Annotated in this window: 32 protein-coding genes and 1 tRNA gene (2 of these 33 running past the window's edge); 12 read left to right on the top strand and 21 right to left on the bottom strand. The window is 74.6% G+C overall.

The window, feature by feature from the left end:
• The 6 genes from tmk to ACIOGZ_RS15685 all read left to right on the top strand — a co-directional run.
• Positions 1–2,782: the 3' portion of a dTMP kinase gene (gene tmk, locus ACIOGZ_RS15660; protein ID WP_400986180.1), read on the top strand. 731 nt of this gene lie to the left of the window's left edge; only the last 2,782 of its 3,513 coding nucleotides appear in the window; the start codon falls outside the window, past its left edge; it ends in the stop codon at positions 2,780–2,782.
• Between the two features lie 225 nt (positions 2,783–3,007).
• Positions 3,008–4,219 carry a DNA polymerase III subunit delta' gene (locus tag ACIOGZ_RS15665; protein WP_363627900.1) on the top strand — a complete coding sequence of 404 codons (1,212 nt, stop codon included), beginning with the start codon at positions 3,008–3,010 and terminating at the stop codon, positions 4,217–4,219.
• Positions 4,220–4,493: 274 nt separating this feature from the next.
• Positions 4,494–5,615 (top strand): hypothetical protein, encoded by a 1,122-nt coding sequence (locus ACIOGZ_RS15670; RefSeq protein WP_400986181.1) that lies wholly within the window; start codon positions 4,494–4,496, stop codon positions 5,613–5,615.
• A 140-nt stretch (positions 5,616–5,755) separates the two neighbouring features.
• Positions 5,756–7,438 carry an alpha/beta hydrolase gene (locus ACIOGZ_RS15675; RefSeq protein WP_400986183.1) on the top strand — a complete coding sequence of 561 codons (1,683 nt, stop codon included), beginning with the start codon at positions 5,756–5,758 and terminating at the stop codon, positions 7,436–7,438.
• 89 nt (positions 7,439–7,527) lie between these two features.
• Positions 7,528–8,193, top strand: coding sequence for a leucine efflux protein LeuE (leuE, locus tag ACIOGZ_RS15680; RefSeq protein ID WP_400986184.1), 666 nt, complete (start codon positions 7,528–7,530; stop codon positions 8,191–8,193).
• A gap of 82 nt (positions 8,194–8,275) precedes the next feature.
• A tRNA-Thr gene (locus tag ACIOGZ_RS15685) sits at positions 8,276–8,349 on the top strand.
• 71 nt (positions 8,350–8,420) lie between these two features.
• Here ACIOGZ_RS15685 and ACIOGZ_RS15690 read toward each other — a convergent pair.
• The 9 genes from ACIOGZ_RS15690 to ACIOGZ_RS15730 form a co-directional block, all read right to left on the bottom strand.
• The gene (locus tag ACIOGZ_RS15690) at positions 8,421–9,377 is read right to left on the bottom strand and encodes a TauD/TfdA family dioxygenase (protein WP_400326951.1); all 957 of its coding nucleotides are present in this window, start codon (positions 9,375–9,377) and stop codon (positions 8,421–8,423) included.
• A gap of 190 nt (positions 9,378–9,567) precedes the next feature.
• Positions 9,568–10,563 carry an ArsR/SmtB family transcription factor gene (locus ACIOGZ_RS15695; protein ID WP_400986186.1) on the bottom strand — a complete coding sequence of 332 codons (996 nt, stop codon included), beginning with the start codon at positions 10,561–10,563 and terminating at the stop codon, positions 9,568–9,570.
• Between the two features lie 242 nt (positions 10,564–10,805).
• Positions 10,806–11,483 (bottom strand): response regulator transcription factor, encoded by a 678-nt coding sequence (locus tag ACIOGZ_RS15700; protein ID WP_363623107.1) that lies wholly within the window; start codon positions 11,481–11,483, stop codon positions 10,806–10,808.
• Positions 11,480–12,733 carry a sensor histidine kinase gene (locus ACIOGZ_RS15705; protein WP_400326944.1) on the bottom strand — a complete coding sequence of 418 codons (1,254 nt, stop codon included), beginning with the start codon at positions 12,731–12,733 and terminating at the stop codon, positions 11,480–11,482. The genes ACIOGZ_RS15700 and ACIOGZ_RS15705 overlap by 4 nt, the downstream gene beginning before the upstream one ends.
• A 198-nt stretch (positions 12,734–12,931) precedes the next feature.
• Positions 12,932–14,536, bottom strand: coding sequence for an ABC transporter permease (locus tag ACIOGZ_RS15710; protein ID WP_400986188.1), 1,605 nt, complete (start codon positions 14,534–14,536; stop codon positions 12,932–12,934).
• The gene (locus ACIOGZ_RS15715) at positions 14,536–15,432 is read right to left on the bottom strand and encodes an ABC transporter ATP-binding protein (RefSeq protein ID WP_363623113.1); all 897 of its coding nucleotides are present in this window, start codon (positions 15,430–15,432) and stop codon (positions 14,536–14,538) included. The genes ACIOGZ_RS15710 and ACIOGZ_RS15715 overlap by 1 nt, the downstream gene beginning before the upstream one ends.
• 3 nt (positions 15,433–15,435) lie before the next feature.
• A complete protein-coding gene (locus tag ACIOGZ_RS15720) occupies positions 15,436–16,200 on the bottom strand; it encodes a DUF4097 family beta strand repeat-containing protein (protein WP_400326935.1) in 765 nt (254 codons plus the stop codon).
• A 264-nt stretch (positions 16,201–16,464) separates the two neighbouring features.
• On the bottom strand, positions 16,465–17,427 hold the full coding sequence (locus ACIOGZ_RS15725) for a TauD/TfdA family dioxygenase (RefSeq protein ID WP_400986189.1): 963 nt from the start codon (positions 17,425–17,427) through the stop codon (positions 16,465–16,467).
• A 43-nt stretch (positions 17,428–17,470) separates the two neighbouring features.
• A complete protein-coding gene (locus tag ACIOGZ_RS15730) occupies positions 17,471–17,668 on the bottom strand; it encodes an MbtH family protein (RefSeq protein WP_400803893.1) in 198 nt (65 codons plus the stop codon).
• A 256-nt stretch (positions 17,669–17,924) separates the two neighbouring features.
• Between ACIOGZ_RS15730 and ACIOGZ_RS15735 the strand changes: the two genes are divergently transcribed.
• From ACIOGZ_RS15735 to ACIOGZ_RS15755, 5 genes are all read left to right on the top strand, one after another.
• On the top strand, positions 17,925–18,932 hold the full coding sequence (locus ACIOGZ_RS15735) for a class I SAM-dependent methyltransferase (protein WP_363623121.1): 1,008 nt from the start codon (positions 17,925–17,927) through the stop codon (positions 18,930–18,932).
• A gap of 10 nt (positions 18,933–18,942) precedes the next feature.
• Positions 18,943–20,316: a serine hydrolase domain-containing protein gene (locus ACIOGZ_RS15740; RefSeq protein ID WP_400986190.1), complete on the top strand. Its 1,374-nt coding sequence runs from the start codon at positions 18,943–18,945 to the stop codon at positions 20,314–20,316.
• A gap of 128 nt (positions 20,317–20,444) precedes the next feature.
• A complete protein-coding gene (locus ACIOGZ_RS15745) occupies positions 20,445–30,104 on the top strand; it encodes an amino acid adenylation domain-containing protein (RefSeq protein WP_400986192.1) in 9,660 nt (3,219 codons plus the stop codon).
• Between the two features lie 11 nt (positions 30,105–30,115).
• Positions 30,116–42,547 (top strand): amino acid adenylation domain-containing protein, encoded by a 12,432-nt coding sequence (locus tag ACIOGZ_RS15750; RefSeq protein WP_400986193.1) that lies wholly within the window; start codon positions 30,116–30,118, stop codon positions 42,545–42,547.
• The gene (locus ACIOGZ_RS15755) at positions 42,544–43,827 is read left to right on the top strand and encodes an MFS transporter (RefSeq protein WP_400803881.1); all 1,284 of its coding nucleotides are present in this window, start codon (positions 42,544–42,546) and stop codon (positions 43,825–43,827) included. Before ACIOGZ_RS15750 ends, ACIOGZ_RS15755 begins: the two co-directional genes overlap by 4 nt.
• Here ACIOGZ_RS15755 and ACIOGZ_RS15760 read toward each other — a convergent pair.
• Positions 43,824–44,963: a sensor histidine kinase gene (locus tag ACIOGZ_RS15760; RefSeq protein ID WP_400803878.1), complete on the bottom strand. Its 1,140-nt coding sequence runs from the start codon at positions 44,961–44,963 to the stop codon at positions 43,824–43,826. The genes ACIOGZ_RS15755 and ACIOGZ_RS15760 overlap by 4 nt on opposite strands.
• A 223-nt stretch (positions 44,964–45,186) precedes the next feature.
• Here ACIOGZ_RS15760 and ACIOGZ_RS15765 point away from each other — a divergent pair, with 223 nt between their 5' ends.
• Complete coding sequence (locus ACIOGZ_RS15765) at positions 45,187–45,831, top strand: response regulator transcription factor (RefSeq protein ID WP_363623133.1); 645 nt, start codon at positions 45,187–45,189, stop codon at positions 45,829–45,831.
• A gap of 44 nt (positions 45,832–45,875) precedes the next feature.
• Here ACIOGZ_RS15765 and ACIOGZ_RS15770 read toward each other — a convergent pair whose 3' ends face one another.
• The 11 genes from ACIOGZ_RS15770 to ACIOGZ_RS15820 all read right to left on the bottom strand — a co-directional run.
• Entirely contained in the window at positions 45,876–46,520 is a 645-nt protein-coding gene (locus ACIOGZ_RS15770; protein WP_063348719.1) for a response regulator transcription factor, read from the bottom strand.
• Positions 46,484–47,803 (bottom strand): histidine kinase, encoded by a 1,320-nt coding sequence (locus tag ACIOGZ_RS15775; protein ID WP_363623135.1) that lies wholly within the window; start codon positions 47,801–47,803, stop codon positions 46,484–46,486. The genes ACIOGZ_RS15770 and ACIOGZ_RS15775 overlap by 37 nt, the downstream gene beginning before the upstream one ends.
• Before the next feature lie 164 nt (positions 47,804–47,967).
• Complete coding sequence (locus tag ACIOGZ_RS15780; RefSeq protein WP_363587392.1) at positions 47,968–48,456, bottom strand: MaoC family dehydratase; 489 nt, start codon at positions 48,454–48,456, stop codon at positions 47,968–47,970.
• A gap of 167 nt (positions 48,457–48,623) precedes the next feature.
• Positions 48,624–49,655 (bottom strand): 2,3-diaminopropionate biosynthesis protein SbnB, encoded by a 1,032-nt coding sequence (gene sbnB, locus ACIOGZ_RS15785; RefSeq protein ID WP_400803872.1) that lies wholly within the window; start codon positions 49,653–49,655, stop codon positions 48,624–48,626.
• A gap of 62 nt (positions 49,656–49,717) precedes the next feature.
• On the bottom strand, positions 49,718–51,418 hold the full coding sequence (locus tag ACIOGZ_RS15790; protein WP_363587388.1) for an NAD(P)/FAD-dependent oxidoreductase: 1,701 nt from the start codon (positions 51,416–51,418) through the stop codon (positions 49,718–49,720).
• Between the two features lie 11 nt (positions 51,419–51,429).
• Positions 51,430–52,158: a 3-oxoacyl-ACP reductase FabG gene (gene fabG, locus ACIOGZ_RS15795; RefSeq protein WP_400803867.1), complete on the bottom strand. Its 729-nt coding sequence runs from the start codon at positions 52,156–52,158 to the stop codon at positions 51,430–51,432.
• Entirely contained in the window at positions 52,155–53,276 is a 1,122-nt protein-coding gene (locus ACIOGZ_RS15800; RefSeq protein WP_363587384.1) for a beta-ketoacyl synthase N-terminal-like domain-containing protein, read from the bottom strand. The genes fabG and ACIOGZ_RS15800 overlap by 4 nt, the downstream gene beginning before the upstream one ends.
• 2 nt (positions 53,277–53,278) lie before the next feature.
• The gene (locus ACIOGZ_RS15805) at positions 53,279–54,547 is read right to left on the bottom strand and encodes a beta-ketoacyl-[acyl-carrier-protein] synthase family protein (RefSeq protein WP_363623147.1); all 1,269 of its coding nucleotides are present in this window, start codon (positions 54,545–54,547) and stop codon (positions 53,279–53,281) included.
• A gap of 61 nt (positions 54,548–54,608) precedes the next feature.
• Positions 54,609–54,857 carry an acyl carrier protein gene (locus ACIOGZ_RS15810; protein ID WP_063348726.1) on the bottom strand — a complete coding sequence of 83 codons (249 nt, stop codon included), beginning with the start codon at positions 54,855–54,857 and terminating at the stop codon, positions 54,609–54,611.
• Positions 54,858–55,144: 287 nt separating this feature from the next.
• Complete coding sequence (locus ACIOGZ_RS15815) at positions 55,145–55,348, bottom strand: MbtH family protein (RefSeq protein ID WP_350882087.1); 204 nt, start codon at positions 55,346–55,348, stop codon at positions 55,145–55,147.
• 50 nt (positions 55,349–55,398) lie between these two features.
• On the bottom strand, positions 55,399–57,671 hold the 3' end of the coding sequence (locus tag ACIOGZ_RS15820; RefSeq protein ID WP_400986195.1) for an amino acid adenylation domain-containing protein. The gene runs 5,053 nt beyond the window's last position; only the last 2,273 of its 7,326 coding nucleotides appear in the window; its start codon lies off the right edge, out of view; its stop codon occupies positions 55,399–55,401.

Consider the following 57,671-nt stretch of genomic DNA (forward strand, 5'->3'; position numbering starts at 1 on the left):
CTGGCTCCGGGCCCACCAGCTCACCCTCGCCGCGCTCGGCGCGGCCGGCCTGTTCGCCGCCTCGGCCGCCCGCGACTACCTCCAGCAGCTGCCCGTCGGCCCGGTGGCCGTCGCCCCGCACTCGCCGCTGCAGGGCCTGCGCGCCCCCACCGACGCCACCCCCGGCCCCGCGCTGAGCAAGGGCCGCACCGGCAGCGCCCCGTACTTCACCTTCGCCGTCGCCGCCGGGTACGCCTCGATGGCCGGCGTCGCCGCGCTCGCGCTGCTCACCGCCGCCGAGCACCGGGCCGGGCCGATCGGCTACGGCCTGCTGGTCCTCGCCGCCACCGCGGCGCCCGCCCTCGGCTCCCGGCTCACCCGGGCCACGCTGCCCGCGCTCTCGCGCCGCCGCCTGCTCGCGCTGGCGCTGCTCACCGAGGGCGTGGCGCTGATCCTGGCCGGGCTGGTGCTGGACTTCGTCCTCGTCCTGGCCCTCACCGTGCTGGCCGGCCTCACCGCCGGGATCGTCGTCTCCGCCGGGCGCACCCTGCTCGGCCAGGAGGTCGAGGAGGCCCGGCTGCCGAAGGTCACCGAGCACCTGTACGCGGTGCTGCGGGTCGTGGTCGGCGCCGCGCTGGTCGTCGTCCCGCTGATCGCCGCGGCGTACGGGGACGTCGAGTACGGCACGGTCGAGCCCGGCTCGTTCACCTTCATCCACGGCGGCGCGGCTCTCGCCGTCGCCACCTCGGGACTGCTCACGCTCGTCCTCGCCGCCGTCGTCCTGCTGCGGACCGACGACCGGCGCGGCACCGCGCCCTTCGGCCGGGACCTGGTCGACGCGGTGCGCGGCGCCGTCGGCCCGGCCCCGCGCCAGGGCGCCGGCACCGGCTTCTTCATCGCCCTGGAGGGCGGCGACGGCGCCGGCAAGTCCACCCAGGCTCAGGCGCTCGCCGAGTGGATCCGCGGCAAGGGGCACGAGGTCGTGCTCACCCGCGAGCCCGGCGGCAGCCCGGTCGGCCAGCGGCTGCGCGGCCTCGTCCTGGACGTCGGCAACACCGGCCTGTCGCACCGCGCCGAGGCGCTGATCTACGCCGCCGACCGGGCCGAGCACGTCGAGAACGTCATCCGGCCGGCCCTCGCCCGCGGCGCCGTGGTGATCACCGACCGGTACATGGACTCCTCCATCGCCTACCAGGGCGCCGGGCGCGACCTGGCCGCCACCGAGGTCGCCAGGATCTCCCGCTGGGCGACCGGCGGGCTGCTGCCCGACCTGACCGTCGTCCTGGACGTCGACCCGACCAGGGCCCGGGAGCGCTTCACCGAGGCGCTCGACCGGCTGGAGTCCGAGCCCACCGAGTTCCACCAGCGGGTCCGGGCCGGCTTCCTCGCCCTCGCGGCCGCCGACCCGGCGCGCTACCTGGTCGTCGACGGCAGTCAGGCCCCCGGCTTCGTCACCACCGCGATCCGGCACCGGCTCGACCGCGAGCTGCCGCTCTCCGAGCAGGAGAAGGCCGCCCGCGCGGAGCAGGAGCGGCTCGCCCGCGAAGAAGCCGAGCGCCGCGCCGCCGAGGAGGCCCGCAAGAAGGCCGAGGCCGAGGCCGCCGAGCGCAAGCGGCAGGAAGTGCTGGCGCAGCTGCGGGCCGAACAGGCCGAGCAGGAGCGGCTGGCCAAGGAGGAGGCCGAGCGGGCCGCCGCCGAGGCCCGGCGCAAGGCCGAGGAGGAGGCCCGCCGCCGGGCGGAGGAGGAAGCCCGCCGCCGCGCCGAGGAGGAGGCCAAGCGGAAGGCCGAGGAGGACGCCCGGCTGGCGGCGGAGGCCGCCGAGCGCAAGCGCCTCGCCGACGAGGCGGCCGCCCAGGCGGAGCTCCAGCGGCAGCGCGAACTCCAGCGCGAGGAGCAGCGCCGCCGGGCGGAGGAGGCGCTGCAGCGGGCCGAGGAGGCCCGGCTGGCGCAGGCCGCCGCGCTCGCGGCCGCGGCTGCGGCGGCGCAGACGACGGCGGATCGGGCGGCGGCGGGTTCGGCGGGCCTGGCGGGTTCGGCCGGTCCGGCCGGTCCGGCCTCAGGCTCGGCTGCTGGTCAGGCTGCTGGTTCGGCTCCTGGTGATGCCGTGACCACCGAGCTGCGGGCCGTCCGGGACGTCCCGGGGGCGGGGTCCGTGGGCACTCCCGGGCCCGGTGGGACCGACGAGGCGACGCGGGAGCTGTCGCTGCGGGACAGCCGGGCGGCCGTCCGGGCGGCGGAGGCCGCCGACGAGACCGCCCAGCTGCCGGTCGTCCCGTCGACCGCCGTGGACGAGACGGCCGTGCTGCCGAAGATCACGGAGGAGGCGGACCGGACCGCTGTGCTGCCGCGGATCGAGCCGGGGCGTCCGGCGCCGGAGCGTCCTGTGTCGGAGCGTTCTGTGTCGGAGCGCCCGGCACCGGGCCGGGTGGAGCCGGGCCGTGCGGGGGCGGGTCGTACCCAGGCGGGCCGTACCGAGGACCGGGTGCCGCCGGGGCTGTGGCGCGAGGAGCCGGTGGACAGCACCCGCGAGCTGCCGGTGGTCGGCGACGAGCCGCAGCCCGCCGACGAGTCGCAGGCCACCGCCGAGCGACCCCGGCCGGAGTGGGCCGAGGAGACGCCGATGGACGACCTGCCGAGCCTCACCGACACCCTGCTCGGCTCGCGTGACGAGTGGTCGCGCTGGAATCACGGCGGCCCAGCCCCGCAGGACCCGCGTGGCGGCCAGGACCGGCCCGCCCCCGGGGGCGACCAGGGCGAGGGCGGCGGCAAGGGCAAGGGCCGTCGCTGGGGCCGTCGGGGCTGACCTCGGGCTGCGGCGGTACGGACGCCGGCAGGACAGCGGTACGGACGACGGGCGGCGTCGTCGGGGTGGAGAGCCCCGGCGGCGCCGCCCGTCGCCTTCGGCGTCGGGGCGCCTCCTTCGGTGGTGGGCACCCCGGAGGGCGCCGTGGCTGTCGGAGCGGACACGTATGCTCGACGGCGGGGAAGAGGCGCCGGGAGCGCTGCCGTACGGAGCTTGGGAGCAGCAGTGGCCGTCTGGGACGACCTGGTGGGCCAGGAGCGGGTGGTCGAGCAGCTGACCGCCGCCGCCCGGTCGGCCGGGGCGACGATCGCGGCCGGCCGCGGAGCCGGCCCGCAGCCGGGCGGGAACGCCTCCCTGATGACGCACGCCTGGCTGTTCACCGGCCCGCCCGGGGCCGGGCAGGTCACCGCTGCGCGCGCGTTCGCCGCGGCCCTCCAGTGCACCAGCCCGGACCTCGCGCTCGGCGGTACGCCCGGCTGCGGGTTCTGCGACGGCTGCCACACCGTGCTGGCCGGCAGCCACGCCGACGTCAAGTACGTCCGGACCGACGGCCTGTCCATCGGCGTCGGCGACATGCGCGAGCTCGTGCTGCGCGCCTCCAGCTACCCGACCGGCGGCCGCTGGTCGGTGATCCTGGTCGACGCCGCCCACCGGCTCACCGAGGCCGCCGCGAACGCGCTGCTCAAGGGCGTGGAGGAGCCCTCCCCGCGCACCGTCTGGCTGCTCTGCGCCCCCTCCGTCCAGGACGTGCTGCCGACCATCCGTTCGCGCTGCCGCCTGCTCGTCCTGCGCACGCCCACCGCCGAGGCCGTCGCCGACATGCTGGTCCGCCGCGACGGCGTCGACCCGGAGACGGCCCGGCTGGCCGCGCTCGCCGGGCAGGGCGACGTCGGGCGCGCGCGCCGCCTCGCCGTCGACGACCAGGCCCGCACCCGCCGCGCCGAGGTGCTGCGGATCCCGCTGGAGGTCGCCGACATCGGCGGCTGCCTGGCCGCCGCCCAGCGCCTCGTCGACACCGCCAAGGCCGACGCCGAGGCGCTCGCCGAGACCCAGGACGCCAAGGAGACCGACGACCTGAAGGCCGCCTACGGCGCCACCGAGGGCAGCAAGGCGCCGCGCGGCATGGCCGGGGCGGTCAAGGAACTGGAGAAGCGGCAGAAGAGCCGGGCCACCCGCACCCGCCGGGAGACCCTCGGCGTCGCACTGCTCGACCTGCTCGGCTTCTACCGGGACGTGCTCGCGCTGCAGCTCGGCTCCAGCGGCACCCTCGCCAACGAGGACCAGCGGCAGGCCCTGAACCGGGTCGCGCAGGAGGGCCCGCCGGAGAGCACGCTGCGCCGGATCGAGGCGGTGCTCGCCTGTCGGCAGGCGTTGGACCGCAACGTGGATCCGCTGCTCGCCGTCGAGGCGATGACGGTGGCGCTGCGCGCGGGCTGAGCTGAACCGCGCTGCCGCGCTGCCGCGCCGCCGGGCCGTTCCGGGGTGGGCCCGTCGGGCTGAACGCCCGGCGTAGGCCCGGCGTAGGCCTCCCGGAGCCGTCCCGTTGTCCCACCTTCGAGTGAATGATCGATACGCGCCGGGCACACCCGCGTGTGACCGTCCGCCCGTTGTGCACGCTGGGGGCCGACTGTGCCCCGGTGCCGGGGCCGTCGCCCCCGTACGGCACCGGGTCCCGTCCGGCGCCGGCCCTCCTCCCGAGGCGGTGCGTCCCATGGTTCGTTCGCTCCTCGTCATCCCTCTGCTGATGGCCGCGCTGGGCGGGATCTGGCTGGCCCGCGGCGCGCTCCAGCGCTGGCGCGACCTGCGCGCCGCCGCGACGTACGAACTGGCCGGTGAACGCTGGCCGATGCTGGTGCGGGCGGCCGGAGCGATGATCTGCGGGGTCTGCGTCACCGCGTTGACGCTGCTCACGGCGCTCGGGGCGTTCGGCGGCCTGACCCCCCGCAGCCAGGAATCGGACCGGGCCGAGCCGGTGGTCGACGCGGCGGGTACGGGCCAGGGCGGGGGACCGGCGGTCCGGCAGCAGCCGGCGCCGCCCGTCGTGGCGGAGCCGGCCGCGGCCTCCGCCGCCGTGAGCCACTTCGACGGTGTCGGCCAGCCGGGCGGCGGCGAGCTGCTGCAGTCCGCCGTGCCCGGCCCGGACGGGCAGCCGCGCACCGTCCGGGTCTGGCTCCCGCCGCAGTACGCCAAGGAGCCGAACGCGCGCTTCCCCGTCGTCGTGATGCAGGCGGCCACCCCGCGCAAGACCGCCGACGCCGAGGTCCCGGACGTCTTCGAGGGCCTCACCGCGGCCCTGCAGACCGGCCGCGCCCGCCCCTTCATCCTGGTCGCCCCCGAGGCGCCGAACGGCACCGCGCACCCCTGCGACCTGGTCGCCGCCGCGCCGGCCGCCGTCGCCGACGACGAGACGCTGCGCGCCGCCATCGCCGCCTCGTTCCGCATCCTGGCGCCCGGCCCGGCCTCCTGGGGCACCCTCGGCGTCGAGGGCGGTGCGCCGTGCGCCGCCGCCGCCGTGCTGTCCCGCCCCGACCTGTACGGCGCCGCCGCCGCGGTGTCCGGCCGCTACGACGCCGCCGCGCTCACCCAGGCCGGCGCCGAGGCCCCGGCCGGCAGCGCGGCGAAGCTCCTGCTGGCCGCCGCCAAGGCCGACACGGCCGGGCTGGACGCGGCCCGCAAGCTCCAGGCCGCGCTCACGGCCGGGGCCGGACCGGCGGCCAAGGCCGAGGTGAAGATCTCCGACAACGTGCAGGACTACACCCCCGACCGGGAGCGGATGCGGCTCGTCCGGCAGGCGGCGCAGTACCTGGCCGACGCGCTGGCCAAGGCGTCCTGAGCCGCCGTCCCGGACGGGGCGTCGCCGCCCGGTGCCCGTAGCGGGTGCCGGGCGGCGTGCTGTGGTGCAATGCGAGTCGGGTCGCCGGGCGACGACCCTGGGTGACGATCGAGAGGGCTCGGATGATCGCGAGGGGTCGGATGAGGGCCACCGGGCGGGTACTGGCGGCGGCGCTCGCCGTCGGGCTGCTGGCGGGCGGGTGCGGTGCGGGTTCGTCGGGTTCCTCGGGTTCGTCTGGTTCGACGAGCTCGTCGGGTTCCTCGGGTTCCTCGGGTTCCTCGGGTTCAGCGGGCTCAGCGGGTTCGTCCGGGGCGGGGGGCGCCGGGCCGTCCAGCCCGGCCGCGCCTGGGGTCACGCCGCTGGAGCCGCTGCCCGCCGCCGTCCCGGCCGGGCTGGCCCCGTACTACGCGCAGCGGCTCGACTGGCAGCCGTGCGACGGCGGATTCGAGTGCACCGCCTTCCGGGTGCCGCTGGACTACGACCGCCCCGGCGACGGCGACCTCACCCTGGTGGCGGCCCGCGCCACCGCCGTCCCGGCGGGCTCGGGCTCGGGCTCCGAGGAGGGGGCCGGGGGAGGCCGGCTCGGCTCGCTGCTGCTCAACCCCGGCGGGCCCGGCGGCTCGGCGGTCGAGTACCTGGAGGCCACCGCGCGGACGTACGACAGCGGCGTGCGCGCCCGGTACGACCTGGTCGGCCTCGACCCGCGCGGGGTCGGCCGCAGCAACCCGGTCAACTGCCTGAGCGGCGACCGGATGGACGCCTACACCGCCGTCGACCTCACCCCCGGCGACCAGCACGGAATCGACGCCCTGGTCGCCGCCGACAAGGAGTTCGCCGAGGGCTGCCGCCAGCGCGCCGGGGCGGCGCTCGGCCACCTCGGCACCGTCGAGGCCGCCCGCGACATGGACGTGCTGCGCGCCCTGCTCGGCGACGAGCGGCTGAACTACGTCGGCAAGTCCTACGGCACCTTCCTCGGCGCCACCTACGCCGGGCTCTTCCCCGGCCGGGTCGGGCGGCTGGTACTGGACGGCGCGGTGGACCCGTCGCTCGACTCGGTCACCGGCAACCGCACCCAGGCCGGCGGCTTCGAGACGGCCTGGGCCGCCTTCGCCAAGGACTGCGCCAAGCACGAGGACTGCCCGCTCGGCCGCACCGAACAGCAGATCGGCGAGCAGCTCACCGCCCTGCTCGTCACCGTCCAGGCCAACCCGCTGCCCAGCACCGACCACGGCCGGCGACTCACCGAGGCCCAGGCGACCACCGGCGTCATCCAGGCCATGTACGCCGACTTCCTCTGGCCCAAACTGCGCACCGCGCTCACCGACGCCAAGGCCGGCGACGGCACCAGCCTGCTGAGGCTCTCCGACTCCTACTACGGGCGCGAGGCGGACGGCTCGTACCCCAACCTGATGTTCGCCAACACGGCGGTGAACTGCCTCGACCTGCCCGCCCCGTTCGCCGGGCCGGAGGACGTCCAGCGCGCCGTGCCGGACTTCGAACAGGCCTCGCCGCACTTCGGCCGCGACATGGCGTGGATGGCGCTGGCCTGCACCTACTGGCCGGTCCGGGCCACCGGCACGGCGCACACCATCCGGGCCGCCGGCGCCGCCCCCATCGTCGTCGTCGGCACCACCCGCGACCCGGCCACCCCGTACGCGTGGGCCCAGGCGCTGGCCGGGCAACTGGAGTCCGGACGCCTGCTCACCTACGACGGGGACGGCCACACCGCGTACGCGCACCACGACGCCTGCGTGGACGGCGCGGTCAACCGCTACCTGCTGGCGGGCGAGGCACCGGAGCCGGGCGCGCGCTGCACCCGGTAGGCGGGATGGTTTCCGCTTCAACCGACCGCCGGTGCGACGTTACGATGAGCGCCCCCCGCCCTCATCCCCTCCCCTCCCCGGAGCGCACCGTGCTCGGAGTCAACGACCTGGCGACGTACATCCTCGGCGCCCTCGTCATCGTCCTACTGCCCGGCCCCAACTCCCTGTACGTGCTGTCCGTCGCCGCCCGCAAGGGCATCCGGACCGGCTACCAGGCCGCCGCCGGCGTCTTCGTCGGCGACCTCACCCTGATCAGCCTCACCTCGCTGGGCGCCGCCTCCCTCCTCAAGGCCAACCCGGCCGTCTTCGCCGTGGTCAAGCTCGGCGGCGCCGCCTACCTGCTCTGGATCGGCTACGGCATGCTCCGCGCCGCCCGCCAGCTCTGGCGCGAACGCCGGACCGCCGACAACCCCGACAACCCCGCCGCCACCGCCGAACCGGCCGCCGAACCCGTCGAGCGCCCGTTCCGCCGCGCCCTGGTGATCAGCCTGCTGAACCCGAAGGCGATCCTCTTCCTGCTCTCCTTCTTCACCCAGTTCGTCGACCCGGCCTACGGACAGCCGGCCCTCTCCTTCGGCCTGCTCGGCGGCATCCTGCAGACCTTCAGCGTGCTCTACCTCTCCCTGCTGATCTTCGCCGGCACCACCCTCGCCACCGCCTTCCGCCGCCGCCGTCGCCTCTCCGCCACCCTCACCAGCGGCGTCGCCGTCCTCTTCGCCGGCTTCGCCGCCAAACTCGCCGTCTCCTCCGCCTGACCCCCACCCCCGCCAACCGGGTGTGGATCACCCGCGAAACCTGTGTAGACTGGCCCGCGTTGCCACCACGCGTGACAACGGCGCCGCCTTAGCTCAGCTGGCCAGAGCAACGCACTCGTAATGCGTAGGTCGCGGGTTCGAATCCCGCAGGCGGCTCTGTAGAAGCCCCAGGACTCACTCGCCGTGACCTGGGGCTTTTGCGTGCGTGGGGTGGAGTGGGGCGGGGATCAGGGGGCGGGCCAGTCGGCCCAGGTGGCGGAGGTCATGGTGACCAGGACGGTGCGGTCGCCCTTGTAGGGGGCTCGGCCGTGGCTGGCGAGGATGTTGTCGACGACCATGACGTCGCCCTGTGTCCAGTCGGGGGCGAGGGTGGTGCGGTCGAAGGCGGCGTGGATCTCGGCCAGGGTGTCGGCGTCGATGGGGCTGCCGTCGCCGAAGTAGGCGTTGCGCGGCAGGTTCTGCTCGGGGAAGACAGCGAGGAGGGCCTCGGTGGTCTTCGCGGGCAGTGAGCCGATGTGGAAGAGGTGGGCCTGGTTGAACCAGACGGTCTCGCCGGTCACCGGGTGCCGGGTGAGCGCCGGGCGGACCTGGCTGGTGCGCAGTAGGTCGCCCTCCCACTCCCAGGCGATGCCGTTGTCGCGGCAGTAGGCCTCGATGTGCCCGCGGTCCTCGGTCTGGAAGGCCTCCTGCCAGGAGAGGCCGATGCCGTCGTGGTAGGCACGGGTGTAGCGCACGCCGAGGGCGGAGAACTTCTCGACCAGCTCGGCCGGGAGCTCGGTGAGGACGGTGCGGCTGTCCGCGACCGGGGTCTGGCCGCCGGTGCTCGGGGTGCGGGTGGCGAGGAAGAAGAGGTGGTCCGGCCAGCGCGAGGAGTAGGAGCTCTCGTTGTGCTGGGGGATGCGCTGGTCGGCCGGGTACTCGGTGGAGGTGTAGACGCTGCCGGCGACCCGCGAGCGCGGGGTGGAGCGCTCGGTGTACTCCAGGGCGCCGCCGCCGAGGACGGCGGCCACGCCGGCCAGCTCGTCGGTGGAGGCGACTGCGGCGCCGATGAGCCTCAGCGAGCCGTGGCGCAGGGTCAGTCGGCGTAGTTCGGGGCGGTGGGCGAGCAGCCACTCGCCGCGCTCCGTCCGGTCGGGAACGGTGGCGACGGGCTGCACCGTCCCGCTCTCTTCGAGGAAGGACACTTCAAGGTCCGTACGCGATCTCGTCACGGCGGCTCACCTCGTCTGTGCGGTGGTGTCGGGGATCGGGAACGCTGTCATCTTCGCCGCCTGGCCGCTGCCGGGGACAGGCGATTAAGAGAGGCCCGAAAACGTCTGGCGAACGCGGGGCCGGGGCCGCGGTGGGGCCGCGGACCCGGCGGTGGGCCGAGGGCTACCGGCCGGCCAGGACGGACCGGCCGTGGGGCGCGTTCCGGTGCGGCGCCGTGCCCGGGGGGTGGGCCAGGAGACGGGTGCCGCCGTTCAGCAGGGAACGGCCCAGGGGAGTCACGGTGTGCAGGACGAGGTTGCGGGTGCGACGGGTGGCGATCAGGCCGGCCGCCCGCAGGACCGAGGTGTGCTGGCTGACGGCGGCGTTGGAGACGCCGACGCGGTCGGCGAGTTCGCCGTTGGTGCTGCCGTTGAGCAGGGCCTCCAGCAGGGCGGCCCGGGTCCTGCCGACGAGGCTGGCGAGGGCCTCGCCCTGGGCGGGGTCGAGCGGCCGCTCGGCCTCACGGGTGCCGAGCACGGCGTCCCCGCGGGAGTCCGGGCGTATCGGGAAGACCAGGGCCGGGGCCGGTTCGGCCTTGACCACGGTGGCGTGCGGCGGGACCACGGCGGGCGCGGTCAGGAACAGCGACGGCGTGATGAGCAGGCCGCGGCCGCTGAGCTCGATGGTCTCGTCCCGGTCGTCCTCGACCTCCAGAACCGGTGCCCGCCAGTGGACGCGCGGGTGCAGGGCCTGGAGCAGCGTCTCGACTCCGGAGGCGCTCATGATCTGCCGGTAGGCGTCGGTGTCGCGGACCAGCCGGGCGTGGATGGCCTGCCAGTACGGGAGGACGGCGATCGTGCCGAACTCCTGGACCAGGCCGTCCGGTCCGGAGGGGAGGTCCTCACCGGTGGTTCGTTCCGGAAGCCGCGGTAACGGGTCGGACGGATCGTCCACCTGCGGTGGCGGAGCGCCGAGCAGATCCCAGATGGTCCGTCCGGAAAGGTCGAAGCGGTGTATCAGACGCTGGAGCTCTTCTCGGCTCCGTACGCTGTTGGTGACTGTCTGATGCCATCTTCGGAAGTAACCACCCGAGTTCTTCGACCAGTTGTCCAAGGCGAACGCCGCCTCGGCCTCGGCTGTCGGTGGTCCGGCGACCCGGACGCGGACGAGGTCCTCCATGGAAAAGACGATGCGGCTCACGAACGTGTTCCCCTTCCCCCGAAGAGAACTCGGCCACGCGGACGTTCGGCCGAAGTTCCCCCTCATTCGACTGGGGGCAATCATCGCCGTTCGCCGGCGCGCCGGGGTATCCCCCGTTCGGGAGATCCGCAGGATCGGGCCAGGGGGTCGCACTCGGTGACAGGAAGGGTGGGGGCGGTGGAGGTGCGGCGAACAGAGGGTGTTCTACCTGGGTGTCGTCCCTATCCCTCACCCCGCTGCATGGTGCCGCCCTCCCAGGCCCAGGCGGCGATCTCGACCCGGTTGCGAACCTTCAACTTCGTCTGGACGCTGGCCAGATGGGACTTGACGGTGGAGAGGGAGATGGCCAGCGTCTCGCCGATCTCCTGGTTGGTGCGGCCGCGGGCGACCAGCCGGGCCACGTCCAGTTCCCGGTCGGTCAGGACGGTCGGGGAGAGCGTCGTCGCGGCGGCCTGGGCCGCCCCGGGCCCGGCGGCGGAGAGCCGCTTGAGCAGCCGCACGGTGACGGCGGGGGAGACCATCGCGTCGCCGGCGGCGACCGCGCGGACCGCCTCGATCAGCAGGGTCGATCCGCTGTCCTTGAGCAGGAAGCCCTGGGCGCCGCCGCGCAGCGCGCCGTAGACGTACTCGTCCAGGTCGAAGGTGGTGACCACGACCACCCGCAGCGGGTCGCTCACCCCGGGGCCGGCCAGCAGCCGGGTGACCTGCAGGCCGTTCAGCCGGGGCATGCTGATGTCGACCAGGCAGACGTCGGGCCTCAGCCGGCGGGCGAGTTCGACGCAGGTGGCGCCGTCGGCGGCCTCGCCGAGCACCTCGATGTCGGGCTGGCTGTCGAGGATCAGCCGGAAGCCGGTGCGGACCATGTCCTGGTCGTCCGCGATGAGCACCTTGATGGTCATGCCGGCATCCTCCGAGTGCTGGGGTCCGTGTTCCTCACGGGGAGCAGGGCCGTCAGCTCCCATCCTCCCGCATCGTCCGGGCGCTCGGTGAGCGTTCCTCCGACCGCCCGGACGCGCTCCTGGAGCCCGAGGAGGCCGAGGTCCTGCTGTCCGAGGTGGGGGACACGCAGACCCTTGCGGGCCGTTCCCCCGCGCGGCGGTCCGCTGCGCACGGTGGCCTCCAGGGTGGACGGGCCGAGGCCTATCCGTACGGTGACCCCGGTGGCGTCCGGGGCGTGCCGGCGCACGTTGCTCAGGCCCTCGGTGATCACCCGGTGCGCGGTGGTGGCGATCTCGGGGGCGAGCCGGGCGGTGAGCGCGGCCTCGTCCAGTTGCAGGTCCACCGAGGCGCCGCCCCGGCGGAAGGACTCCACCATGACGGGTATGTGCGCGATGCCCTGCCCCGAGAGCGGCGAGGCGGCGGCCAGGTCGGTGCCCTCCCGCAGCATGGCGACCAACTGCCGCATCGACTCCAGGGATTCGCTGCCGGCCTGCTCGATGTCGTCGAAGATCGGGACGACTTCCTGCGGCGCGGTCTGCCAGATCGCCCGGCCGGCCTGAGCCAGCACGATGATGCCGGTGACGTGGTGGGCGACGAAGTCGTTGAGGTCGTTGGCGAGGTCGATCAGTTCGTCGCGGCGAACCTGTTCCACGGCCCGGAGCCGGCGGGTGTCGGCCGCGCGCAGGTAGCAGCCGAGGGCGATCGCGACGCCGGCGACGATGGCCAGCAGCACGACGGTCAGCACCGTCCCGGAGGCGCTGCGGGACACCCGTGCGGCCAGCCCCAGCAGGGCGATCACCAGGGCGGCGCAGGTGCCGAGGACGGCGGCGCGGGCGCGGATGTGCCGGGCGGTGGTGATCAGCAGGAGGCTGAGCGCGAGCAGCTCCATCAGCCCGGGGGAGTCCTGCTCGGTGCCGCGGACGAAGCCCACGGCGGACCAGACCAGCGACCAGAGCGCGGCCGCCCCGGCGCGCAGCTCGGGCCGGCCTCGCGGGCCGAACAGCACCAGGGCGGCCGGGACCAGCCCGGCGAGCGGCAGCAGTGGTCCGGCGGTGTCCAGACTCATGGCCAGGTCCAGCAGCCACAGCACGCCGAACCCGACCGCCAGGGCGGCCCGGGCGGCGCGCGGCAGGGTGGACACCGGCGTCGCCGGGGACGCCTGGTCCGGGGCCGGTTGGGCGAGGAGGTCTCGGAGGCTGGGGAGCCGCACGGGCCGGCCTTTCGGGTCGGTGGAGTCGGACGGTCGATCAGGGAACGGGAGGCCGGAAGGTCGCGGGGGAGCGGGTAGGTCGGGCGGTCGGTGCCGTCGGCTGGCCGGGGACGGTCGGAGCGGCGCCCGGACGGGGGTGCCGGGCGCCGCTCGGGCCTGGGGCCGGGGCCGGCCGGGCCTGTCCCGGAGGGCGGTGGTTCAGCGGTTGGCGCGCCGTACGGAGTCCACGCCGAGAGCCAGGGCGGCCAGTAGCACCGCGGCGGCGGCCACCGCGGCCGTGCCCGGGCCCTTGCCCTCCGCCACGCCGAGGAAGTCGACCTCGGGGATGCGGTTGAACATCGCGTACCAGAGCAGCGGGTAGAGCGCCTGGAACAGCCGGGGACCGCGGCTGACGATCCCGCAGAGCATCGCCAGGGCGGGCACCACCAGGGCGCCGACCAGGGCGGCGACCGCCGCGCCGGTGTCGCCGGAGGCGATCAGCCGGACGATCGGCACCGCGGTGACGGCCAGTGCCACGGCGATCCCGGCGAGCAGTCCTGCCAGCAGCCGGCGGCCTGCGGCCGGGCAGGCGGCGAGCAGGTCGTCGATGCTCCCGGCGCCGGCGTGGTTGCCCATCCGGGACCAGATGAGCACCGGCCAGAGCACGGTGAGCGGCAGCACCGGGTGGAGGACGTTCCCGCTCGGGACGAACGCGGCGAGCACGGCCAGGGCCAGCGTGCCCAGCCACCACCAGCGCATGCCCTGGAGCAGGACGCGTACCTCGCCGACCAGTGTGGGCAGGAAGGACGAGCCCATCCGGGGCGGCGTCAACAGGGACGGGTCGAGGCCGAAGGAGGTGCCCGCGCCGGCGGCCGGCTCCTCGGCGTGGTCGGCGTGCTCGGCACCGGTCCGGTCGGCCGCGCCCTTGGCGCCCGGGACCAGCGCGCCGACCGCGCCGATGGCGGCGGACGGGTCGAAGCGGCGGAACCAGAGCACCGACAGCAGCGCGGCCACCAGCGAACCGGCCACCAGCAACGCGGCGTTGGCCAGCAGGCCGCCGCCCAGATCGCCGAGACCAAGGCCCTGCCAGTCGAAGGTGACCGGGGTCTTGTCGTCGGAGGTGAGGCCGACGCCGAAGCGCACCGCCTCGGCCGGGTGCCCGGCCGCCGAGATCGCCCGGCGCATCGACTCGCTGATCCGTTCCATGCTCAGCAGGTCGTACGCGCCGGAGGCCTGGGAAGCCATGATGCCGACCAGCCAGACCACGAACCAGATCAGCGCGCCGACGCCGCCGCGCAGGCCCGGCAGGGTGCCGAAGAGCACCGCGCAGGCCGCGACGAGGGCCAGCAGCGGGAGCGTGATCAGGACGAAGGGCAGCAGCAGGCGCACGACGTCGACGTGGTACGACTCGCCCTTGACCAGCTGCACGCCGAACGCGGTCACCGCGAGGGCGAGCAGCATCGAGCCGAGCACCAGCAGGTTGCTGCAGAACTTGCCGAACAGGTACGAGGGGCGGGTCATCGGCGTGGCCGCGAGGATCTGGCCGACGCCGTTGCGCTCGTCCTTGGGGACGGTGCCGCGGGTGATGTTGAAGCCGGCCAGCGCCAACCAGACAGCGCCGCCGAGCGCGGTGACGGTGCCGACGTAGCCGCTGGTGTACAGGCCCCGGTAGCCGCTGATCTGGAAGACCTGCCAGGTCGAGGAGCCGACCGGGGCGGCCAGCAGGCCCAGGGCGAGCGTGCCGAGCAGGACCACCAGGTAGGCGGGACGGCGTCGGCGCTCCCGGAAGTCGGCGAGGGCGAGCGCGGTGACGGTGCCCGCCATCAGCGCACCACCGCCTGCGGGACGGCCGGAGCCGGGGCGGAGGTCAGCAGCAGGTAGGCGTCGTCGAGCCCCGGCGGGACCGGTTCGGCGTGCTGGGCGGGCGCGTGCGGGGAGATCACCCGGGCGCGAACGCCCTGCGGGGTGCGGGTGGTGCCGCCGAGGACGAACCGCGAGCGTAGGGCCGGGATCTGGTCGGAGGCCACGGTGAGCTCCCAGACCGAGCCCTCGGCGAGCCGCAGGAGCTCCTCCGGGGTGCCGTGGTGGATCAGCCGGCCCTTGCCCATGATGGCGATCCGGTCGGCGGTGGCCGCCACGTCGGAGACGATGTGGGTGGAGAGGATCACGATCCGCTCGGAGCCGAGGCCGGTGAGCAGGTTGCTGAACCGCATCCGCTCCTCCGGGTCGAGGCCGACGGTCGGCTCGTCGACGATCAGCAGCTGGGGGTCGTTGAGCAGCGCCTGGGCGATGCCGACCCGCTGGCGCATGCCGCCGGACATCGAACCGAGCCGCTGCTTGGCGGCTCCGGAGAGGTTGACCAGGTCGAGCAGCTCGGTGATCCGGGCGTTCGCGGAACGGCCCTGCAGCCCCTTGGCCGAGGCCAGGTAGGAGAGGAACTCGCGGGCGGTCAGCTGCGGGTAGACGCCGAAGTCCTGTGGCAGGTAGCCGATGGTGCGGCGCAGCGGGCCGGGGTTCTCGGCGATGTCGGTGCCGTTCCAGAACACCCGGCCGGAGGTCGGCTTGGTGACGGTGGCCAGGATTCGCATCAGGCTGGACTTGCCGGCGCCGTTGGAGCCGAGCAGGCCGAGCACGCCGGGGCGCAGGGTCAGCGAGAAGGAGTCCACCGCTCGCTTGCCGCCGCGGTACTCCTTGGTCAGATCGGTGATCTGGAGTTCCATCGCTCAGTCCTTCGTGTTGACGCGGACGACACCGACCTTGGAGGCGACGGTGATGGCGTGGGCGGAGTTCGGGTCCTCGCCGACCTCCACGTGGGGGTTGGACGAGCCGGCCTTGGCCTCGACGTGGTAGCGGGTGCCGTCCTCGGGGACCCGCACGGTGATGCTGCCGGTGTCGGACTCGGCCTTGACCTTGTCGGGCGCCTTGACGAAGGTCAGCTTCACGCTGCCGTTCTCGTTGGCGACGTCCACGTCGGCGGAGGAGAGGCCGCTCGCGTCGACCTTGCCCTTGTCGGTGCGGACGGTGAGCGGCGCGGCGAGGCCGTCGAGGTCCACCGAGCCCTGCTCGGTCTTCACGTCGAGCTTGCCGTCGATGCCCTTGGCGGTGATGCCGGCCGATCCGCTGCCCTGGACGGTCACGGCCACGCCCTTGGGGACGTGCACGGTGTACTGGGCCTTGCAGTTGAGGACGATGCCGCTGCACTTGCCGGACAGCTTGAGGGTCTCGCCCTCCAGCGTCCAGGCGGCGTTGCCGTCCTTCGCGGCCTGGCCGGCGAGCCTGCGGTCGGCCCTGAGGGTGGTGCCGTCGGCGGGCACCAGGGTCACATCCTTGTCGGTGTCCACGGTGAGGTGCGTGCCCTGGAAGCCGAAGTCCTTGGAATCGTTGCGGGGTTGGGCGTCCAGGTCGTCGCTCACACCGCAGCCCGTGAGTGCGATGGCCAGTGCGGAGATCGGGGCCACCCAGGCCAGCTTGGCGGTCGACATTTTCATACCCGTCATGCTCCCGGCGGGGCCGGGGCGGCGACATCCGCCTTTCGGGAGAGATCGGCGGGGCGTCTCGTTCCTTTGGCCGAGGACGCGCTCTCGTTCTTTCGGCCGGGGCGGCACGGATGAACGGACGGGGGTGGACCGGGGGTTCACTATACGAATTCCCCGGGGAAAGAGCGCCCGCCCGGCACGGGCCGGTGAAGGCCGTGCCGGGCGGGCGGGGAAGGGGTGTTCGGAAGCGGTTGTCGCGGGCCGTCGGCTCCGACCTCAGATCAGCACGGTCCGCTTTCCGGTGACGGCGCTGATTCGCCGGGCGTCGCGGGTGAGATTGACCCGCTTGAGCCAGCGGTCGGTGCCGTCGAAGCGGCAGCGGAAGGACTCCCGGCCGTGCACCACCCGGAAGTTGTCGACGAAGACCAGGTCGCCGGGGGCGAGCGAGATCCGCTCCACGTGCTCGCCGAGGACGGCCTGGACGGTCTCCACGGCTTCGGCGGCCGCGTCGTCGCCGGGCAGCGGGCGCATGAAGTCGATGTCGAAGCGCAGGTAGGGGGCGTTCGGGGGGCCGAACAGCACGGCGCCGAGCTGCGAGCCGTCGCCGGCGCTGTCGGGCAGCGAGCCGAGGTTGTGGGAGTCGTCCGGGAGGAACAGGAAGCGCTCCTGGAACAGCACCTCGCGGACGTTCTGAGGCAGGTCGAGTGCCTCGGCGCGGACGTAGGTGGTGCCCACCTGGGTGGGGTTGCGCAGGCACAGCAGGGCCACGTAGTCGCTGCGGCAGGGGTGGAAGACGTCCTCGGTGTGGAAGTTGAGTTCCCTGGTGCTGCTGGCGCTGGTCAGCGAGTTGTCGTCCTCGGGGGTGGGGCAGACGTCGTGGACCAGCCGGCCGGCCTGCTGGCTGGTCCAGCCGAACGGCTCGGCGAGCCCGGCGCCGACCAGGGCCAGCACGCCTTCCTCGTGCCAGCCCGCGCCGAGCTTGGCGGCCGGTTCCCAGCCGAGCGGGGTGGGCTCCAGGTCGGCCCGGACCGGAAGGTTGGAGACCACGGTGATGGCCTCCCCGCCGGTGCGGGTCGCGGCGAGGAAGGTCCGCAGCCGCTCCGGCAGCCGCTGGGCGGCGCCGGTGGCAGCCGCGGACATCCGCGAGGGGTCCTGGTCGCCGTTCAGGGACTCCAGGAATTCATCGGCGAGAACCGCGATCTCGTCGCGCTCTTCATCGTGCAACCGCAGCGTGGACACCGCTTTCCTTTCTTTCGCGTCGGTGCGCCCTGGGGGTTTCCGGTCAGGACGCGGTGGAGCGTGGGCGGAGATCGTTCCAGTTGCTCTCGATGTAATGCAGGCAGTCCTCCCTGGAGTCCGGTCCGTACGTCGACGACCAACCGTCTGGAACGTCGAGGAAATCCGGCCAGAGGCTGTGCTGGTTCGCCTGGTTGACCAAAACCCGGAAGGTGCCTTCGGCATTCTCGAACGGGTTTCCCATTCGTCTCTCCCTGAACTGGTGTGGGGCCGGCACTGGCACCGCTCATGCTGGGAAGCGGTTCGGCGTGCTGACAAGCTCGTTAAGCCAGGCCTTAAATCGGAAAACGGACCCTCCGACTTCGCTTCGCCGAATGCCTGCGGCGGACCGGTAAATCGCGCTGACCTGCGGTTATCGTGCCCTGCTTAAGGAGCTGGAGCCTGCTGTTGGTTCCGGTCGAAACTGATGTCACCTGCCGGAAACCGAACAGGAGGCATCCATGTCGATCACTGAAGTGGCGATACCCGGAGCAAAACTGACATCGGCCGACATCTACAACTCGGCGGTGGCATCCTGGGCAATTGCCGCAGCCTGGGAGGTGGGCGCGCTCGACGAGCTGAACGGCGCCGCCTCTCTGGATGCGGAGGAACTGGCGGAAAAGCTCGGGCTGGATCCGGTCGCGTCCCGCGGGATGTTCCAGGCGCTCGCCTCGGTCGGAGTCGTCACCCGTGATGGCGGCACGATCAGCCCCGGCCCGATCTTCGACGAGGTGAACACCTACCGGTCGTACTTCCACTGGCTCAGCCGGGGCTGCTCCGGTCTTTACACCGAAATGCCCTCGGTGCTCCGAAAAGAGAACCGGGTCGGCTCCTTCTACCACCGGGACGGCGCGGCCATCGGCTACGCCTGCCGCGAGCTGTCCTCGTTCTCGTTCGACCCGGCGTTCTGGGCCGCGATGGACCGGCTGCCGTTCGACTTCAAGGTCGCCGCCGACCTCGGCTGCGGCAGCGGCGAGCGGCTCATCCAGATCGCCAACCGCTACCCGGGCACCCGCGGCCTCGGCCTCGACATCGGCCTCCCGGCCGTCGAGATGACCACCCGTGAGGTGGCCAGGGCCGGCCTGTCCGACCGCATCACCGCTCTCCAGGCGGACGCTCGCGACCTGGCCCCGCATCCCGTCTTCGCGGAGGTCGAGCTGCTCACCTGCTTCATGATGGGCCACGACTTCTGGCCCCGCGAGAACGCCGTCAAGTCGATGCGCACCCTGCGCGAGCGGTTCCCCAACGTGCGCCGCTTCCTGCTGGGCGACACCACCCGCACGGTCGGCTACCCGGACCGCGGGATCCCGCTGTTCAACCTCGGCTTCGAGTCCGCCCACGACCTGATGGGGGTGTACGTGCCCACCCTGGACGAGTGGTACGGGGTCTTCGAGGAGACCGGCTGGAAGCTGGCCGGCGAGCAGCGGATCGAGTCGCCCGCCGCCTCCGTCGTCTTCGAGTTGGAGTGACCCCGACACCATGACGACCACCTCGGCACCCCCCACCAGGAGCGTCGACCCGGCCAGCGCCGGCGGGCTCGGCCGGCTGCTGCACCGACTGATCCGCCGGCACACCGTCCCCGGAGCCCAACTCGCCCTCCTGCACCAGGGCGTGACCTCGGTCGTGACGGCCGGGGAGGAGTGCTACGACAGCGGTCGGCCGGTCACCGCGGAGTCCCGGTTCCCGGTCGGCTCGCTCACCAAGCCGTTCACCGCCGCGCTGCTGACGACCCTGGCGGACGAGGGCGAGGTGGACCCGGACGCCCCGCTCGGCGGGCAGTTCCGCGAGTTCGCGGCGCTGCCCGGGGCGCTCGGGAGCGAACTGACGCTGCGGCACCTGCTCACCCACACCGGCGGACTGCCCGGGAGCCACCCCGCCGAGCAGCCGCCGGCCGACCGCGACCAGTACCTCAGGGAGGCCGCGGCGGCCGTGGTCTGCCCGCCGGGCACGGCCTTCTCCTACTCCAACGTCGGGCTGGTGGCGGCCGGCCGGGTCGCCGAACTGGCCCTCGGCATGCCGTGGGAGGAGGCCGTCACCTCGGTCCTGCTGCGTCCGCTCGGCATCCGCGCGGCCTTCGTCACCGGCTCGGGCGCCGCCGCCGGGCACGTCCCCGGGCACGCCGCGCAGCCGGCGTACGGTACCGCCCGCCCGGTGGCCCAGCTGCTGCCGCCGGTGGAGGCGCCGGCCGGCGCGCTCGCGCTCGCCGCCGCGGACCTGCTGCGGTTCGGCACCCTGCTCGCGGACGAACCGGTGCGCCCGCGAGGGCCGCTGCTGCCGCCGCCCCGGGTCACCGAGACGATGCGCCGGATCGAGCCGAACACCGACGCGTTCGGCCTGGCCGACGCTTGGGGCCTCGGCCTCGCGCACTACCTGGCCCCGGACGGCCGGACCTGGGTCGGTCACGACGGCACCGGCGACGGCACCTCCTGCCACCTGAGGGTCGACCCGCAGGAGGGCACGGTCGTCGCGCTGACCACCAACGCGGGCACCGGACTCGCGCTCTGGGACGACCTGCTGGCCGAACTGGGCGAGGCCGGGATCGAGGTCGGCAGTCACCCGTTCACCCGGCTGCGCGGCGACGCGCCGCCGGCCCCCGACCACCTCCTCGCCGACTGCGCGGGGACCTACCGCAACGGCGCCACCGAGTACCGCCTGGTCCATGACCCGGACGGCCTGCGGCTCGACCAGGGAGGCCGACCGTTCGCCCGGCTCGCCGTCCGGTCGGACCTGGCGTTCTCGGTCGTCGAGCTGACCACCGAGCGGACCGGCTACACCGGCCGCTTCCACCGGGACCCGGACACCGGGCGGATCGACCGCATGCAGGTCGGCGGGCGCCTGGCGGCCCGGTGGTGAGCGGCGGCGCACGGCAGTAACCAGCGTGTTCCGGACTCCCGCGACCCGCGGGAGTCCGAAGCCGTCGTCGGACCGGACGGCCGGGCGGCTGAACGGGCAGAGCAGACCGAAGGGCAGGAGACACGACCATGTCGCACGAGGCGGCTTCCCCGGACGCACGGCTCATCACTGGCACCGACCCGGCGTCGGCGGAGGCGGCGGGGTGGCACGCGGGACCGCCGGCGCCCGCCGCCGGCACCCTGCCCGAGCTGCTGCGCCGGCAGGTCGAGCGGGCCCCGAGGGCGCCCGCCCTGGTGTCCGGGGTCGGCACCCTCTCGTACGCCGAGCTGGACAGCCGGACCAACCGGCTGGCGCACCTGCTGATCGACCGGGGCGTCGGCCCCGGCAGCATCGTGGCGCTCGGCATGGCCCGCGGCGCGGATCTCGTGCTGGCGGCCATCGCCACCACCAAGGCCGGCGCCGCCTACCTGCCGGTCGATCCGGCCTACCCGGCCGAGCGGGTCGCCTACGTCCTCGCCGACGCCTCGCCGCGGCTGCTGCTCACCAACGGCGCCGGTTCGGTCCGGGCCGTCGACGGCCCGCCGGCCGTGCTGGACCTCGCCGACCCGGCCGTCGCCGAGGCGCTGGCGGGCTGCCCGGACACCGACCCGGCCGCGGCCGGGAAGGTCGGGCCGGGACACCCGCTGGACGCCGCGTACGTCATCTACACCTCCGGATCCACCGGGCGCCCCAAGGGCGTGGCCGTGCCCCACCACGGCCTCGCCGCCCTCACCGCCCAGCACGTCGCCCAGCTGGCGGCCGGCCCCGGTTCCCGGGTGCTGCAGTTCGCCAGCCCCAGTTTCGACGCCTCGGTGTTCGAACTCTCCATGGCGCTGCTCACCGGCGGCACGCTGGTCCTGGCCGATGCCGCGCGGCTGGTACCCGGTCCGGCCTTCGCCGACCTGCTGGCCGAACTGCGGATCACCCACGTCACCCTGCCGCCGGCGGTGCTCGCCACCCTGCCGGACGGGGCGGTCCCGGCCGGCGTCACCGTCGTCACGGCCGGCGAGGCCTGCTCCGCCGCGGTCGCGGCCCGTTGGGCGCCCGGCCGGCTGATGGTCAACGGGTACGGGCCGACCGAGTCCACCGTCTGCGCCACCATGAGCGACCCGATCCCCGGGGACGGCACCGCCCCCGACATCGGACGCCCGGTGACCGGCACCCGGGTGCACGTCCTCGACGAGTGGCTGCGGCCGGTCGCCCCCGGCGCCGTCGGCGAGCTGTACGTGGCCGGGGACGGGCTGGCGCTCGGCTACCTGGGCCGCCCCGGTCTGACCGCCGAGCGCTTCGTCGCCGACCCGTACGGACCGGCCGGCGGCCGCCTCTACCGCACCGGCGACCTCGCCGAGTGGACCGCGGACGGCGTGCTGCGCTACCGCGGCCGGACCGACGACCAGGTCAAGATCCGGGGCTTCCGGGTCGAGCTGGGCGAGGTCGAGGCCGCCGTGCTGACCCACCCGGCCGTCGCCGAGGCCGCCGCCGGAGCACCCGAGGACGAGCGCGGCCACCGCCGACTGGTCGTCCACGTTCGCGCGGAGGCGGGCCTGGCCGCGCCCACCCGGGCCGAGCTCGCCGCCCACCTGCGCCGCACCCTGCCCGAGCACCTGCTGCCCTCCGCGGTGGTCCCGGTCGGGCACTTCCCGCTCAACCCCTCCGGAAAGGTGGACCGCGCCGAACTGCCCGCGCCGGACTGGACCGGCCGCGGGGTCGCCCACGTGCCGGCGAACGGCCCGGTCGAGAAGGCCGTGGTCCGGATCTGGGAGGAGGCCCTCGGCACCACCGGTGTCGGGACCACCGACGACTTCTTCGACCTCGGCGGCGACTCGCTGCTGGGCGCCCGCGTCCTGGCCCGGCTGAAGGTGGAGTTCGGCACCGCACCGAGCCTGCGCGAGCTGTTCGCCGCGCCGACCGCGGGCGCGGTCGCCGCCCTGGTCGGACCGGCCGGGCACATCCCCGCCCCGGTCGGGGCCGTCGCGCGCGACGGCGCGCCGCGTGGCCGCGGCGGCACCGTGCCGATGTCCTTCGCCCAGGAGAGCCTCTGGTTCCTCCACGACGCCGCCCCGGCCCTGGCCGGGTACGGCGCCGCGGTCGGCATCGAGCTGGCCGGCGAACTGGACGACGAGGCGCTGCGCGCCGCCTTGGGCGCGGTGCTCGCCCGGCACGAGGTGCTCCGCACCACCTTCCGGGCCGGCGAGCACGGCGGCGTGCAGGTGGTGCACGAGCCCGGCGAGCCCGCGCTCGACGTGGTCGACCTCACCGCGCTGTCGGCCGGGAAGGCGGCGGACGAGCACGAGCGACTGCTCGCCGAGGCGACGGCCCGTCCGTTCGACCTGGTGGCCGGGCCGCTGCTGCGCGCCCTGCTGATCCGTCTGCCCGGGCAGCGGCACGTGCTGGTGCTGGACCAGCACCACATCGTCACCGACGGCTGGTCCACCCGCGCCCTGCTCCGGGAGCTCTTCGAGCTCTACGGCCGGGCCGTGCACGGGCCGCTCGGCCCGGTGGCGCCGGCGCCCGACCAGTTCGCCCGCCACGCCGCCGACCAGCGCGAACGGGCCCGGGCCGGCGCCTGGGACGCCGACATCGCGTACTGGCGCGAGCGGCTCGCGGACCTGCCGCCGCTCGACCTGCCCGCCGACCGGCCGCGCTCGGCGGCCCGCACCGGCGCCGGCGCCCTGCACCGGTTCCGTGTCCCGGCCGAGCTGGCCGCCGGGCTGCGCGCCCTGTCCCGGGCCCGTCGGGCCACCGTCTTCATGACGCTGACCGCCGCCGTGCACGTCCTGCTGGCCCGGCACAGCGGCCAGCGCGACTTCGCGCTCGGCATCGCCACCGCCAGCCGCCGCGACGGCGTGGACGACGACACCCAGGGCTTCTTCGCCAACCTGGTGCCGCTGCGCACCGCGCTTGACCCCGCCCGGCCGTTCGGTGAACTCATCGACGCCGTAAGGGAGTCCACCCTGGTCGCGGTCGAGCACGGCGAGGTGCCGTTCGACCGGCTGGTCGAGGCGCTGCGTCCGGTCCGCGAACCGGGCCGGATGCCGCTGGTGCAGACCGCCGTCACCTACCAGGAACCGCTGCTGCGCCCCGGGGCGGCGGCCGCCGGGCTCGACCTGGCCGAGGCCGAACTCCCGCGATCCTCCTCGCGGTTCGACCTGCTCTTCGAGTTCTGGAACCACGGCGACACGCTCGGCGCCGGCATCGAGTACAGCACCGACCTGTTCACCGCTGCCACGGTCGCCCGGCTGGCGGACCACCTGCTCGGCCTGCTCCGGTCGGCCGTCGCCGACGCCGGCGCGCCCGCCGGGGAGCTCGCCCTGGTCGGCGCGGAGGACGCCGGGGCCCGGCGGGCCCGGGCCGACTGGCACGACACCGAGACCACCTACCCGCGCGAGGCCCGGGTCCACGAGCTGTTCGAGTCCGTCGCCCGGCTCCGCCCGGATGCCGTCGCCCTGGTGCACGAGGAGACCGTCGTCCGCTACGGCGAGCTCAACACCCGGGCCAACCGGCTGGCCCGCCGACTCGCAGCCGCCGGGGTCGGGCGCGGCACGCTCGTCCCGGTCTGCGCCCGGCGCTCGCCAGGGATGGTCGTCGGGCTGCTGGCGGTGCTCAAGGCCGGCGGCGCCTACGCGCTGCTCGACACCGGCCTGCCGGTCGAGCGGCTGCGGCTGATGATCGAGGACCTGGCCGCGCCGGTCGCACTCGTCGGGGCCGACGCCGAGGCGACCGTCCGGGCGGCCTGGCCCGCCGCGGGCGACCCGGTCCTGCTGTCGCTCACCGACCCGGCCACCGACGCCGAGGACGACTCCGACCCGGCCGTCCCGGGCAGCGCCGAGGACCCGGCGACGGTGATGTTCACCTCCGGCTCCACCGGTCGGCCCAAGGGCGTGCTGGCGGCCCACCGCGCCACCGTGCGCACCTTCGTCGGCACCGACTACGCCCGGTTCGGGCCGGACGAGGTGGTTCTGCAGTCGGCGCCGATCTCCTGGGACGCGTTCTCCCTGGAGCTGTTCGGTGCGCTGCTGCACGGCGCCCGCTGCGTCCTCCAGCCGGCCCCCACGCCTGAGCCGGAGGCGATCGCCGAGCTCGTCGAGCGGCACGGCGTCACCACCCTGTGGCTGTCCTCCAGCCTGTTCAACGTGATGGCCGAGGAGTACCCGGGCGTCTTCGGGACGCTCCGCCAGGTGCTGACCGGCGGCGAGGCGGTCTCGGTCGAGCACGTCGGCCGGGTGCTGCGCCGCCACCCCGGGCTGCGCCTGGTCAACGGCTACGGACCGGTGGAGTCCATGGTGTTCGCCACCACCCACCGGATCACCGAGCGGGACCTGGAGCGGGCCTCGGTGCCGATCGGCCGCCCGCTGGCCAACACCCGGGTCCACCTGCTGGACCAGGACGGACGGCCGGTGGCGGACGGCGTGCCCGGCGAGCTGTACCTGGCCGGCGACGGCCTGGCGATCGGCTACCTCGGCCGGCCCGAGCTGACCGCCGAGCGGTTCGGCCCCGCGGTCTTCGACCCGGCCGAGCGGCTCTACCGCACCGGCGACCTGGCCCGGATGCTGCCCGAGGGCGTGCTGGAGTTCCTCGGCCGGGCCGACGACCAGGTCAAGGTGCGCGGCTTCCGGATCGAGCCCGGCGAGATCGTCGCCGCCCTGCTGCGGCTGCCGGAGCTGGCCGACGCCGCCGTCCTGGCACTGCCGGACGGCGCGGGCTCCAAGCGCCTGGTCGGCTACCTGGTGCCCCGGGCCGCCGAGCAGCGCCCGGACACCGCCGCGGTGCGCGCCGCGCTGGCGCAGCACCTGCCCTCGTACATGGTGCCGTCCGCCTTCGTCACGCTGCCGGCGCTGCCGCTGAACGCCGCCGGGAAGCTCGACCGGGCCGCCCTGCCGGTGCCCGAGGCCGACGCCGGGCGGGCCTACCTGGCGCCGCGCGACGAGAAGGAGCGGCTGCTCGCGGAGACCTGGGCCCGGCTGCTCGGCGTGGAACAGGTCGGTGTCGAGGACAACTTCTTCGAGCTGGGCGGGGACTCCATTCTCACCATGCGGGTCGCCGCCCGGGCCCGCGCCGAGGGGCTCTCCCTGCGCTCCGGTGACGTGATGCGGCATCAGACCGTCGCCGCACTCGCCGCCGTGGCGGTCTGGGCCCGGGACGAGGCGCCCGCCGCCGAACAGGGCCCGGTCGAGGGCGAGCTGCCGCTCACCCCGATCCAGCGCTGGTTCCACGGCACCGACCCGGCCCGGCCCGGGCACTTCGACCAGACCGTCCGGGTCGAACTGGCCCCCGGAGTCGACGAGTCGGCCCTGGAGCGGGCGCTGCGCGCCCTGTTCGCGCAGCACGACGCGCTGCGGCTGCGCTTCACCGGGGCCGTCGGCCACCACGCGCCCAGCCCGGGCGGCCCCCTGCTGCACGTCGTCGACCTGGCCGGCCTGCCGGTCGACGAGCAGGACCGCCGGATCGACGACATGGCCGAGCGGGCCGAGGAGTTCGACCTCGCGGAGGGCCCGCTGTTCGGTGCCACCCTGCTGCGCGGCGACACCGGGCGCCCGGACGTGCTGGTGCTGGCGGCCCACCACCTGGTGGTCGACGGCGTCTCCTGGCGCATCCTGCTGGAGGACCTCGCCGACGCCTACCGGCAGGCCGCGGTCGGCCGGGAGGTGCGGCTCGGCGCCAAGACCACCTCGTTCCGGGCCTGGGCGCTCGACCTCGAAACCCGCACCGCCGCCGGCGAGTTCGAGCCCGAGCGGGCCTACTGGGACGGCGTGCCGGACCTGGCGACGCCCCGGCTGCCGCGCGACCGGGCAGGCGCCAACACCGCGGCTTCGACCCGCACGCTGACCGTCCGGCTGACCGCCGCCGAGACGGACGCGGTGCTCCGGGAGCTCCCGGCCCGCTACCGGGGCGGCCCGGACGACGTCCTGCTGAGCGCGCTCGGCACCGCGCTGGCCGCCTGGACCGGCCTGCCGAAGGTGCTGGTGGACCTGGAGGGCCACGGCCGGGCCGAGCGGGACGGCACCGACCTGTCCCGCACCGTCGGCTGGTTCACCGCCGTGTACCCCGTCGCCCTCGACCTGCCCGACCCGGCCGCCGGCTGGCCGGCCGTGCTCAAGTCCGTCAAGCAGCGACTGCGGGACGTCCCCGGCGGCGGCCTCGGCCACGGCGCGCTGCGCGACGCGGCCGCCCACCGCACCGAGCGCGACCGCGCGCCCGAGGTGAGCTTCAACTACCTCGGGCGCTTCGAGGAACTGCCCGAGGGCGGCCCGTTCGAGGCGGGCACCCGGCCACGGATGTGGCTGCGGCAGTCCCCGGAGTCGGTCCGTCCCCACCTGCTCGACGTCATCGCCGTCCTCGGCGACGACGGCGCCCTGGAGCTGCTCTGGCAGTACTCCGACCAGGTGCACGAGGAGGCCACCGTACGGCGCCTCGCCGAGGCCACCGCCGACGCGCTGCGCGCGCTGGCCGCGCACGCGGGCGAACCCGGAGCCGGCGGCCGGACCCCCTCGGACTTCCCGCTGCTGCGGCTGGACCAGACCGCGGTGGACCGGCTGGCCGGTGACGGCCGAGCGGTGGCGGACCTCTACCCGCTCACCGCGATGCAGGCCGGCATGCTCTTCCACTCGTTGGAGGCCGCCGCCGAGACCGGCGGTCAGGACGCCTACTTCGCCCAGTTCGCCTTCGTGCTGGACGGCGTGGACCGCGTCGACCTGCTGGAACGCGCCTGGCGCAACACCGTCGACCGAACCCCGGTGCTGCGCACCACGGTCGCCGACACCGGGGCCGGCGGGTTCGTCCAGCGGGTGCTGCGGACCGTCCCCACCCCGCTGACCGTGCTGGACTGGAGCGGACTGGACGAGGCCGGACGGGCCGAGGCGTTGGAACGGCTCTTCGCCGCCGACCGCGCGCTCGGCGTGGACCTGGCCGACGGCCCGCTCACCCGGCTCACCGCGGCCCGGCTGGACAGCGGCTCGCTCCACCTGCTGTGGACCTTCCACCACGCGCTGCTGGACGGCTGGAGCCTCTACCAGGTGCTCTCCGACCTGTTCGCCGAGTACGCGGCGCTGCGCGCCGGCCGGCCGTCCGCCGCCGTCGAGCGGCCGCCGTTCCGCGACTACGTGGCCTGGCAGCTCGCTCGGGACACCGACGAGGCGCAGCGGTACTTCACCGAGCGGCTGGCGAGCCTGACCACCGCCACCCCGCTGCCCTTCGACCGCAGGCCGACCGGCGAGCACCGGGTCAGGTCCTCCGCGCGGCTGCGGGTGGAACTGCCGGCCGAGCTGTCCGCCCGGGTCTACCGGGCCGCGCGGGACCGACAGGTCACCGTGAACACGGTGGTCCAGGGCGCCTGGGCGCTGCTGCTGTCCCGGCTGTCCGGGCAGGGCGACGTCTGCTTCGGCGCGACCGTCTCCGGCCGCCCCAACGACCTCGACGGCGCGCCGGACATGGTCGGGCTGTTCATCGGCACCCTGCCGGTCCGTGCCCTCGCGGACCCGCGGGCCGAGCTCGGGCCCTGGCTGCGCGAGCTCCAGCAGGAGCAGGTGCGGGCCCGCGTCCACGAGCACCTGCCGCTCACCGCGATCCAGGCCCGCAGCGGGATCGCCGCCCCGGCCAGGCTCTTCGACAGCGTGCTGGTCTTCGAGAACTACCCGGTGGACGACGCCGCGCTCACCGTCGGCGGCCTCGCCCTGCGCGACGTGAGCGCCGACGCCGAGACCACCAACTATCCCGTGGCGGTGGGCGTCTACCCGACCGAGCGGCTGACCTTCTCGTTCGCCTACGACCCCGCCCTGTTCGACGAGCGGACGGTGCGGACCTTCGCCGACCGGCTCGGTCTGCTGCTGGGCGGCATGGCCGAGCCGGAGCGGGACGTGCCGACCCGGCTGATGGACCTGCCCTGGCTGACCGAGGACGAGCTGCGGCGGCACCTGACCGGCCACGACGACACCGCGGTCGTCGTGGACCGCACCACCGTGCCGGAGCGGATCGCCGCCCAGGCCCGGCGCACTCCCGCGGCGCTCGCGCTGACCGGCCCCGACGGCCGCCTCGACTACGCCGACCTGGCCGCGCGCTCCGACGCGCTGGCCGCCCGGCTGCGCGCCGCCGGGGTCGGCACCGAGGACGTGGTGGCCGTCGCCATGCGGCCCTCCGCGCTGCTGGTGGTGACCCTGCTCGCGGTGTGGAAGGCCGGCGCCGGATACGTGCCGCTGGACCTCCAGCACCCGGCCCGGCGGCTCGGCGCCCTGCTCGCCGAGTGCGGTCCGGTGCGGCTGCTGGCGGACGCCGAGGGCGCGGCGGCTCTGGACGGCGAGGCGCCGGCCGGCTGCCCGGTCGACCTGGTGGACCTGGCGGGCCTGGCCGGCCCGTACGACCACACCGGGGTCGTCCGACCCGCCCCGGCGGACACCGCGTACGTGCTCTACACCTCCGGTTCGACCGGCACCCCCAAGGGCGTGGTCGTCGAGCACGCCTCGCTGGCGCACTACCTGGCCCACGCCGCCGACGCGTATCCGGGCCTGCGCACCTCGGCCCTGCTGCACTCCTCGATCGCCTTCGACCTCACCGTCACCGCGCTGTGGACCCCGCTGACCCAGGGCGGCACGGTCGTGGTGTCCCCACTGGAGCCGGACGCGCTCGCCGAACTGGCCGCCGCCGGCACCGCGGTGGGCTTCGTCAAGGCGACGCCCAGCCACCTTCCGCTGCTGGAGCGCCTGCCCGACGTGGCGGCCGGCTCGGCCGACCTGGTGGTCGGCGGCGAGCAGTTGCCCGGCGAGAGCCTCGCCGGCTGGCGGGCCCGGCACCCCGGCAGCGCGGTGATCAACGAGTACGGGCCGACCGAGGCGACCGTGGGCTGCATCGTGTACCGGGCCGAGCCCGGGCAGCCGCTCGCCCCGGGCGCCGTCCCGATCGGCCGGCCGATCCGCAACACCCGGGTCCACCTGCTCGACGGCACGCTGCGCCCGGTGCCCGACGGCGTCACCGGCGAGCTGTACCTCGGCGGCGACGGCCTGGCCCGCGGCTACCGGGGCCGTCCGGCGCTGACCGCCGAGCGGTTCGTCGCCGCCCCGTTCGGTGCGCCCGGCGGACGGCTCTACCGCACCGGCGACCTGGCCCGGCGCCGCGCCGACGGCGTGATCGAGTACCTGGGCAGGGTCGACGACCAGGTGAAGGTGCGGGGCTTCCGGATCGAACTCGGCGAGGTGGAGAGCGCGTTGACCCGCCACCCGGGCGTCGCCGCGGCCGCTGCCACGGTCGCCGACGGGGTGCTCGGTGGGCACGTGGTGACCACCGGCGGCCCGGACGCGCCGGACGCTGCCGAGCTGCGCCGCTTCCTGGCCGGGCTGCTGCCCGAGCACATGGTCCCGGCGGGCTTCGCCTTCGTCCCGGCGCTGCCCCTCACCCCCAACGGCAAGGTCGACCGGGCGGCGCTCGGCCGACCCGCGGAACGGCCCGCCGAGCCCGCGGCACCGGAACCGCGGGAGCTGCTGACGCCCACCGAGCAGGCCCTGGCGGACATCTGGTCGGACGTCCTGGAGGTGGCGCAGGTCGGCCCGGACGACGACTTCATCGGCCTGGGCGGGGACTCCATCCGGAGCCTGGGCGTGATGGCGAGCGTCCGCAGGGCGTTCGGGATCTCCCTGTCGCCGCGGGAGGTCATGACGGCCCGGACCGTCTCCGAGCTGGCGGCGCTCATCGAGGACAAGGTCCTGGCGGACATCCTGGCCGCCGAGGGACTGGCGGACACCGGCACGAGCAGCGAGGCATGAGGAGCATGAGCATGAACGGTCCCACGTCCCGGCCCGACCGACTGTCGGCGCTGCCGCCCGAGGTGCGCGAGAAGCTGCTGCGGCGGCTGGCCGGCCGGGGAGCGGCCCCGGACGCGCCCGGAGCGCCCGCCGCCGCGGCGGACGCCGCGATCGGCGCCGGTCCGCGCCCGGAGGAGGTCCCGCTCTCCTCCGGCCAGCAGCGGCTCTGGTTCCTCAGCAGCCTCGCCCCCGAGGGCAGCGAGTACACCAGCGCCTTCGGCCTGCGGCTGACCGGTCCGCTCGACCGGGACGCGCTGGCCCGGGCGGTGGACCTGGTGGCGGAGCGGCACGAGGTGCTGCGCACCAGCTACCGGGTCGAGGGAGACCGGGTGCGCCAGGTCGTCCACCCGGCGGCGTCCGGGGTGCTGCGCCTCGCCGAGCCCGCCGCCGATGCCGGGGAGCCCGATGCCCGGGAGCCCGATGCCCGGGAGCCCGGTGCCGAGGAGCCCGGTGTTGCGGCCGTCGTACGGGCCGAGCTCGCGACGCCCTTCGACCTCGCGCGGGGTCCGCTGCTGCGTGCCCTGCTGCTGAGGTCCGCGCCGGAGCGGCACGTGCTGCTGATCACCGCCCACCACAGCGTCATCGACGGCTGGTCCTCGGGCGTGCTCTTCGACGAACTCGGCTCGGCGTACGCGGAGTTCGCCGCCGGCCGGACGCCACGCCCGGAGCCGGTCGCGGTCCAGTACGCCGACTACGCGCTCCGGCAGCGCGAGTGGCTGACCGGGCCCGGGGTGAAGGCCGGGCTCGACTACTGGGAGAGCAGGCTGCGCGGCGCCGAGCCGCTCGGCCTGCCCACCGACCGCCCCCGCCCGCCGGTCCGCGACACGGCCGGCGCCGTGCTGCGGCTGGCCGTGCCCGCCGCGACGACCGCGCGGCTCAAGGACCTCGCCCGGCGCGAGGGCACCACGCTGTTCCCGGTGTTGCTGGCCGGCTACCAGCTGCTGCTCGCCCGGCTCTCCGGGCAGCCGGACGTCACCGTCGGCACCGTCACCACCGGCCGCGGCCGGCCCGAACTGGAGCGTGCCGTCGGCTTCTACGCCAACACCGTCGCGCTGCGCACCGCGGTGGACGAGGAGGAGCCGTTCGCGGCGCTGCTCGCCCGGGTGCGGGACGGCGTGCTGGACGGCTTCGAGCACGACCAGGTGCCGTTCGACCGGCTGGTCGAGCTGCTGGAGCCGGTCCGGGACCCGAGCCGCACCCCGGTGTTCCAGACCATGATGGTGCTGCAGAACGCGTTCGGAGCCCCGCTCGCTCTGCCCAAGGTGGCCGTCGAGCAGCTGGAGCTGCCGCGCTGGGAGGCCACCGTCGACCTCGGGCTGGAGTTCGAGGAGCGCGACGGCGAGCTGGACTTCGGCCTGTCGTACAGCACCGCGCTGTTCGACGAGCGGACCGTCCGGGCGCTCGGCGAGCGGCTGGTCGCCCTGTTCGAGGCGGTCGGCGAGCGGCCGGACACTCCGTTGCGCGCGCTGCCGCTGGTCTCCGCCGAGGAGGCGGCCGAGCTGCGCCGCGGCTGGGACGCGGCGGCTGCCACCGCCGACGACGGCCCCGCCACCCTGGTCCAGGCCTTCGAGCGGCAGGCCGCCGCCACCCCCGGCGCGCCCGCCCTGGTGTTCCGGGACGAGCGGCTCGGCTTCGCCGAACTCAACGGCCGGGCCAACCGGTTGGCGAGCCACCTGCGGGCCCTGGGGATCGGCGCGGAGAGCCTGGTGGCACTGGTGCTGCCGCGCTCGACCGACTTCGTGGTCGCGCTCTGGGCGGTGCTCAAGGCCGGCGCGGTGTACGTGCCGATGAACTCCGAGGAGCCCGCCGAGCGGATCGCCGACCTGCTGCGCGGCATCCGGCCCGCGCTGGTGCTCGGCACCGGGGAGCTCGCGGACGCGGTGCCCGCCGAACTGCCCCGGCTGCTGCTGGACGAGCCCGCCGTGGTCGCCGCCGTCGCCGCCCGGGACGGGCACGACGAGCCCGCGGCCGCCCCGGCCCCCGGGGACGCCGCGTACGTCATCCACACCTCGGGCTCCACCGGCCGGCCCAAGGGCGTGGTGGTCGAACACCGCTCGCTGGCCAACCTGTTCGCCCGCCAGCGGGACGATCTGTTCCGGCCCGCAGCGGCCCTGCTCGGCCGCCCGCTGAGGGTCGCGCTGACCACGGTGCCGACCTTCGACGCGTCCTGGAACCCACTGATGGCGGTGGCCGACGGCCACACCCTGCACCTGGTGGACAGCGAGACCCGGCTGAACGCCGACGACCTGGTGGCCTACGCGCGGCGCGAGCAGGTGGACCTGTTCCAGCTCACGCCGTCCTTCGCCCGCCCGGTGCTCGACGCCGGCCTGCTCGCCCCCGCCGCGCCGCACCGGCCCGCCGTGCTGGTGCTCGGCGGGGAGGCGGTCGGCGAGGAGTTGTGGCGCGAGTTGGCCGCGACCCCGGGGCTGACCGCCCACAACTTCTACGGGCCGGCCGAGTGCACCGTCGACACCCTCGCCGCCCGGGTGGACACCGCCCGCGCGCCGGAGCTCGGCCTGCCGGTGCGCGGCACCCGGGCCTACGTGCTGGACGCGCACCTGCGCCCCGTCCCGGTCGGCGTGCGCGGCGAGCTCTACCTGGCCGGTCTGCCGGTCGGGCGCGGCTACCTGCACCGGGCCGCGCTGACCGCCGAGCGCTTCGTCGCCGACCCGTTCGGCCCTGCGGGCACCCGGATGTACCGCACCGGCGACCTGGTCCGCCGCACGCCGGACGGGCGGCTGGAGTTCGCCGGCCGCGGCGACGACCAGGTCAAGATCAACGGCGTCCGGGTGGAGCCGGGAGAGATCGAGGCGGCGCTGCGCTCCCACCCCGCGGTGGACGACTGCGCGGTGGTGCCCCGGGTCGGCCGGGCCGGCGTCCAGCGGCTGGTGGCCTTCGTGGTGCCGAGCGCCGCGGTGCCGGGCGCGGCCGCGCTCCGCGCCCACCTGCACGGCCTGCTGCCGGACTACCTCGTCCCCGCCGCCTTCGCCTTCCTGACGGCGCTGCCGCGCACCGCCGGCGGCAAGACCGACCGCCGGGCCCTGCCGGAGAGCGCCGTGGAGCCGGAGCCGGCCACCGGCTACGTGCCGCCGCGAACCGAGGTCGAACGGGCTCTGGCCGGGATCTGGGCCGAGCTGCTCGGTGCCGACCTGGTCGGCACCGAGGACAACTTCTTCTCCCTCGGCGGCGACTCCATCCTCAGCATCCAGGCCGTATCCCGGGCCCGGGCCGCCGGGTTCCGGCTCCAGTCCAGGGACATCCTGGTCAAGCAGACCATCGCCCGGATCGCCCCCGGCGTCACCACCGCGGCCGACACCGCCCAGCAGTACGAGCACCGGGGACCGGCGCCGCTGGCCCCGATGCAGCACCGGCTGCTGGCCGGCGCGGCCGACATCCCCCGGTTCACCATGTCGCTGCTGCTGGAGCTGGTTCCCGGCACCGACCCGGCCGCACTGGTGCGGGCGCTGGAGGCCCTGGTCGCCCACCACCCGGCGCTGCGCACCCGGTTGCGCCGCGCGGACGGCGGCTGGCTGCAGGAGGCCGTGGCGCACCAGGACGGCCCGCTGCTGAGCCGCCGGGACACCGCCGGCCTGGGCGGGCCGGAGCGCGCGGCGGTGCTGCGCGAGGAGGCGGAGTCGGCCCGCCGCGCCCTCGACCCGGAGCACGGCCCGGTGCTGCGCGCCGTGCTGTTCGACGAGGGTGCCGGGGCCGGCCCCCGGCTGCTGCTGACGGCGCACCACCTGGTGGTCGACGGCGTCTCCTGGCGCATCCTGCTGGACGACCTCGCGACCGGCTACGAGCAGGCCCGGGCCGGCCGACCGGTCGACCTCGGCACCCCGACCACCTCGTTCGCGGCCTGGTCCGCCAGGCTCGCCGAGTACGTCCGCGACGGTGGCCTGGACGTCGAACTCCCGTACTGGCGAAGGATCGCCGAGGAGTCCTTCGAGCTGCCCACCGACGGCACGGGGCCCAATACGGCGGCCTCATCGGAGCGCGCGGACTTCGCCCTCACCGCCGAGGAGACCGAGGCGCTGCTGCGCGACGTCCCGCCGGTCTACCGGACCAGGGTGGACGACGTGCTGCTCACCGCCCTGGCCGGCGCGCTCGCCGAGTGGACCGGCCGCGAGCGGGTGCTGGTCGGCCTGGAGGGGCACGGGCGTGAGGACGTCCTGCCCGGCGCCGACCTCTCCCGCACGGTCGGCTGGTTCACCGCCGTCCACCCGGTCGCGCTGACGGTGGCGGCCGGCGACGGGGTCGCCGCGCGACTGAAGTCGGTGAAGGAGCAACTGCGTGCCGTCCCCGCCAAGGGCTTCGGCCACGGCGCGCTGGCCGCCCACCGGGCGGGCTTCACCCCGGCCGCCGCGCCGGCCGTGACCTTCAACTACCACGGGCAGCTGGACGGCGCCTTCGCCGCCCGCTTCCTCTACCGCGCCCACCTGGGCGACGGTGGGCCGCAGTGGGACGGCGACCACGAGCGGAGCGCGCAGATCGAGGTGGTCGGCGCCGTCTCCGACGGGGTGCTCACGCTGTCCTGGTTCACTTCCCGGGCGCTGCACCGGCCGCAGACCGTCCGGCGGCTCGGCGAGTCGCTGCTGGCGCACCTGCGGGCCGTCATCGCGCACTGCGCCGAGCCCGGTGCCGGTGGTCGCACGCCGTCCGACCACCCGTTGGCCCGGCTCGACCAGGCGGCCCTCGACCGGCTGGTCGGCGACGGCCGGGGCGTGGACGACGTCCTGCCGCTCACCCCGTTGCAGGACGGCATGCTCTTCCACACCCTGACCGACCCGGACGGCGGCGCCTACGTCGACCAGCTGGCCCTGCGGTTGGAGGGACTGGCCACCGCCGAGGCGCTGGCCGCGGCCTGGCGCGAGGTGTTCCGGCGCACCGACGTGCTGCGCACCACCGTCCGCTGGGAGGGCGTGCCCGAGCCGGTCCAGCTGATCCGCTCGGACCTGGAGCTGCCGGTCGAGCTGCTCGACTGGCGCGGGGACCCCGACCCCGGCCGACGGCTGGACGAGCTGGTCCGGGCCGAGCGCGAGCGCGGCATCGACCTGGCCGCCGGGCCGCTGATGCGGATCGTCCTGGCCCGGGTCGACGACCGGACCGTGCACCAGCTGTGGACGTTCAGCCACCTGCTGCTGGACGGCTGGAGTACCGCCCAGCTGTTCGAGGAGGTGCTGGAGCACTACGTCGCCGCCGTCGAGGGGCGGGCCGCCCTCCCGGTCAGCCGGCCGTCGTTCCGCGAGTACCTGGAGTGGTTGGCCGGGCAGGACCGCGAGGCCGCCGTGGCGCACTGGCGGCAGGTGCTGGCGGGCTTCGCCGAGCCCACCGCGCTGCCGGTGGACCGCCAGCCCGCCGCCGACCACCGCACCCGGGCCGTCGGCTCGCACAAGCTCGCCCTGGACCCGGCGGTCACCGGGGTGCTGGCCGACTGGTGCCGGGAGAACCGGATCACCCTCAACACCCTGATGCAGGGCGCCTGGGCGATCCTGCTGTCGCGGCACGCCGGCGAGCCGGACGTGGTTTTCGGTGCCGTCGTCTCCGGGCGTACCCCCGAGGTGCCGGGGATCGAGAGCGGCATCGGCATGTTCGTCAACACCGTCCCGGTCCGGGCCCGGGTGGCCGGACCGGAGGCGGACGGTGACCTCGGGGCCTGGCTGCGCGCCCTGCAGGCGGCGCAGGCGGAGAGCACCGCGCACGACTACCTGGCCCTCTCCGACATCCGGCGCTGCGCCGAACTGGCCTCCGGGGAGCGGCTGTTCGACAGCGTGGTGGTCTTCGAGAACTACCCGGTCGCCGAGGGCGCCACCGGCCGCGACGGGGTGGGCGTCCAGGTGCTGCGCTCCTCGGACAGCAGCACCGTGCCGCTCACCGTCAGCAGCCACGCCGACACCGCGCTGCGGATCGAACTCACCTACGATCCCGAGCTGTTCGACGCCGCCACCGTGGAGCGGATCGGCGGCCGGCTGCGCACCCTGTTGGAGGGCGTGGCCGCGGACCCGCACCGCGGGCCGGCCGCGCTGCCCTGGCTCACGGAGCGGGAGCGGCACACCCTGCTCGTCGAGTGGAACGACACCGCGCGCCCGCGCCGCACCGAGACGCTGGTCCAGGAGCTGTTCGACGCCCAGGTCGCCGCCCGCCCGGACGAGGTGGCCGTCCTGGAGGCGGACGGCGGGGCTCCGCTGACCTTCCGGGAGCTGAACCGCCGGGCCAACCGGCTCGCCCGTCGACTGGTCGCCGCCGGCGCCCGACCGGGCGAGCGGGTGGCGCTGCACCTGGAACGCTCCACCGACATGGTGCTCGCCGTGCTCGCCGTGCTGAAGTCCGGCGCCGCCTACGTGCCGCTGGACCCGGCGTACCCGCGCGAGCGGCTGGAGTTCATGCTCGAGGACGCCGAGCCAGCGGTGGTGCTGAGCCACGCCGCGATCGCCGACCGGCTGCCCGGCCACGGCGGTGCCCTGGTCACCGTCGAGTCCGTCGAGTCCGTCGAGTCCGTCGCCGACACCGGCCCGGAGACCCCGCCGGAGGTCGCCGCCGGGCCGGACGACCCGGTGTACGTGGTGTACACCTCCGGCTCCACCGGCCGGCCCAAGGGCGTGGTGGTGACCCACCGGAACCTGCTCCACATCGCCGGCGCCTGGGACGAGCTGTACGACCTGACGGAACGCGGGTTGCGCTTCGTCTCCATCACCAGCCTCTCGGTGGACCTCTTCCTGGCCGACCTGCTCCGCTCGGTCTTCTTCGGCGGTTCGATGCTCGTCGTGCCGACCGACCTGGTCACCGACCCCGCCCGGCTGCTCGCGCTGGTCGAGCGGGTCGGCGGTACCGCGATCGAACTGGTCCCCTCACTTGCCAAGGCACTGGTCGAGGAGGTCGGGGGGCGCGGCGAGCGGCTGCCGGCCTTCCAGGTGATGTCGGTCGGCTCGGAGGGCTGGCGCGTCGACGACTGCCGCGAGCTGCTGGAACACGCCCACCCGGACACCATGGTGGTCAACGCCTACGGGGCGACCGAGGCCACCGTCGACTCCACGGTGTTCGTCCCCACCCCCGAGCGGCTGGCCCGCCTCGCCGCCTACGTGCCGGTCGGCAGCCCGATCGGCAACACCCGGGTGTACGTCCTCGACGAGCGGGGCGAGCCGGTGCCGGTCGGCGTGCCCGGCCACATCCACATCGGCGGTGACGGCGTGAGTGCCGGCTACTGGCGGCGTCCCGAGCTGACCACCGAGCACTTCCTGCCCGACCCGTTCACCCCGGGCGGCCGGCTGTACCGGCCGGGCGACCTGGGCCGCTGGACGGCCGACGGCGTCCTGGAGTTCCTCGGCCGGGCCGACCACCAGGTCAAGATCCGCGGCTTCCGGATCGAGCTCGCCGAGGTCGAGGCGGCGCTCACCGCGCTGGACGACGTGGCCGAGGCGGTCGTGGTAGCCCGCCGCGACCGCGGCCGGGACCGGCTGGTGGCGTACGTGGTGCCCGCCGTGCCCGGCGCCGGGATCGACCCGGCCGGGCTGCGGTCCCGACTGGCCGTCGGCCTCACCGAGGCGATGGTGCCCTCGGCCTTCGTCGGACTGGAGCGCGTCCCCCTGCTGCCCAACGGCAAGACCGACCGCCGGGCGCTGCCCGAGCCGCCCGAGGACCTCGCCCTCGGCGGCGAGTACCTGGCCCCCGAGGGCGCGTCGGAGACCCTGCTGGCCGGGATCTGGGCGGAGGTGCTGGGCGTCGAGCGGATCGGGGCCGAGGACAACTTCTTCGAGCTGGGCGGTGATTCGCTGCTGAGCATCCGGGTGGTGTCCCGGCTGCGGCAGCACGTGGACTCCGGGATCTCCCCGCGCGCCCTGTTCAGCGCGCCGACCGTCCGGTCGCTGGCCGTGCTGCTCGCCGCCGAGCGGGAGGCGCCCGCCGACGCGCTGGTGCCGGTCGGCCGGGAAAGTGCCCCGCCGCTCTCCTTCGGCCAGCAACGGCTCTGGTTCCTCGGGCAGTTCGGCGGGACCGGCGCCGAGTACAACTCACCGCTGGGCCTGCGGGTGCACGGCCCGTTGGACGCCGACGCGCTGGAACTGGCGCTGGCCGACCTGGTGGACCGGCACGAGTCGCTGCGCACGCTCTTCGGCCAGGTCGACGGCGAGGGGCGGCAGTTGATCGCTCCGGCGGGGAGGCCCTTCGCGCTGGCCCGCACCGACCTGTCCGGCCACCCCGCGCACGAGCGCGAGGACCGGCTGCGGGAGGCCGTCGGCGCCGACGGCGCCACCCCCTTCGACCTGCGCACCGGGCCGCTGTTCCGGGCCCACCTCGTCCGGCTGGCCGAGGACGAGCACGTGCTGACCCTGGTCCTGCACCACATCGTCACCGATGGCCGCTCGGCCGGCGTGCTGGTCCGCGACCTCGCCGAGCTGTACCGCGTCCGGCGGCACGGCGGTACTGCCGACCTGCCGGAACTCCCCGTCCAGTACGCCGACTTCGCGGCCTGGCAGCGTGCCCGTTGGGAGAGCGCGGGGAGCGGCCTGCTCGACTGGTGGCGGGAGCGGCTGGCAGGCCTGGAGCCGCTGGAGCTGCCCACCGACCGGCCCCGGCCGCCGGTGCGCGGCCGCGAGGGGGCGCAGTTGGAGTTCGCCGTGGACGCGGAGACCGCCAAGCGGCTCAAGCGGATCGCCCAGGACCGCGGCGCGACGCTGTTCACCGTGCTGGTCGCGGCGACCCAGCTGCTGCTCGCGCACTGGTCGGGCCAGGACGACATCGCGGTGGGCACCGTCTCGGCCGGTCGCGACCGGCCCGAACTGGAGCAGGTGGTCGGCTTCTTCGTGGACACCCTGGTGCTGCGCTCCGAGGTGGACTGGGAGGAGGGCTTTGACGGCTTCCTCGGCCGGGTGCGGGAGTCCGTCAACGGCGCCTTCGCCCACGCTGACGTGCCCTTCGACCGGCTGGTCGAGGCGCTGCGGCCGGAGCGCGACCCGAGCCGCACCCCGCTGTTCCAGGCCATGGTGGTCCTGCAGGACGCCCCGGGCGGCCCGGTGCGCCTCGACGGCGCCCACACCGAGGAGTTCGGCCTGCCCACCGGCGGCGCCGCGTTCGACCTCACCTTCCAGTTCCAGGAGACCGACCGCGGCCTGGACGCCGCCCTCCAGTACAGCGTCGGCCTGTTCGACCGGAGCACCGCCCGCCGGATGGCCGACGCCCTGGTCCTGCTGCTCGGCGGCATCTCCGAGCGCCCGTGCGACCCGCTGCGCGAACTCCCCTACGTCCCGGCCGGGGAGCTCGTGCTGGAGCCCCGGCGCTGGCACCGGGAGCCGGACGAGGAAGCCGGCGTGCTCGCCCACGAGCTGGTGGGCCGGCGGGCCGAGGAGCGCCCGCACGCGGTGGCCGTGGTCGCCGACGACGGCACCGAGGTCTCGTACGGTGAACTCGACGCCCGGGCCGGGGACCTGGCCCGCCGCCTGGTCGCCCGGGGCGTCACCCCGGACACCCTGGTCGGCGTGTTCGCCGACCGCGGGGTGGAGATGGTGGTGGCGGCGCTCGCGGTGCTCAAGGCCGGCGGCGGCTACGTGCCGTTGGACCCGCAGTACCCGGCCGACCGGATCGGCGCGATGATCTGCGGCACCGCGGTCCCGCTGCTGCTCACCCAGGCGCACCTGGCCGAGCGGCTCCCCGAGGGGCCGTTCACCGTCCTGCGGATGGACGGGGCGGACGGGTCGGACGGCGATGCGGCCCCGGCCGGCACCGCGCTGCCCGGCGAGCCGGGCTCCCCGTACCGGGTGGAGGCCGACCACGTCGCGTACGTGGTGCACACCTCCGGTTCCACCGGCCGCCCCAAGGCCGTGGTGATCAGCCACGGCGCGATCGCCCGGACCGCCCGGGTGCTGCGCGAGGCCTGGGACATCACCGCTGACAGCCGGGTGCTGCAGTACGCGCCGGCCAGCTTCGACGGCGGGGTGTGCGACCTGTTCTGCACCCTCACCGCAGGCGGCGCGCTCTGCCTCACCAGTCCGCGCCCCGCACCCGACCCGGCCGGGGAGATCATCCGGACCGGCGCCACCGTCGCGGTGCTGCCCCCGGCGCTGCTGGCGGTGATGGACGCCGAGCGGCTGCGCGGCCGGCTGCCCACCGTCGCCGCCGCCGGCGACGTCTGCCCGCCCGACCTGGTACGCACCTGGTCACAGGGCCGGGAGTTCTTCAACGTGTACGGGCCGAGCGAGGCCACGCTGGTCTCGACCCTGTGGAGCCCGGGCGAGCTGCACGAGGGCGCCCCCGTGCCGGTCGGCACCGAGCTCAACGGCGTCGGCCTGCACATCCTCGACCGCCACCTGCGGCCGGTGCCGGACGGCGTGCCCGGCGAGCTCTACATCGACGGCCCCGGGCTCGGCCGCGGCTACGCCGGACAGCCCGGCCTGACCGCCGGACGGTTCGTCGCCAACCCGTTCGGTGGGCCCGGAAGCCGGATGTACCGCACCGGCGACCTGGTCCGCCGGGTGGCCGGCGGCGAGCTGGAGTTCGTCAGCCGCACCGACACGCAGTTCAAGGTTCGTGGCCACCGGGTCGAGCCCTCCGAGATCGAGGCCGTGCTGCTGCGCGAGCCCGGCGTCGGGGACGCCGCCGTGGTGGTCTTCAAGCCGGAGGGCGGCCGCGAGCTGCTGGCCGCGTACGTGGCCCCGGGCGCCCGGTCGGGCGCCTCCGAGCTCTCGCCTGCGGTGCTCAGGGACGCGGTGGCCCGCGCCCTGCCCGGCTACATGGTGCCGGCCGCCGTCCAGGTGCTCGACCAGCTCCCGGTCGGCACCAACGGCAAGGTGGACCGGCGCCGGCTCCCGGCGCCGACCGGACCGGACACCGCCGTGGCGGCCCGGGTGGCGCCGCGCGGCCGGAAGGAGGAACTGCTCGCCCGGATCTGGGCGCAGACGCTCGGCGTCGAGCGGGTCGGCGTCGAAGACAGCTTCTTCGACCTCGGCGGCGACTCCATCCTCAGCATCCAGGTGGTCGCCCGGGCCCGCCGGGCCGGGCTGCGGCTGGACGCCCAGGACGTCTTCCTGCACCAGACCGTGGCCGAACTCGCCGCCGTCGCCACCGAGGTCGGCGACGGCGCGGCCGAGGGCCGGCCGCCGGCCGTCGGGCCCGTCCCGCTGACCCCGGTGCAGCGTTGGTTCTTCGACACCCACGACCACCCGCACCACTTCAACCAGTCGGTGCTGCTGGAGCTCGGCGCGCCGGCCGACCGCGCGGCGCTCACGGCCGCGCTGGAGACCCTGGTCGAGCACCACGACGCGCTGCGGATGCGTTACACCCGCACCGGCGACGGCTGGGCCCAGGAGAACCCGCCCTACCGGGCCGGCGAGCCGCTGCTGCGGGTGGTGGACACCTCCGCCACCCCCGACGGCGAACTGGGCGCGCTGCTGGACCGGGAGGCCCGCGCCACCCAGGCCGGATTCGACCTGGGCCGCGGCCCACTGCTCGCCGCCGTCCTCTTCGAGTCCGGTGGACGCCGCCGCGACCGACTGTTCCTGACGGTCCACCACCTGGTGGTCGACACCGTGTCCTGGAACATCCTGCTGGACGACCTGGACGCGGCCCACGCCCAGGCGGCGGCCGGTCGGCCGGTCGACCTCGGCCCGCGGAGCACCACCTTCCAGGAGTGGTCCGCCCGCCTGGTCGAGCACGTGCGCTCCGGGGGGCTGGACCACGAGCTCGACCACTGGAACGGGGTCGGCGCCGCCCGGCCGGTGCCCCGCGACCTCGACGGCGTCGCCACCGTGGGCGGCGGCCGGGAGGTGCGGGTGCGGCTCGGCGCCGAAGACTCGGCCCAGCTGGCCGAGCACGCGCCGACCGTCTACCGCACCAAGGTCGAGGAGATCGCGCTCGCCGCGCTCGCCCGGGTGCTGGCCCGCTGGACAGGCGAGGACGAGGTCACCGTCGACCTGGAGGGCCACGGCCGCGAGCGGCTGCTCGACGACGTCGACCTGTCCCGGACGGTCGGCTGGTTCACCGCGGTGCACCCCGTCCGCCTCACCGTGCCCGAGGGCGACGACTGGCGGGCCCTCACCCGCGTCGTGCGGCGGCAGCTGCGTGCCGTCCCCGGCAAGGGCCTGGGCCACGGCCCGCTGCGCCACCTGCACCCGGACACCCCGCTCACCGGGCCGGACCCGGACGTGGTGTTCAACTTCCTCGGCCGGCACCGCAGCGACGGCGGGCCCGGCAGCGGGCTCGTGCACACCGTGCACGGCGCGATCGGCCAGGACCTCGGCCCGGACGACCGGATGGAGCACGTGTTGGAGATCGTCGGCGGGATCCACGACGGACGGTTGGAGTTCACCTGGTACTACTCCCCGGCCGTCCACCACCACGGGACGGTGGAGCGGCTGGCCGCGGAGTTCGCCGGCGTGCTGCGCGCGATCGCCGACGAGTGCCGGGAGGTGCGGGGATGAGCGAGCTCGCACCCGCCGCCGACCGCCCGGCGGCCGTCACGGAACCGGAGCTCCCGCTCCGCCGCAACCGGGTCTACCACCTGCTGTGGATCGGCACCACGGCCTCCGAGACCGGTCTCAACGTCTCCACCATCGCCTTCCCGCTGCTCGCCCTCGCCACGACCGGCTCCCCCGGGGTCGCCGGCGCGGTGAGCGCGGTCAACGCGGTGGCCCAAGTGGCCGTCGGGCTGCCGGCCGGTGCGCTGGTGGACCGCTGGAACCGCAAGAAGATCATGGTGGTCTGCGTGCTGGTCCGGGCGGTGATGCTCGGCCTGCTCGCGCTCGCCGCCGCCACCGGGCACGTCACCACCTGGCTGCTGCTGCTCACCGCGGCCGTCGCCGGGGCGGCCACCAGCCTGTTCGACCCGGCCGAGCGGGCCTCGCTGCCACTGGTGGTGACCCGCGGGCAACTGCCCACGGCGCTCTCGGTGAACACCGCGCGGATGCACCTCGGGCAGCTGGTCGGCACCTCGGGCGGCGGGTTCCTGTTCGGCCTGGGGCGGGCCGTTCCATTCCTCGCCGACGCCGTCGCCCACCTGGTGGCCTTCGTGACACTGCTGTTCGTCCGGCTGCCGAAGCAGGAGCGCAAGCCCTCCCCGATCTCGACCATCCCGCGTGACATCGTGGCCGGCTTCGCCTTCCTGGTGCGCCAGCCGTTCATGCGCTCGACCACCCTGCTGCTGCTCGGCCTCAACCTGCTGTTCCAGGCGCTCTACCTGGTCGTCATCGTGGCCGCCGAGCAGAACGGGGCCTCGCCGGGGAAGGTCGGCACGATGGCCGCGATGTTCGGCGTCGGCGGCCTGATCGGCGCGCTCGCGGCGCCGCGGATCTCCCGCTCGATCACGCCCTACCAGGCCGTGGTCGGGATCATCTGGCTGCTCGCGGTGCTCGTCCCGCTGATGTCCGTCACGAGTGGCGCGCTGGTCTGGGGCGGCTTCCTGGCCGCCATGGCCTTCCTCGCGCCGACCGCGTACACCGTCGTCGGTACGCAGCAGATCCTGCTCACCCCGGACGGCATGCGCGGCCGGCTGAGTTCGGCGACCAACCTGTTCAACGGCGGCGCGCAGGCCGGCGGCGCGGCCCTGGGCGGGCTGCTCTCGCAGTGGCTGAGCGGCACCGAGGCGATGCTCGGCTGCGCCGTCGGCCTGGCGATGCTCGGGCTGGCCGGCGCGGCGGCGGGCTCGCTGCGGCTGCCGTCCGCCGATCAGGTGAGGGACGTCGGTCAACCCGGAGAGGACTAATCGCCCGAACGGGTGAGAGTGCCCCGAGCGTGCCCGGCCGGGCCGCCCGCCCCGTCGCCGACGTCGCGGGCGGCCGGGACGCCGTCCAGCGGCAGGAGGACGGCGACCTGCCAGCCGCCGTTCGCGCAGGCCCCGGCGGTGAGCTCGCCGCCCAGCCCCGCGACCCGTCGACGCAGCTCCCGGATGCCGGTGCCGCCGCCCTCGCGGTCGACCGCCGCCGCGGCGTCCGCCCGGGCGCCGGCCGGAACCGGCTCGTTGTAGATCAGGACCCGCAGGGCGCCGCCGTCGGCCACCCGCTCGGCGGTGACCGTCACCCTGGGCGAGGCGGGGGCGTGCCGGCGGACGTTGGTGAGCGCCTCCATCACCACCCGGTAGCCGACCGCGCCGACCTGCTCCGGCAGGCCGTCCACGGCGCCGGGGGAGAGTTCGAGCCGGGCCGGGATCATCCCGGTGCGCTCGAACCGGTTCATCAGGTCCGGCAGCTCGTCCAGCGAGTGTGGCCGGGCCGCCGCGTTCTCCTCGGGATCGTCCGCCGCCGGCTCCTCCCCGCCCCGGCCCGGCCGGCGGTCCTCCTCCAGCTCGCTGAGGATCCGGATCGTCCGGTCCATCGACTTCAGCGCCTGGATGCCGGCGCTCTCGATCTGCGGGAGCAGCGCCAGCGCCTTCTCCGGCGACTCCTTGGCCAGCATCTGGGCCGCCTGCGCCAGCACCATCACCCCGGTCACGTCGTGCGCGGCGAAGTCGTGCAGATCCCGGGCGACGTGCAGCCGTTGGGCGCGCCGCTCCTCCGTGACCGCCAGCTTGCGTCGGCTGTCCAGTGAGCGCAGGTAGCAGGACGCCCCCACCGCGGCCACCGCGGCCAGGCCCCAGACCACGCAGAGCCCGATGGTCTCGCGCGGCCCGGCCGGCGGGTCGAGGGTCAGCGCGATCCGCAGCGGCAGCAGGGTCACGGTCACCAGCAGGAGCAGCCCCAGCAGGGCGGCGACCGCCGGAGCGGACCCGCGCACCGCGGGCATGACGGTGACCAGCAGGGCGACCGACTCGACCAGGATCCAGAGCCCCGAGGTGTTGTCGGCGGGGCCCTCGTAGCGGAACGTCGCGTACAGCGAGATCGCGCAGGCCACCGGGACGGTCACCGGGTTTCGGGTCCGCGGTTGCCCCGGCAGCCACACGATCAGGACCGCGGCGGCCAGCACTGTCGCCGTCGTCGAGCCCCGGATCAGTGTCGAAACCGGTGAACCCGCCCACACCGCAACCGAGATGGCGACCGTCGCGAGGAACGCCGCGCCAACTGGGCGTCCGATCCTGGCCAGTTGATTTGTCATGTGCTCGGATGCTACCCCGTGCGAGGATCAGCCCATGACGACACGCATCGTGATCGCTGACGACCAGGCAACCGTGCGGGAAGGCTTTCGACACATCCTCGACCTGCAACCGGACATGGAGGTGCTCGCGGTCGCGGGCGACGGTGACGAGGCGCTCGAGATCGCGCGGACGCTGCGGCCGGACGTCCTGCTCGCCGACATCCGGATGCCGCGGATGGACGGGCTGGAGCTGACCCGCCGGCTGGCCGAGGAGAGCCCGGGCGTACGGGTCGTCATCGTCACCACCTTCGACCTCGACGAGTACGTCCACTCGGCGCTGAAGGCGGGCGCGTACGGCTTCCTGCTGAAGCGTTCCGGTGCGCCGCTGCTGATCGAGGCGGTGCGCGCCGCCGTCGAGGGCGACTCGCTGATCAGCCCGCAGATCACCACCCGGCTGCTGCGAAGCCTGGCCGGCCCGAAGCAGAAGAAGGCGCCCAAGGTCGAGCAGTTGACGCCGCGTGAGCTCGAGGTCGCGCGGCTGGTCGCGGACGGTCTGACCAACTCCGACATCGCGGAGGCGCTGTTCATCTCGGCCGGCACGGTGAAGACCCACATGACCCACGTGCAGCGGAAGCTGAAGGTGAACAACCGGGTCGGTATCGCGGCCTGGGTCTGGGACTCGGGCGCCCGCCACGGCTGAACCGGCCGCTCGCGGGCCGGCGGAGGCGGGCGGGGTGGGGCGGGTTACTGGTCGAGGTAGGCGAGGACGGCGAGGACGCGGCGGTTGTCGCCGTCGGTGGGGAGGAGGCCGAGCTTGGTGAAGATGTTGCTGATGTGCTTGGCGACGGCCTTCTCGGTGATGAAGAGGCCCTGGGCGATGCCGGCGTTGGAGCGGCCCTGGGCGAGCCATTCGAGGACTTCGCGTTCGCGGTCGGTGAGGCTGCCGACGTTCTCGTCGCGTTCCTTGCGGACGAGGAGCTGGGAGATGACGTCGGGGTCCATCGCGGTGCCGCCGTCGGCGACGCGGCGGATCGAGTCGAGGAACTGGGAGCCGTTGGTGACGCGGTCCTTGAGCATGTAGCCGACGCCGCGGCCGCCGCTGGCGAGGAGTTCGCGGGCGTAGAGCGGTTCGACGTACTGGGAGAGGAGCAGGACCGGGAGGTCGGGCATGGTGCGGCGGGCGGTGAGGACGGCCCGCAGGCCCTCGTCGGTGAAGTTCGGCGGAAGCCGGACGTCGACGACCGCGACGTCCGGCTGCTGCTCGGTGAGGGCCGCGAGGAGGTCGGCGCCGTTGTCGACGGCGGCCACCACCTCGTGTCCGTAGGCCTGGAGGAGGCGGATCAGGCCGTCCCTCAGGAGGAAGTGGTCTTCGGCGAGGACAATACGCACGGAAGCTCCATCGTCACCATGGTCGGGCCGTTGACGGGGCTGTTCACGGCCAGGACTCCGTCGAACGTGCTGAGTCGTCGCTCGATGCCGCGCAGGCCGGTGCCCCGGGTGGCGTCGGCGCCGCCGCGGCCGCTGTCGGTCACGGTGATGCGCAGCATGCCGTGATCGTAACGGATGTCGATCCAGGCCCGGTCGGCGCCGGAGTGCTTGGCGACGTTGGTGAGGATCTCCGAGATCGCGAAGTAGGCGGCGGACTCGACGGGCATCTCGGGGCGTCCGGGCAGGTCCACGACGACCTCGGTGGGGACCGGGCAGACCATGGCCAGCGCCCGCACCGCGTCGGCGAGTCCGCGGTCGGCGAGGACCGGCGGGTGGATGCCGCGGACCAGGTTGCGGATCTCCTCCAGGGCCTTGGAGGAGGACTGGCGGGCCTCGATGAGCAGGGCCCGGACGGCCTCCGGGTTGGTCTCCAGCAGGTGTTCGGCGGCGTCCAGGGTCATGCCCATCGCGACCAGGCGGGCCTGGGCGCCGTCGTGCAGGTCGCGTTCGATCCGCCGGATCTCGGCCATCTGCGTGTCGACGGCGGTGCTGCGGGTGGTGGTGAGGTGCTCGATCCGGCTGGCCATCAGTTCCTGCTCGCTGGGGGCGAGCATGGAGTGGGTGTACCGGGCGTGCTTGCGGATGGCGCGGGGGGCCATCCACAGGGCCAGCGGCAGTTGCAGGACGCCGAGGACGCCGGCCAGCACCGCGGTGGCCTGGCCGTCGATCGGGATGAACTGGTACCAGAGGCCGTCCCACTGGGTCGACAGCGGGACGCCGAAGAAGGCCAGGAAGATGCCCCAGAAGCCGCTGAGCAGGACGGCGATCGGCATGAAGGCGAGGAAGCCGCCGACGATCGGGTCGGTGAGCACCCAGGTGAACTCCCGCTTGGTCTGCGGGTCGCTCATGATCCAGCGGTAGCGGGCGACGGCTCCCGAGGCGCCCTCGGGGGCGGCCGGCAGGCCGCTGGGCGGGCCGGGGATCTGCACGCCGGACCAGCGCTCGGACAGGCCGCGCTGGCGGGCGGCCAGTGCCCGGACGCGCTCCATGGCCCGCGGCACCAGGCCGAGGCCGGGGCCGACCAGGGAGATCGCGCCGGTGACCCCGAGCGAGCGCCCGAAGGCCGCGACGGACATCCAGCAGAGGGCCAGCGCCCGCCGCAGTCCGGTGAATCCGGCGGGGACGGAGAATCCCCTGATCTCGACCGCCGAGGGGCTTCCCCCGAGCTTCATCGTGCGGTCCATGGCCCGCTCCTCTCTGGTGCCGTTCGCTGTGCCCCGGCCGTGGTGGCCGTGTGACCATTCTGGCGGGGGCGGCGCGGCGAAATCGGTAGTAATAACCCCCCTCTTGCACGACCGGAGGGGGAGGTTCTTCTACCTGGCGGCGGCGGTGACGTCGGCGGGCGGGCTCAGAAGCCGTCCGATGCGCCCTCGGCGGTGTCGGGGGCGGCGACGAAGAGGGACAGGGTGTCCGCCACGCAGGCCGCGTGCTGCTGGCCCTCGACCTCCACCGTCATCCGGACCGCGGCCAGGTGGCCCATCGGGGTCTCGCGGACGCTGGTGACCTTGGCGCCGCCGCGGACCCGGGCGCCGACCGGGACCGGGCGGGGGAAGCGGACCTTGTCCAGGCCGAAGTTGACGCCCAGTTCGACGTTGTGGATCTCGAAGATCGCGCGCATCATCGCGGGCAGCAGGCCGAGCGTCATGTAGCCGTGGACGATGGTCCCGCCGAACGGGCCGGTGGCGGCGCGCTCCGGGTCCACGTGGATCCACTGGAGGTCGCCGGTGGCGTCGGCGAACTGGTCGACGCTGTGCTGGGTGACGTCGAGCCATTCGCTGTAGCCGAGGTGCTCCCCGGTCGCCCCGGTGAACTCGGCCAGGTTGGCAAAGGATCTCATGCGGGTGATTCTGGGCGGCCGTCCATGGCGCGGACAAGGCGTCGGGGGGCCGGGGGGCCGTTCGGTCAGCGCGGCGTCAGTTGGCCGTCAGCGGAGGGGGCGGGAAAGGCCGGAGGCCCGCCGGCGCCGGGAGCGCGGGCGGGCCTCCGGGACGGGGCGGGGAGGGCTCAGCCGTAGCGCTTGAGCTCGTGGAAGAAGTCCGGGACGGTGTGCAGCTGCCCGGCCGCGAGGACGCGGTCGTAGACGTGCTTGGCGACGGCCATGTCGAGCACGCCGAGGCCGAACGGGGAGAAGACCACCGGCCGGTCGGACGGCGGGGTGATCGTGCCGGTGAGCACGTCGTAGAGCGTGCCGGCGACGAACTCGCGGTGGCCGACGCGCTGTTCGGCCAGGTGCGGCGAGGTGCCGGCCTTCATGCAGTGCTCGATGTCGTCGACGACGTTCCACGAGTCGAGGACGATCTCGGGGGAGAGGTCGCGCAGCGAGACGTGCAGCACCAGTGGGTTGTGCGAGAACCACTGCGGGTCCGTCACGTGCGGCTCGCCGGCGACGGTGGCGAAGACCACCAGGTCGCTGGAGCGGATCAGGTCCTCGGCCTTGTCGTGGACGGTGATCTCCACGCCCTCGCCCTCGGCCCGGCGCAGGTAGTCGGAGAAGCCCTCGGCGTGTTCGGCGGACAGGTCGTGGACGCCGGCCGCGGTGAAGTCGAAGCCGTTGGCGGCGAGGTAGGTGTGCACGTAGCGGGCGATCAGGCCGACGCCGAAGAAGCCGACCCGGGTCGGGCGCTCGCCGCGGGCGTCGGCGAGCCGGGCCGCCGCGAGGGCCGCGGAGGCGGCGGTGCGCGCCGCGCTGATGATCGAGCTCTCCAGGCAGGCGAACGGGTAGCCGGTCTCGGCGTCGTTGAGGATCAGGACGGCCGAGGCGCGCGGCAGGCCGGCCGCCACGTTGTCCGGGAAGCTGGAGATCCACTTGATGCCGTGCACGCCGACCTCGCCCTTGACCGAGGCCGGCAGCGCGATGATCCGGGAGGACGGGCGGTCGGGGAAGCGCAGGAAGTACGAGTCCGGGTTGACCGTCTGCCCCTCGCCGTGCAGCCGGTACGCGGCCTCGACCGTGGCGACGACCTCGTCCTCGTGCCCGTTGAGGGCCTCGTGCACCTGGGCGCCGGAGACCACGGCGAAGGGAGGTACCTGATTCATGGGAACAGTGCTCCTGGTCGGAGGGGTGAGGATCGGAGGGTGAGGAAACGGAGGGGGAGGGGTCAGCCGATGCGGGCCAGGCCCTTGGCACGCTGCCGCGCCCGCCCGCGCGAGACCACCAGCGGGTCCCAGTCCGGGCCGCGTTCGGGCAGCCGGGAGGGGTCGCCGAGCACCGCGCCGCCGAACACCTCACGCAGCAGCGCGCGGCCGATGATGTCGGAGGCGGCGGCCATGCCGCTGTTCGCGACCGCGGCGATGCCGCTGCCGTAGCGCACGCTCTGGCCGACCACGTACAGGCCCTCGACCTCGGTGCGCACGTCCGGCCGCTGGCTGGAGCCGCCCCAGCTGGCCATGCCGTACGGGGTGCCGCCGGTGGCCCGGATGTAGCGCTCGTGGGTGAGCGGGGTGGCCGTCTCCAGGTGGGTGACGCGCTCCCGGAACGGGCCGATGACCTTCTCGGCGGTGGCCAGCATGACCTCGGTGAGCTGCTGCTTGCGGGCGAGGTAGGCGGCGTTGCGGCGGTAGGGCTCGCCGTCGGCCGGGCCGCTCTCCAGGCCCCAGAACCCGTAGCCGGGCGGCAGGCCCGTCATGAGCTGGAAGTTGCTGTGGCCGGGCGGGCAGACGGCGGCGGCGCCCGGGTCCTTGAGGGAGGCGAAGGAGAAGGTGAGCGCCGGCACCGAGTCCATCGAGCCGTCCCGCGCGTACCGCTCCAGCATGGCGGCGTGCGCGCCCTCCATGTCGTCGCTGTCGTGCCACCAGAGGTTGGCGTTGGGCAGGCCCGGCAGTTCGGTGTCGAGCCCGATGTACACCGAGACGAAGGAGCCGCGCATGGTTGCCGCGCGGGTGCGGGCCACCACCTCGGAGGGGAAGGCGTCCTCGCCGCCGCACAGGTCGAGGACGGTGCGCCGGTAGTCCGCGTTGGAGATGACCAGCGGGGCCGAGACCCGCTGCCCGTCGGTGAGTTCGACGCCGGTGGCGCGCCCGTTCTCGATCAGGATGCGGCGGACGTCGCAGCGGGTGCGCAGTTCGCCGCCGTGCGCCTCCAGCGCCTCGACGAACGCGGCGACCATCGCCTGGCCGCCGCCCTCGGGGTAGTACGCGCCGCGCAGGTAGTGGTCCATCATCGAGGCGTGGTGGGCCAGGCTGATGCCGTCGGGCATGGTGCCGTAGTTGCCGGCCTGTGCCGCGAGCAGCGTGCGCGCCTTGGCGGAGAGGCCGAAGTGGCCCAGGGCGTCGGCGAAGGTGCGGCGGGACCAGCGCATGGTCTGCGGGGACTTGCGGAACAGGTCGACCAGGGAGACGCCGTTCAGGCCGGCGCGGGTCGAGCCGGCCACGTTCTCGGCGAGTTCGAGGAAGCCGGCGATCCGGTCGGCCTCCTCGGGCAGGGCCTGCCGCAGCCGGTCGCGGTAGGCGTCCCAGCCGGCTGGCACGTCGACGGTCGCGGTGGGCGTGATGATCCGGTCGAAGCCCTGCTCGTTGTCCATCGGCCGGAACCGCACCCGGTCCAGGACGCCGAGGCCGGCCAGGATCGCCGGGAAGTGCCCGTCGGGGCCGCAGTCGCCGAGGTAGTGCGTGCCGACGTCGAACTCGTACTTGCGCCGGCGGCGGAACACGTGCGCGTTGCCGCCGGCGATGTCGTGCTGTTCGAGGACGAGGACGCTGCGCCCGTCGGCCGCCAGGTAGCCGGCGGTGGTCAGGCCGCCGATGCCGCTGCCGACGACGATCGCGTCGTAGTGGTCGCGCAGTCCCTGGGCCCCCTGCATGCGTGCTCCCATCAGAACGTGCCGCCGCCGTGGATCTCGAAGACCGACCCGCTGATGTAGGCGGCGCGGTCGGAGAGCAGGAAGGAGACCAGGTCGGCCACCTCCTCGGGCTTGCCGGCCCGGCCGAGGGCGACGTTCTTCAGCATCCGCTCGACCGCGGCGTCGGACATGTCGCCGACCATGTCGGTGGCGATCAGGCCCGGCGCGACCACGTTGGCGCGCACGCCGCGCGGGCCGCACTCCTTGGCGAGGGACTTGGTGAAGCCGATGATGCCGGCCTTGGACGCGGCGTAGTTGGCCTGGCCGAGGTTGCCGTAGATGCCGGACACCGAGGACAGGTTGACGATCGATCCGCTGCGGCGCTTGCTCATCGCGAAGGCGGCGGCGCGGCACACGTGGTACACGCCGTCCAGGTTGGTGCGCAGGACCTGGTTCCAGTCGTCCTCCGGCATCAGGATGACCGGGCGGTCCCGGGTGATGCCGGCCGAGGTGACGGCGGCGTCCACCGGGCCGACCTCGCGCTCGGTGCGGTTGTACCAGTCGCGGACCTGCTCCGGGTCGGCCACGTCGCACTGGGTGGCCGTGATCCGGGTGCCGAACTCGCCTGCCTGCTTGGCGAGTTGCTCGGCTGCCTCGGCGTTGGAGCGGTAGCAGAAGGCGACGTCGTAGCCGTCCTGGGCCAGGCGCAGCACGATGGCCTTGCCGATGCCCCGGGACCCGCCGCTGACCAGGGCGATCACGCGTGCTCCCCGAAGAGTCTCAGGACGGCGCAGCCCACCGCGCCGTCACGGTCGACGGCGGACACCAGGGCGATCCGGCCCCGGGCCGCCGGGTCGGTCCCGGCCACGCCGAGCACCGCCTGGATCTGGAAGGACGCGGAGGCCGCGCCGGTGTCGCCGAGCAGTTCCATGGACGGGACCCGGCCCAGTGCCTCGGCCGGCAGCAGCGCGGCGAGCGCGTCGTACTCGGCCCGGCCGGCCGCGGTGGGCGCGGCGCACGGGACGGCGGCCCAGACCTCGTCGGCGGTGACGCCGGCGCGGGCCAGGGCGCGCTGCACGCACGCGGTGACGGCGGCCTTCGGGTCGTCGTCGATGTCGACGCGGGTCTCCACCGCGAGCACCGCGGCGAGCGCCGGGCGCTGGGCGGTGCCGGCGTGCTCGACCACGAACAGGCCGCAGCCCTCGCCGAGCAGCGGCGTGGAGTCGCCGGCCGCGACGGCGGTGTGCTCGATCCAGGCGTGCGCGGCGGAGAACTCCTCGGCGGAGCCGACCAGGTACTTGGTCGCCCGGCCCTGGCCCATCAGGCGCCGCGCGTAGTTGAGGGCGAGCAGGCCGCTGACCCGGCCGCCGGCGACGGTGGTGTTGGGGCCCTTGAGGTCGTGCCGGATGGCGGTGGCGCCGGCGGCGTGGTTGAGGCTGCCGAAGGGGATGCGGCCGGCGTCGACGTGGAAGGGCAGCGCGTTGGTGTAGGACTGCTTGAGGAAGTTGGTGACGTTCTCCAGGCTGCCCATCGAGATGCCGAGGACCACACCGGTGCGGTCGTCGGTCTCCACCACCCGGTTGCCGTCGGCGTCCTTGAGCAGGCCGTCGGAGGCGACCAGGGCCAGCGCGGTGAGCCGGTCCATCTTGGCGGTGCCGGTGGGGCCGAGCAGGCCCTTGATGTCGAAGCCGGGCACCAGGCAGACGTCGGGCGACGGCAGCGTGCCGAGCGCGGCGTCCGCCTTGACGGCGGTCTTGGCGCCGGCGCGCACGCCGGACGCGAAGTCCTGGCGGGTCAGGCCGTACGGCGACACGGCCGACCAGCCGGTGATGACGAGTGTCTCCGGCGGCAGGGCCGCCGGGGTGGCTGCGGTGGTCATCGTCAGACTCGCTCTCCGTACGTGCCCAGAATCAGGATGGCGTTGTTGCCGGCGAAGGCGCTGGAGTTGTTCTCCACGATCCGGACCTCCGCGTCGACGGCCTGGTTGGGCACGACGTCCAGCGGGCAGTCGGGGTCGGTCTCCACGTGGTTGATGGTCGGCGGGATGAACTGGTGCTCGATGGCGAGGCTGCAGGCGATCGCGCCGAGCGCGCTGGCCGCGCCCATCGAGTGGCCGAGCATCGACTTCACCGCGACGGTGCGCGGCGGTGCGTCGCCGTACACGTCGACGATGGCGGCCGACTCGGTCTTGTCGTTGGCCTTGGTGCCGGTGCCGTGCGCGGAGATGAAGTCGATCTCGTCCCGCTCGACCCCGGCGTCGTCCAGGGCGAGCCGGATGCCGCGCGCGATGCCGTCGCGGTTCGGCGCGGTCGGGTGGGCGGCGTCGCAGCTGAGGCCGTACCCGAGCACCTCGGCGTAGATGTGCGCGCCGCGGGCGAGGGCGGACTCCAGGCTCTCCAGGACGAGGATGCCCGCGCCCTCGCCGGTCAGGATGCCCTGGCGGTTCCTGTCGAACGGGCGGACCACGTCCGGGGTGAGCGCGCCGAAGCGCTTGAACAGCGCGAAGGCCTTGCGGCAGACGGCGTCGGCGCCGCCGCACAGCGCGATGTCGACCTCGCCGGAGCGGATCGCGTCCAGTCCGTAGCCGATCGAGTAGTTGCCCGCCGCGCAGGCGGTGGTGATGGTGGTCGGCTCCACGTTCGGCATCCGCAGCTCGCGGGCGATGACGGTGGTGAGCCGGCCGGCGTTGATCCGGCGGGACAGCACCGGGTCCATGGCCCCAGGGTCCCCGGCCGCGAGCTCCTGCTCGACCAGCACGCCGATGTCGTGCCCCTCGCCGTCGGTGGTGCCGACGCTGATGACGGCCTGGCGCTCGCCGAGGTCGGCCTCGGTGAGCCCGGCGTCCTCCACGGCCATCCGGGCGGCGGCGACGGCGAACTGCCCGGCGCGGCCCATGTCGTCGAGGGGGACGTTGCGGATCCAGCGCTCCGGCTCGAAGTCGGGGACCTCGCAGGCGATGTTCTGGCCGAACCCCTCGGTGTCGAACCGGGTGATCGGCCGCGCACCGGAGCGGCCGGCCCGCAGCCCCGCGGTGTACTCCTCGACACCCGTGCCGATGCTGGAGATCGCCCCGAGGCCGGTGAGGACGACCCGGCGGCGGTCGGCCGGCACGCCGGCGCGGGGTGCCGCTGGTGACTGTGCGGTGGACATGGGACTCCTTAAGCAGTGGGATGCCTGCGGGCGGGGGTTCCGGTCCCGGAACCCGCCCCGATCACCAGCCGGCGGCCGTCGCGGTCACCTGGTACGTGGCCTCCACGTTCACCATCTTCGGCAGCTCGTTCATGTCGATGACGATGGAGTACTCCATCTCCAGGGCGCTGAGCACGTCGATGAGCTTCAGCGAGTCGGCGCCCAGCTCGTCGACGAACAGCGCGGTGTCGGCGAACTCGGTGTGCACGTCGATGTTCTCGGCGATGATCTCGCGGATCCGGGTGAGACGCTCCGGCGCTACCGTCGTCATGCTCGTTTTCCTCCGTTTTCGCGGGCGCCCTGTGGGGGTGCCCTGGGGTGCCCGGAAACCGGGCCTCTGGGCAGCAAATTAGTCAGGCCCGATGACGGGTCGATGACGTCCAACTGACCGCTCACTGACGGGTCCTGGCGGGGTGTCGCGTGCCTGGTGGGGAGGGGTGTCGGGGACAAAACGGCCGCCCGCCGCACCGTCGGGCGAAGGCCCTGGGGGTGCGGCGGGCGGCGGGGTCGGAGCCGTCCGGCGGCGTTCTTCCGGATTCCGGGCGCGGGCCCGGCCGGTCAGCCCTGCTGCTGGAGGCTGAGCGGGCGCATGTCCGTCCAGCTGCCCTCGATGTGGGCGACGGCGGTGGCCCGGTCGGTGGCCTCCAGGGTCACCGACCAGCCCTCCGGGACGGCGGCGAAGGACGGCCACAGGGAGTGCTGCCCCTCCGCGTTGACGAGGACGAGGAAGGTGCCGTCTTCGCGGTCAAAGGGGTTCGCCATGACTGTTCTCCAGGTCTCGGGATCTCGGGACGTGCCGGGTTGATCGGGCGTCAGGTGGTCGGGGTGGCGGCCGGTGCGGCCGGGGTTCCGGTCGGGTCCGCGGCCAGGGCGGCGAGGGCGTGTTCGACGACCACGCCGATCGCCGCCGCCGGTGCGGGTTGCAGCAGCTGCTGGTGCCCGCTGTCCACGTCGTGCGCGAGGACGGCGGAACCGACGTGCGGCTCCCAGCTCTTGACCTTGAGGGCGCGCTCCTCCGGGGTGGGGCGGGTGTCGCCGCCGGCCGCCACGAAGAGCGTCATCGGGCAGCCGTCGAAGCGGCCCGGGGTGAACCGCTGGAACAGCTCCAGGTTGTTCCGCATGACCCCCAGCAGCCGTTCCAGCGTACCCGGTTCGAGCGCGGCGAGGGGGCCTTCGGTGCGGGCCAGGTGCGCGGCGACGCCTTGCGGGGTGAGCCGTTCCGGCTCCGCCGCGTCGACCCCGGCCTCGGCCAGGAAGTCGGCGAGGAACTCGGCGTCGCTGGGCCGGGCCCCGAGGGCGTCGTCGGGGTAGGCGTCCAGGTTGGCCAGGAACGCCACCCGCTCGCCGGCGGCGTGCAGCCGGACGGCCATCTCGTGCGCCACGACGCCGCCGTAGGACCAGCCGAGCAGGTGGTACGGGCCGTGCGGCTGCACGGCGCGCACCCGGGCCAGGTACTCCTCGGCGACGTCGCCCAGGTCGGTCGGCAGCGGGCCGTCGTCGGACAGGCCGCGGGCCTGGAGGCCGTAGACCGGCTGCTCCGGGTCGAGGTGCTCGGCGAGCGCCGCGAACGGGATCGCGAAGCCGAGGCCGCCGTGCACGCAGAACAGCGGGGGCCGCCCGCCGGTGGGCCGGATCGGCAGGACGGGCCCGAGCAGGTCGACCGCGCCGCCCCCGGTGGTGGCGGCCGCGGCCAGCGCCTCCAGGGTGCGGTGCTCGAAGACCGCCCCGAGGCTGATCGGCAGCCCGGCCCGGCCGGCCGCGTTGACCAGCCGGATCGCCTTCAGGCTGTCCCCGCCGAGGGCGAAGAAGGAGTCCTCGGGGCCGACCGGGCCCGTGCCCAGGACCTCCTCGACGGCGGCGCAGAGCAGCCGTTCCGGCTCGGTGCGGGGCGCCCTCGGGGCGCGGGCCGAGGGGGTGGCCGCGGGGGCGGGCAGGGCCTTGACGTCCAGCTTGCCGTTGGCGTTCAGCGGCAGTTCCGGCAGCGCGGTGTAGCTCTCCGGCACCATGTGGCCGGGCAGCGAGCGGGCCAGGTGGCCCCGCAACTCGGCCGGTCCGGGGGCCGGCCGGCCGTCGGCGGGCACCAGGTAGGCGACCAGGCGGCGCTGGCCGGCGGCGTCGGCGGGGGCCAGGACGGCGGCCCGGGCGACGTCCGGGTGCTCGGCCAGCAGCCGTTCGACCTCGCCGAGTTCGACCCGGTAGCCGCGGATCTTGACCTGCTGGTCGGCGCGGGCGACGTACTCGATCCGGCCGTGCCGGTCCCAGCGGACCAGGTCGCCGGTGCGGTACATGCGCTCCCCGGGCGCGCCGAACGGGCAGGCGGTGAAGCGGGCGGCGGTCAGCGCGGGCCGGCCGAGGTAGCCGCGGGCCAGGCCCTCGCCGGCCAGGTACAGCTCGCCGACCACGCCGCGCGGCACCGGCCGCAGCGCCTCGTCCAGGACGTACGCGCGGGTGTCGCCGATCGGCAGGCCGATCGGGACGGTGCCCTCGGCGCGGCCGAGGTCCTGGCCGGTGGCGAAGGTGGTGGTCTCGGTGGGGCCGTACACGTTGAACACCGTGGTGTCCGGCAGGGCGGCCCGCAGCCGGTCCAGGTGGTCGCGGGAGTGCGCCTCGCCGCCGGTGAGCAGCGCCCGCAGCGGGGCCAGGGCGCGCGGCCGGGTGTCGGCGATGGTGTTGGACAACTGGGTGGTGAGGAAGGCGACGCTCACCCGGGCGCGGGCCAGGAAGGACTCCAGGGCCCGCGGGTCGGCCGGGCCCGGCGGGTGGACCGCCACCCGGGCGCCGTGGGCGAGCGCGCCCCAGATCTCGAAGGTGGAGGCGTCGAAGGCGACCGGCGCGAAGTAGAGGAAGGTGTCCGCGGCGGTCGGCGCCAGCTCGGGCAGGCCCAGGACCAGGCGGACGGCGGCGCGGTGCGGGACCGCGACGCCCTTGGGCTTGCCGGTGGAGCCGGAGGTGTAGATGACGTACAGCAGGTCGTCGGGGTCGATCGGGGCGGCGGGCACCGGGGCGGTGACGGGCCGGCCGGCCAGGTCGGCCAGGGTTTCGGGGGCGTCCAGGAGCAGCTCGACGACCCCGGCGGGGAGCTCCC

This window comes from Kitasatospora sp. NPDC088160 (genome assembly GCF_044741445.1).
GTDB lineage: Bacteria > Actinomycetota > Actinomycetes > Streptomycetales > Streptomycetaceae > Kitasatospora.

Excerpts from the sequence above, each read along its gene's own strand:
- ACIOGZ_RS15810 (WP_063348726.1), bottom strand. The coding sequence starts at position 54,857 with ATGACGACGGTAGCGCCGGAGCGTCTCACCCGGATCCGCGAGATCATC.
- ACIOGZ_RS15735 (WP_363623121.1), top strand. The coding sequence starts at position 17,925 with ATGTCGATCACTGAAGTGGCGATACCCGGAGCAAAACTGACATCGGCC.
- ACIOGZ_RS15750 (WP_400986193.1), top strand. The coding sequence starts at position 30,116 with ATGAACGGTCCCACGTCCCGGCCCGACCGACTGTCGGCGCTGCCGCCC.
- ACIOGZ_RS15780 (WP_363587392.1), bottom strand. The coding sequence starts at position 48,456 with ATGAGATCCTTTGCCAACCTGGCCGAGTTCACCGGGGCGACCGGGGAG.
- ACIOGZ_RS15790 (WP_363587388.1), bottom strand. The coding sequence starts at position 51,418 with ATGCAGGGGGCCCAGGGACTGCGCGACCACTACGACGCGATCGTCGTC.
- ACIOGZ_RS15710 (WP_400986188.1), bottom strand. The coding sequence starts at position 14,536 with ATGGCGGGCACCGTCACCGCGCTCGCCCTCGCCGACTTCCGGGAGCGC.
- ACIOGZ_RS15805 (WP_363623147.1), bottom strand. The coding sequence starts at position 54,547 with ATGTCCACCGCACAGTCACCAGCGGCACCCCGCGCCGGCGTGCCGGCC.
- ACIOGZ_RS15715 (WP_363623113.1), bottom strand. The coding sequence starts at position 15,432 with ATGGAACTCCAGATCACCGATCTGACCAAGGAGTACCGCGGCGGCAAG.
- ACIOGZ_RS15695 (WP_400986186.1), bottom strand. The coding sequence starts at position 10,563 with ATGGAGGACCTCGTCCGCGTCCGGGTCGCCGGACCACCGACAGCCGAG.
- ACIOGZ_RS15730 (WP_400803893.1), bottom strand. The coding sequence starts at position 17,668 with ATGGGAAACCCGTTCGAGAATGCCGAAGGCACCTTCCGGGTTTTGGTC.
- ACIOGZ_RS15675 (WP_400986183.1), top strand. The coding sequence starts at position 5,756 with ATGAGGGCCACCGGGCGGGTACTGGCGGCGGCGCTCGCCGTCGGGCTG.
- ACIOGZ_RS15815 (WP_350882087.1), bottom strand. The coding sequence starts at position 55,348 with ATGGCGAACCCCTTTGACCGCGAAGACGGCACCTTCCTCGTCCTCGTC.
- ACIOGZ_RS15700 (WP_363623107.1), bottom strand. The coding sequence starts at position 11,483 with ATGACCATCAAGGTGCTCATCGCGGACGACCAGGACATGGTCCGCACC.
- ACIOGZ_RS15720 (WP_400326935.1), bottom strand. The coding sequence starts at position 16,200 with ATGAAAATGTCGACCGCCAAGCTGGCCTGGGTGGCCCCGATCTCCGCA.
- ACIOGZ_RS15740 (WP_400986190.1), top strand. The coding sequence starts at position 18,943 with ATGACGACCACCTCGGCACCCCCCACCAGGAGCGTCGACCCGGCCAGC.
- ACIOGZ_RS15775 (WP_363623135.1), bottom strand. The coding sequence starts at position 47,803 with ATGGACCGCACGATGAAGCTCGGGGGAAGCCCCTCGGCGGTCGAGATC.
- ACIOGZ_RS15755 (WP_400803881.1), top strand. The coding sequence starts at position 42,544 with ATGAGCGAGCTCGCACCCGCCGCCGACCGCCCGGCGGCCGTCACGGAA.
- ACIOGZ_RS15800 (WP_363587384.1), bottom strand. The coding sequence starts at position 53,276 with ATGACCACCGCAGCCACCCCGGCGGCCCTGCCGCCGGAGACACTCGTC.
- ACIOGZ_RS15765 (WP_363623133.1), top strand. The coding sequence starts at position 45,187 with ATGACGACACGCATCGTGATCGCTGACGACCAGGCAACCGTGCGGGAA.
- ACIOGZ_RS15670 (WP_400986181.1), top strand. The coding sequence starts at position 4,494 with ATGGTTCGTTCGCTCCTCGTCATCCCTCTGCTGATGGCCGCGCTGGGC.
- ACIOGZ_RS15745 (WP_400986192.1), top strand. The coding sequence starts at position 20,445 with ATGTCGCACGAGGCGGCTTCCCCGGACGCACGGCTCATCACTGGCACC.
- sbnB (WP_400803872.1), bottom strand. The coding sequence starts at position 49,655 with ATGAATCAGGTACCTCCCTTCGCCGTGGTCTCCGGCGCCCAGGTGCAC.